The organism is Pseudomonadota bacterium, from assembly GCA_018242545.1.
GTDB lineage: Bacteria > Pseudomonadota > Alphaproteobacteria > 16-39-46 > 16-39-46 > 16-39-46.
Genome location: JAFEBT010000002.1, coordinates 1 through 57,671, shown reverse-complemented (window position 1 = coordinate 57,671; position 57,671 = coordinate 1). Strand labels below are relative to the sequence as shown.

Annotated in this window: 54 protein-coding genes, 1 tRNA gene and 1 pseudogene (1 of these 56 running past the window's edge); 20 read left to right on the top strand and 36 right to left on the bottom strand. The window is 36.0% G+C overall.

The window, feature by feature from the left end:
• Nucleotides 1-304 carry the 5' portion of a polyketide cyclase gene (locus JSS34_00795; GenBank protein MBS0184885.1) on the bottom strand. 125 nt of this gene lie to the left of the window's left edge, so the window shows 304 of its 429 coding nt (coding positions 1-304); its start codon is at nucleotides 302-304; the stop codon falls past the left edge of the window.
• Between the two features lie 246 nt (nucleotides 305-550).
• On the bottom strand, nucleotides 551-754 hold the full coding sequence (locus JSS34_00790) for a DUF465 domain-containing protein (GenBank protein ID MBS0184884.1): 204 nt from the start codon (nucleotides 752-754) through the stop codon (nucleotides 551-553).
• A 322-nt stretch (nucleotides 755-1,076) separates the two neighbouring features.
• Here JSS34_00790 and JSS34_00785 point away from each other — a divergent pair, with 322 nt between their 5' ends.
• The 5 genes from JSS34_00785 to JSS34_00765 all read left to right on the top strand — a co-directional run bounded on the left by JSS34_00785 (nucleotide 1,077) and on the right by JSS34_00765 (nucleotide 6,190).
• A complete protein-coding gene (locus JSS34_00785; GenBank protein ID MBS0184883.1) occupies nucleotides 1,077-2,159 on the top strand; it encodes an ATP-dependent 6-phosphofructokinase in 1,083 nt (360 codons plus the stop codon).
• Between the two features lie 65 nt (nucleotides 2,160-2,224).
• Entirely contained in the window at nucleotides 2,225-3,124 is a 900-nt protein-coding gene (locus JSS34_00780) for an EamA family transporter (GenBank protein ID MBS0184882.1), read from the top strand.
• 192 nt (nucleotides 3,125-3,316) lie between these two features.
• Nucleotides 3,317-3,967, top strand: a complete 651-nt coding sequence (locus tag JSS34_00775; GenBank protein ID MBS0184881.1) for a lipoprotein — start codon at nucleotides 3,317-3,319, stop codon at nucleotides 3,965-3,967.
• A gap of 474 nt (nucleotides 3,968-4,441) precedes the next feature.
• The gene (locus tag JSS34_00770; protein MBS0184880.1) at nucleotides 4,442-5,392 is read left to right on the top strand and encodes a hypothetical protein; all 951 of its coding nucleotides are present in this window, start codon (nucleotides 4,442-4,444) and stop codon (nucleotides 5,390-5,392) included.
• Nucleotides 5,393-5,443: 51 nt separating this feature from the next.
• The gene (locus tag JSS34_00765; GenBank protein MBS0184879.1) at nucleotides 5,444-6,190 is read left to right on the top strand and encodes a hypothetical protein; all 747 of its coding nucleotides are present in this window, start codon (nucleotides 5,444-5,446) and stop codon (nucleotides 6,188-6,190) included.
• Nucleotides 6,191-6,212: 22 nt separating this feature from the next.
• Here the strand turns inward: JSS34_00765 and JSS34_00760 are convergent, their stop codons facing one another.
• Genes JSS34_00760 through JSS34_00750 form a run of 3 tightly spaced genes read right to left on the bottom strand, consistent with a single transcriptional unit; the run spans nucleotide 6,213 to nucleotide 10,590 of the window.
• Nucleotides 6,213-7,118 carry a 50S ribosomal protein L11 methyltransferase gene (locus JSS34_00760; GenBank protein ID MBS0184878.1) on the bottom strand — a complete coding sequence of 302 codons (906 nt, stop codon included), beginning with the start codon at nucleotides 7,116-7,118 and terminating at the stop codon, nucleotides 6,213-6,215.
• Nucleotide 7,119: 1 nt separating this feature from the next.
• Nucleotides 7,120-9,312 (bottom strand): UvrD-helicase domain-containing protein, encoded by a 2,193-nt coding sequence (locus JSS34_00755; GenBank protein MBS0184877.1) that lies wholly within the window; start codon nucleotides 9,310-9,312, stop codon nucleotides 7,120-7,122.
• Between the two features lie 21 nt (nucleotides 9,313-9,333).
• Nucleotides 9,334-10,590, bottom strand: a complete 1,257-nt coding sequence (locus tag JSS34_00750; protein MBS0184876.1) for a nucleoside:proton symporter — start codon at nucleotides 10,588-10,590, stop codon at nucleotides 9,334-9,336.
• A gap of 201 nt (nucleotides 10,591-10,791) precedes the next feature.
• Here JSS34_00750 and JSS34_00745 point away from each other — a divergent pair, with 201 nt between their 5' ends.
• The 5 genes from JSS34_00745 (at nucleotide 10,792) to JSS34_00725 (ending at nucleotide 16,313) form a co-directional block, all read left to right on the top strand.
• Nucleotides 10,792-12,192, top strand: a complete 1,401-nt coding sequence (locus tag JSS34_00745; protein ID MBS0184875.1) for a DNA recombination protein RmuC — start codon at nucleotides 10,792-10,794, stop codon at nucleotides 12,190-12,192.
• Between the two features lie 9 nt (nucleotides 12,193-12,201).
• Nucleotides 12,202-13,491, top strand: a complete 1,290-nt coding sequence (locus JSS34_00740; protein ID MBS0184874.1) for an HlyC/CorC family transporter — start codon at nucleotides 12,202-12,204, stop codon at nucleotides 13,489-13,491.
• Between the two features lie 154 nt (nucleotides 13,492-13,645).
• The gene (gene rplM / locus JSS34_00735) at nucleotides 13,646-14,110 is read left to right on the top strand and encodes a 50S ribosomal protein L13 (protein MBS0184873.1); all 465 of its coding nucleotides are present in this window, start codon (nucleotides 13,646-13,648) and stop codon (nucleotides 14,108-14,110) included.
• Nucleotides 14,111-14,602 carry a 30S ribosomal protein S9 gene (rpsI, locus tag JSS34_00730; protein MBS0184872.1) on the top strand — a complete coding sequence of 164 codons (492 nt, stop codon included), beginning with the start codon at nucleotides 14,111-14,113 and terminating at the stop codon, nucleotides 14,600-14,602.
• Between the two features lie 187 nt (nucleotides 14,603-14,789).
• On the top strand, nucleotides 14,790-16,313 hold the full coding sequence (locus tag JSS34_00725) for a hypothetical protein (GenBank protein ID MBS0184871.1): 1,524 nt from the start codon (nucleotides 14,790-14,792) through the stop codon (nucleotides 16,311-16,313).
• Nucleotides 16,314-16,451: 138 nt separating this feature from the next.
• On the opposite strand, the gene JSS34_00720 is transcribed toward JSS34_00725, so the two are convergent.
• The 10 genes from JSS34_00720 to tssB all read right to left on the bottom strand — a co-directional run bounded on the left by JSS34_00720 (nucleotide 16,452) and on the right by tssB (nucleotide 30,411).
• Nucleotides 16,452-18,053 carry a hypothetical protein gene (locus JSS34_00720; protein MBS0184870.1) on the bottom strand — a complete coding sequence of 534 codons (1,602 nt, stop codon included), beginning with the start codon at nucleotides 18,051-18,053 and terminating at the stop codon, nucleotides 16,452-16,454.
• Between the two features lie 282 nt (nucleotides 18,054-18,335).
• Complete coding sequence (locus JSS34_00715; protein ID MBS0184869.1) at nucleotides 18,336-20,678, bottom strand: hypothetical protein; 2,343 nt, start codon at nucleotides 20,676-20,678, stop codon at nucleotides 18,336-18,338.
• Between the two features lie 396 nt (nucleotides 20,679-21,074).
• Nucleotides 21,075-23,129 carry a hypothetical protein gene (locus tag JSS34_00710; GenBank protein ID MBS0184868.1) on the bottom strand — a complete coding sequence of 685 codons (2,055 nt, stop codon included), beginning with the start codon at nucleotides 23,127-23,129 and terminating at the stop codon, nucleotides 21,075-21,077.
• A 579-nt stretch (nucleotides 23,130-23,708) separates the two neighbouring features.
• Nucleotides 23,709-24,740 carry a type VI secretion system baseplate subunit TssG gene (tssG, locus tag JSS34_00705; protein ID MBS0184867.1) on the bottom strand — a complete coding sequence of 344 codons (1,032 nt, stop codon included), beginning with the start codon at nucleotides 24,738-24,740 and terminating at the stop codon, nucleotides 23,709-23,711.
• Entirely contained in the window at nucleotides 24,704-26,518 is a 1,815-nt protein-coding gene (gene tssF, locus JSS34_00700; protein MBS0184866.1) for a type VI secretion system baseplate subunit TssF, read from the bottom strand. Before tssF ends, tssG begins: the two co-directional genes overlap by 37 nt.
• Nucleotides 26,515-27,048, bottom strand: coding sequence for a type VI secretion system baseplate subunit TssE (gene tssE / locus JSS34_00695; GenBank protein ID MBS0184865.1), 534 nt, complete (start codon nucleotides 27,046-27,048; stop codon nucleotides 26,515-26,517). Before tssE ends, tssF begins: the two co-directional genes overlap by 4 nt.
• Before the next feature lie 14 nt (nucleotides 27,049-27,062).
• Nucleotides 27,063-27,686, bottom strand: coding sequence for a type VI secretion system tube protein Hcp (locus tag JSS34_00690; GenBank protein MBS0184864.1), 624 nt, complete (start codon nucleotides 27,684-27,686; stop codon nucleotides 27,063-27,065).
• Between the two features lie 53 nt (nucleotides 27,687-27,739).
• Nucleotides 27,740-28,237: a type VI secretion system tube protein Hcp gene (locus JSS34_00685; protein MBS0184863.1), complete on the bottom strand. Its 498-nt coding sequence runs from the start codon at nucleotides 28,235-28,237 to the stop codon at nucleotides 27,740-27,742.
• An 82-nt stretch (nucleotides 28,238-28,319) separates the two neighbouring features.
• Nucleotides 28,320-29,801, bottom strand: coding sequence for a type VI secretion system contractile sheath large subunit (tssC, locus tag JSS34_00680; GenBank protein MBS0184862.1), 1,482 nt, complete (start codon nucleotides 29,799-29,801; stop codon nucleotides 28,320-28,322).
• Nucleotides 29,802-29,862: 61 nt separating this feature from the next.
• A complete protein-coding gene (tssB, locus tag JSS34_00675) occupies nucleotides 29,863-30,411 on the bottom strand; it encodes a type VI secretion system contractile sheath small subunit (protein MBS0184861.1) in 549 nt (182 codons plus the stop codon).
• A gap of 841 nt (nucleotides 30,412-31,252) precedes the next feature.
• On the opposite strand from tssB, the gene JSS34_00670 reads away from it, so the two are divergent.
• The 3 genes from JSS34_00670 to secB all read left to right on the top strand — a co-directional run bounded on the left by JSS34_00670 (nucleotide 31,253) and on the right by secB (nucleotide 34,030).
• The gene (locus JSS34_00670) at nucleotides 31,253-31,420 is read left to right on the top strand and encodes a hypothetical protein (GenBank protein ID MBS0184860.1); all 168 of its coding nucleotides are present in this window, start codon (nucleotides 31,253-31,255) and stop codon (nucleotides 31,418-31,420) included.
• 343 nt (nucleotides 31,421-31,763) lie between these two features.
• On the top strand, nucleotides 31,764-33,131 hold the full coding sequence (locus tag JSS34_00665; GenBank protein MBS0184859.1) for a putative DNA binding domain-containing protein: 1,368 nt from the start codon (nucleotides 31,764-31,766) through the stop codon (nucleotides 33,129-33,131).
• 338 nt (nucleotides 33,132-33,469) lie between these two features.
• On the top strand, nucleotides 33,470-34,030 hold the full coding sequence (gene secB, locus JSS34_00660; protein ID MBS0184858.1) for a protein-export chaperone SecB: 561 nt from the start codon (nucleotides 33,470-33,472) through the stop codon (nucleotides 34,028-34,030).
• 1 nt (nucleotide 34,031) lies between these two features.
• Here the strand turns inward: secB and gmk are convergent, their stop codons facing one another.
• The 8 genes from gmk to JSS34_00620 form a co-directional block, all read right to left on the bottom strand.
• Nucleotides 34,032-34,691 (bottom strand): guanylate kinase, encoded by a 660-nt coding sequence (gene gmk / locus JSS34_00655; protein ID MBS0184857.1) that lies wholly within the window; start codon nucleotides 34,689-34,691, stop codon nucleotides 34,032-34,034.
• Between the two features lie 103 nt (nucleotides 34,692-34,794).
• Complete coding sequence (gene mltG, locus JSS34_00650) at nucleotides 34,795-35,814, bottom strand: endolytic transglycosylase MltG (GenBank protein ID MBS0184856.1); 1,020 nt, start codon at nucleotides 35,812-35,814, stop codon at nucleotides 34,795-34,797.
• A 91-nt stretch (nucleotides 35,815-35,905) separates the two neighbouring features.
• Nucleotides 35,906-37,171 (bottom strand): beta-ketoacyl-ACP synthase II, encoded by a 1,266-nt coding sequence (gene fabF / locus JSS34_00645; GenBank protein ID MBS0184855.1) that lies wholly within the window; start codon nucleotides 37,169-37,171, stop codon nucleotides 35,906-35,908.
• Between the two features lie 134 nt (nucleotides 37,172-37,305).
• Entirely contained in the window at nucleotides 37,306-37,536 is a 231-nt protein-coding gene (locus tag JSS34_00640) for an acyl carrier protein (GenBank protein MBS0184854.1), read from the bottom strand.
• A 177-nt stretch (nucleotides 37,537-37,713) separates the two neighbouring features.
• On the bottom strand, nucleotides 37,714-38,451 hold the full coding sequence (gene fabG, locus JSS34_00635; protein ID MBS0184853.1) for a 3-oxoacyl-[acyl-carrier-protein] reductase: 738 nt from the start codon (nucleotides 38,449-38,451) through the stop codon (nucleotides 37,714-37,716).
• Between the two features lie 35 nt (nucleotides 38,452-38,486).
• Nucleotides 38,487-39,428: an ACP S-malonyltransferase gene (fabD, locus tag JSS34_00630; GenBank protein ID MBS0184852.1), complete on the bottom strand. Its 942-nt coding sequence runs from the start codon at nucleotides 39,426-39,428 to the stop codon at nucleotides 38,487-38,489.
• Nucleotides 39,429-39,687: 259 nt separating this feature from the next.
• Nucleotides 39,688-39,867, bottom strand: a complete 180-nt coding sequence (locus JSS34_00625) for a hypothetical protein (GenBank protein MBS0184851.1) — start codon at nucleotides 39,865-39,867, stop codon at nucleotides 39,688-39,690.
• A 16-nt stretch (nucleotides 39,868-39,883) separates the two neighbouring features.
• The gene (locus JSS34_00620) at nucleotides 39,884-40,549 is read right to left on the bottom strand and encodes a TetR/AcrR family transcriptional regulator (protein MBS0184850.1); all 666 of its coding nucleotides are present in this window, start codon (nucleotides 40,547-40,549) and stop codon (nucleotides 39,884-39,886) included.
• Between the two features lie 58 nt (nucleotides 40,550-40,607).
• Here JSS34_00620 and JSS34_00615 point away from each other — a divergent pair, with 58 nt between their 5' ends.
• Nucleotides 40,608-40,973 (top strand): nuclear transport factor 2 family protein, encoded by a 366-nt coding sequence (locus JSS34_00615; protein ID MBS0184849.1) that lies wholly within the window; start codon nucleotides 40,608-40,610, stop codon nucleotides 40,971-40,973.
• A gap of 138 nt (nucleotides 40,974-41,111) precedes the next feature.
• On the opposite strand, the gene map is transcribed toward JSS34_00615, so the two are convergent.
• The 7 genes from map to JSS34_00580 form a co-directional block, all read right to left on the bottom strand.
• Complete coding sequence (gene map, locus JSS34_00610; GenBank protein MBS0184848.1) at nucleotides 41,112-41,936, bottom strand: type I methionyl aminopeptidase; 825 nt, start codon at nucleotides 41,934-41,936, stop codon at nucleotides 41,112-41,114.
• Between the two features lie 131 nt (nucleotides 41,937-42,067).
• Nucleotides 42,068-43,369 carry an MFS transporter gene (locus JSS34_00605; GenBank protein ID MBS0184847.1) on the bottom strand — a complete coding sequence of 434 codons (1,302 nt, stop codon included), beginning with the start codon at nucleotides 43,367-43,369 and terminating at the stop codon, nucleotides 42,068-42,070.
• A 59-nt stretch (nucleotides 43,370-43,428) separates the two neighbouring features.
• The gene (locus tag JSS34_00600; GenBank protein MBS0184846.1) at nucleotides 43,429-44,769 is read right to left on the bottom strand and encodes an MFS transporter; all 1,341 of its coding nucleotides are present in this window, start codon (nucleotides 44,767-44,769) and stop codon (nucleotides 43,429-43,431) included.
• 218 nt (nucleotides 44,770-44,987) lie between these two features.
• Complete coding sequence (locus tag JSS34_00595; protein MBS0184845.1) at nucleotides 44,988-45,464, bottom strand: DUF2948 family protein; 477 nt, start codon at nucleotides 45,462-45,464, stop codon at nucleotides 44,988-44,990.
• A gap of 20 nt (nucleotides 45,465-45,484) precedes the next feature.
• The gene (murA, locus tag JSS34_00590; protein MBS0184844.1) at nucleotides 45,485-46,774 is read right to left on the bottom strand and encodes a UDP-N-acetylglucosamine 1-carboxyvinyltransferase; all 1,290 of its coding nucleotides are present in this window, start codon (nucleotides 46,772-46,774) and stop codon (nucleotides 45,485-45,487) included.
• Between the two features lie 21 nt (nucleotides 46,775-46,795).
• Nucleotides 46,796-47,362 (bottom strand): dCTP deaminase, encoded by a 567-nt coding sequence (locus JSS34_00585; GenBank protein MBS0184843.1) that lies wholly within the window; start codon nucleotides 47,360-47,362, stop codon nucleotides 46,796-46,798.
• 12 nt (nucleotides 47,363-47,374) lie between these two features.
• A complete protein-coding gene (locus tag JSS34_00580) occupies nucleotides 47,375-47,518 on the bottom strand; it encodes a hypothetical protein (GenBank protein MBS0184842.1) in 144 nt (47 codons plus the stop codon).
• Between the two features lie 353 nt (nucleotides 47,519-47,871).
• On the opposite strand from JSS34_00580, the gene JSS34_00575 reads away from it, so the two are divergent.
• On the top strand, nucleotides 47,872-48,228 hold the full coding sequence (locus tag JSS34_00575) for a hypothetical protein (protein MBS0184841.1): 357 nt from the start codon (nucleotides 47,872-47,874) through the stop codon (nucleotides 48,226-48,228).
• A 316-nt stretch (nucleotides 48,229-48,544) separates the two neighbouring features.
• Nucleotides 48,545-48,619, top strand: a tRNA-Thr gene (locus tag JSS34_00570).
• A 399-nt stretch (nucleotides 48,620-49,018) separates the two neighbouring features.
• Here the strand turns inward: JSS34_00570 and JSS34_00565 are convergent.
• The 3 genes and pseudogenes from JSS34_00565 to JSS34_00555 form a co-directional block, all read right to left on the bottom strand.
• Entirely contained in the window at nucleotides 49,019-49,717 is a 699-nt protein-coding gene (locus JSS34_00565; protein ID MBS0184840.1) for a 4'-phosphopantetheinyl transferase superfamily protein, read from the bottom strand.
• Between the two features lie 48 nt (nucleotides 49,718-49,765).
• A pseudogene (locus JSS34_00560) lies at nucleotides 49,766-50,095 on the bottom strand (4a-hydroxytetrahydrobiopterin dehydratase).
• Nucleotides 50,096-50,209: 114 nt separating this feature from the next.
• A complete protein-coding gene (locus JSS34_00555; GenBank protein ID MBS0184839.1) occupies nucleotides 50,210-51,982 on the bottom strand; it encodes an ABC transporter ATP-binding protein in 1,773 nt (590 codons plus the stop codon).
• 214 nt (nucleotides 51,983-52,196) lie between these two features.
• Here JSS34_00555 and JSS34_00550 point away from each other — a divergent pair, with 214 nt between their 5' ends.
• The 4 genes from JSS34_00550 to JSS34_00535 all read left to right on the top strand — a co-directional run bounded on the left by JSS34_00550 (nucleotide 52,197) and on the right by JSS34_00535 (nucleotide 55,841).
• Nucleotides 52,197-52,430, top strand: a complete 234-nt coding sequence (locus JSS34_00550) for an MbtH family NRPS accessory protein (GenBank protein MBS0184838.1) — start codon at nucleotides 52,197-52,199, stop codon at nucleotides 52,428-52,430.
• A gap of 66 nt (nucleotides 52,431-52,496) precedes the next feature.
• Entirely contained in the window at nucleotides 52,497-53,585 is a 1,089-nt protein-coding gene (gene hppD / locus JSS34_00545) for a 4-hydroxyphenylpyruvate dioxygenase (GenBank protein ID MBS0184837.1), read from the top strand.
• A complete protein-coding gene (locus JSS34_00540; GenBank protein ID MBS0184836.1) occupies nucleotides 53,582-54,748 on the top strand; it encodes a PLP-dependent aminotransferase family protein in 1,167 nt (388 codons plus the stop codon). Before hppD ends, JSS34_00540 begins: the two co-directional genes overlap by 4 nt.
• Nucleotide 54,749: 1 nt before the next feature.
• The gene (locus JSS34_00535) at nucleotides 54,750-55,841 is read left to right on the top strand and encodes an alpha-hydroxy-acid oxidizing protein (GenBank protein ID MBS0184835.1); all 1,092 of its coding nucleotides are present in this window, start codon (nucleotides 54,750-54,752) and stop codon (nucleotides 55,839-55,841) included.
• On the opposite strand, the gene JSS34_00530 is transcribed toward JSS34_00535, so the two are convergent.
• The 3 genes from JSS34_00530 to JSS34_00520 all read right to left on the bottom strand — a co-directional run.
• Nucleotides 55,832-56,092, bottom strand: a complete 261-nt coding sequence (locus JSS34_00530; GenBank protein ID MBS0184834.1) for a hypothetical protein — start codon at nucleotides 56,090-56,092, stop codon at nucleotides 55,832-55,834. The genes JSS34_00535 and JSS34_00530 overlap by 10 nt on opposite strands.
• A gap of 70 nt (nucleotides 56,093-56,162) precedes the next feature.
• Nucleotides 56,163-56,564, bottom strand: a complete 402-nt coding sequence (locus JSS34_00525; GenBank protein ID MBS0184833.1) for an aspartate 1-decarboxylase — start codon at nucleotides 56,562-56,564, stop codon at nucleotides 56,163-56,165.
• Nucleotides 56,565-56,786: 222 nt separating this feature from the next.
• Nucleotides 56,787-57,671: hypothetical protein (locus JSS34_00520; protein ID MBS0184832.1), on the bottom strand; the 885-nt coding region annotated here is incomplete at its 5' end.

Here is a 57,671-nt window from a genome sequence, read left to right as displayed (position 1 = left end):
TTGTGAGCTTTAGATGCCCTTTGCTCGTTTCTTCAAGTTCATGTGTATCATACATTTTGGCACCAAAAAAGGAAGTACAATCGGTAAATTTATGGCCTTTTTCGATTTCTGTCAGGATAATTTTAACAGCTCTCATTCCTTTGGGCTTTAACATAAAATAATTTCCAACTTCAAAAGGGCCATCGAATGTGCAGAAATAGAGATCATTGTGCCAGGTTGGCCATTGATTTATATCTGTCCAGAGCTCCCAAATGGCTTCTTTTGTAACGTTCTGAAAGGTCTGACTATAGGTTCTCATCCACATTTATTTCTCCTTATGTAAAAAAAGAATGTAAAAACGTATAATATATATAAATTTACTAAATTGTCAAAAGTTAATTTAAGATACGCAAGATCGATATATTGAGCATTTTTTACTAACACATGGGGATTTGCAATTGTGTCTGGTTTGTTTCAGGTGGGGGAGTTCATGGCCTGTTTATGAAAAGGATTATTTCTATTGAATTATTGAATGTTTCGTCTTTTTACTATAAAAAATATATAAGAAGTATTAAGCAATAATATCTGGAAGAAGTTCATTCTCAAGAGTCACGATTTGTTCTTTAAGATGAAGCTTCTTTCGTTTGTATCTTTGAAGAAGAAGTTGATCAGGTAAAGGCTTGATTTGTTCTTCTTTAATAAAACACTCCAAAGCTTGATGTTCAGTTTGTAGATCAAGAAGTTTTTGACGTAAGTCGCATTGTTTTTCGGACATTTGAGATATCTTTGAGTGCAATGGATCCAAGAAGAAATGAAAAGAAAGCTTATGTCATAAAATGTCAGATTTGGTTTTTATAAAAAGGATATATATACTTCTTATAACTTTTCAAAATTTATCATGATCTTTTAAAAAAAGGCAACCAGTTTAATAATAAAAGAGTTTAAAAAATATAAAGACAAATGCACTTTCACAAATCTTTTAAAAGATAAGTCTAAAAGTAAATATTCTCTTTTTTTTGTGTTTTTAAGGGCTTGAAGGTTTTTAGGATTTAGACCAAAGTAAGCACTGAGATATATAAAGAAAAGAGGAGTATGTTTTGAAACGAATTGCAATTTTAACAAGTGGTGGTGATTGTGCTGGCCTCAATGCTGTTATTCGTGCAGTTACATATCGGGCCATACAAGGATATGGATGGGAGGTTCTTGGAATTCGTAATGGAACACAAGGCCTTTTAGCGAGGCCTTTAGAATACGAGACATTAACCCTTTCATTAAGAGGGTTTGAAGATCGCTTGTTACGTATGGGTGGGACAATTTTAGGAACAACAAATAAAGGAAATCCTTTCCATTATCCAATGCCAGATGGTACTTTTTTAAATAGATCTCAGGAAATCATTGAAGGCTATCGCAGTCTTAAAATTGATGCATTAATTGGGGTCGGAGGGGATGGAAGTTTAAAAATTTTGTCTGAACTTGCTGCCCAAGGAAATATAAATTTTGTGGCAATCCCAAAAACCATTGATAATGATCTTGGTATTACGGAAAACTCAATTGGATTTTCGACGGCCGTTCAAGTTGCAACAGAAGCGTTAGATCGCTTGCAACCCACGGCAGCGAGCCATGATCGCGTCATGATATTGGAAGTCATGGGGCGGGATGCAGGTCATATCGCTCTTATTAGTGGCATCGCGGGGGGAGCTGATGTTATTCTTATTCCGGAAATCCCCTATCGTATGTCCGTGATTGCTGATAAAATCAAACAACTTCAGAAAAGAGGGCAGCGGTCTGCACTTGTTATTGTTGCGGAGGCTGTTAAAAAAGAGAATGGAGATTCCGTTGTTATCCATGACATTACAGGAAAAGAACGTTATGGAGGAATTGGACATTATCTCGGTGAAAAAATTTCACAAATTACAGGAGCTGAAACCCGTGTGACGGTTTTAGGCCATTTGCAAAGAGGAGGGCAACCAGACTTTAGAGACCGGCTTCTTGCTTCTGCCTTTGGTGTGCATGCTGTGGATCTCGTGGCAGAGCAAAAATTTAATCGTATGGTTGCCTGGCAAAATCGTAAGGTGATTGATGTTTCTATAGAAGAAGCAATTGCTCATTATCAAGCTGTAAACATTCATGGAACAATGATGGCAACAGCACGTGGGCTTGGAATTTGTTTTGGAGACTGAGGTAAAAGAAAAAAATTTAAGTTTCTTTATTGGAAGATTAAAGATTTTTTAGAAAGTTAAGAAAAATGAGATTATTATCAAGCCAACATAAGGGAATCTTTTACGCCAGTCTTTCTGGAATGCTCTATGGGTTTCTTGCTTATTTTGGAATGATGATTATAACAGAAGGACATTCTTCTGTTTTTAACATGTTGTTTTGGCGATTTTTTGTAACAACACTTGCTTTTTTAGTGATTTTAATTCCAGCTCAAGAGGTTATATATGATAAACGCCAAATCCTCTATGCTTTTGGGGGCGCTTTTTTCTATGGGGCCTGTGCGGCGCTTTATTTTGTTGCAAGTGAGTACATTGGAACTGGACTCGCAATGGTGATTTTTTTCACCTATCCCACAATTGTCGCTCTTTTAAATTGGTTTTTTCACCGTTATAAAATTACGCTTTTTTATTATATTTCTTTTATTTTAACGGCGGTTGGAATCTTTTTGCTCAGCGATCGCAGTCAAATGACTTTTGATTTTTATGGAATCTTTCTCGCGTTTTTGGCAGGGATAAGTTATTCTTTTTATATGCTGATTACAAAAAAGCAGGCACAAAATCTTAATCCCATTTTATCTTCTTTTGTTATTTCTATCGGAAATGCGATTCTTTTTTTAGGACTTTCTCTTTTTAATCATAGTTTTTTTATCCCCACGACCTCTCTTATTTGGATAAATATTTTTGGTGTAAGTATCATTGCAACTGTTTTTCCTCTCTTTTTGCTCCTCATGAGTTTAAAATATATTAACTCGACGAAAGCCTCTATTGTTTCCGTTTTAGAGCCTGTTGTGACAGTAATTATAGGCGTTTTATTATTACATGAATCGTTAAGTTGGATCCAAATTATTGGAATTGTTGTGATTCTTGCCGGAACTCTTAGCATTCAATTTGATAAAAATGTTGATAGCCCGAAAAGAGTGCAAGATTAGTTTTTAAAGAAATAGTCTTAGAAAACTGTGAAAGGCGATTGAAGCCTTTTATTTTTTCTTGAATTTACATTCACTTACCTTGAATAAAATCAAAAGAACTTGATTTTGAAAATAGAACATTTATATATCTGAATAAGCGATAATGCCTTATGATATTTTATTCGTTTTACAATTATTTTAAGGATTAATATAATGAAAAAACCTCTATTATACACATCTCTTCTTGCTCTTTTAAGTGGCTGCTTCTTTATCACGGAATCTCTGCAAGCTATGGACAGGGACCCCGTCGAAGAGATAACGCATATTAGGGTTCTCCCTCTTCCAATGGAATCAATTCGTGCTTTTCTTGGTGACGAACAAGCGCAACTTTATGCAGGCCAAGTGGGGCCCGTGCAGGGTGAAGCGGAAGCCAATCGGAATGACAATGCTCAGAGAAATGGAATAAGATTTAAGGCGCTGCTTAATCTTCCTTGTGAAAATTTTATTGAAATTAATTCTAATGAAGGAGAGATTTTCGCGCTTCAACATCCCATAAATTTTAGGACTAGGGTGGCCTCGTATTTTTCTGAATATCCACAATTTAATGAGGCACGTGATCTTAATGTTTCTCAAATGGGTAATGGATTCATAAAAGGAAAGATAAGGTATTCTTTACCAGATGGAGCCGTAAAAGATTTTTATATTGAAGGCACCTTGTTTCATTCAGGGGAAAGACCTGAGAATAATGTTATGTCTGCTGCTCCGCTTGCGGCTGAAATTAACGAGAGCACACTTAATTTAAGATTTTTTTATCCAGCGGAAGCTGTTGTAAAAAGATTCTATGCAATTGGGGAGCTTCCTTAAGAAAATTAAGTTTAATTCACAATGTATAAGAAATACCCTTAGAATAAAATAGTTTTTTATTCTAAGGGTATTTCTCCTTTCTCAGAAAAATTAAAAATCTAGAACGCTAAAAGAACAATCTTCATCGTCCTTATTTTAAAGAAAAAGCTTTTGGTCTTTGAGATACCTAAAAGCAGGCTTTTTTAATCAAATATTCTTTTTTCATTTATAAACATGCCCTCTTTATTAATTATCGTCATCATGTTTTCTCCATATGGACATGCATCTTCTCATAATCTCGCCTCCTTTTTCTTCCCGCATTTAAAAAAGGTAATATGACTCATCGCAAAGAGTTTTAAAATTTTGTACATAGAAACGAGATGTTCAAATATTTTAAAGTATTTGAGCCTTCTTTAAGGCTTCTTTCTTAAGAGAGGTTGATTTTTGAAAAAGAGCAGATTAGCATATAGGAATAAAAAATAAGGAGAAGCGTAGATGACATATATAAAACATTCTTTATTTATTTTTATCGGAATTTGGATGTGTTCACTTCTTTTTTTTGTAAAAGAGGGACAATGCCTGGAGGAAGATTCTGCGGATGCAACGCGACCAGGTACGGCTTTGAGACGCAAAACAAACTCTACGATTAGAAGCAGGAACAGAGATGAATTTTTGGAAAAATTAAAAGCAGTAAATGCTCAAATAGAAGTGCGACGTCAAAAAGAAGTACCAACTATACAAGCATTGTGGAGTTCTGCTTTTGAAGCATCGACAGATTTTCAGAAAATTGTGAATCATTTAATTGCAGACGACCTCAAATCAGAGAAAAGTGCTTTCAGATTAGATGTTACCCCTGGAGAGCATCCTCTTTTTGAACTCCTCTATCAAAACAAAGAAGATAAGGCTTCTCAGAGCAAAGTTTTAGTAAGTATTGAATTTATAAGTAACTTTTCTGAATTTTCTAAGAAAGAAAAAGGAGAGCAGAAAAAGGCGTTTGTAAAGCAAAAAAACCCTTATAATTTTTCTCGTATTCTACGTCGGCCTTTAAGGAATTTAAATGATTATTCTACTATAAAGCTCTTCCTAAATGCGCTTGACGGTATCATTCTAAATCATCAACATGTTTTATCATGGTATGGTATTCCAGAAGAAAAAAAGACGCGTACGGTTCTTATAAAAAGTGATAACAATAGAGCTGTAAAGGTTACATATTTTAAAGATGTTTTAACGCAAAATGATTTTGTTGCTCCAGAAGTAATGGGCCTTAAGAATCTTTCTCTAAAAAGTGAATATCCGGCACACAAAGAAGACATGAGGGTGGCTGAAGATGAAGAAGAGTCTGAATATATGTCAACTGCAGGTGCCGCGCAGGACGGTGACTCATCTTCTTCCGAAGGAGAATATTTATATGTGGGAGATGGTGCAGGAGGTTTTGAATATCCTTGAAACATTGAGATCTCCCTTGGGTATAAAAATAAATAAAAAAGGAAATTCTAAATGATGCATAAAAAACAAAATATCTTTGCTTTAAGATTGGCTTTAAGTGTTTTATTCCTATTCTTTTTAGGAGAAACGTGTTTTGGTTTTGATGATCCAGGAAAAACGGATGGGCCTTCGCGTCTGACGCGTAGAAGTCCTGTAAAAAAAAGAAAACCTTTACGAGAAGAGATGAATAAGATTGTGCAAGAAGGTTCCTCAGAATATGCAATGGTTTCAGGTGCAAAATTACCTGAAGAAGAAGAGATAACTTTAGAGGAAGAGGAACGTCTTTTAACGGAAGGATTTCAAAATCCAGAAGATTTTTTGAAACTTTTTAATTTTTATCGACGCTCTTTGATCACACGTTTTGGCTGCTTAGATATTTCTTCTCTTACGAAAGGAGCAAATCCTTCTTTTAGAATTCTCTTTAAAAAAGATAAGTACACAGATCAAAAACCGTTAATAGAAATGCTTTTTATGCAGACATTTTCTGAAGCTGAATGCCAGAAAGTGGCGAAGTTAAATACACGACTTAAATCCATTTCAAGTCTTATTAAGCCTCCCCTAGAAAATGATAGAGATCAAATTTTTTTGAAGTTATTCTTCAGAACATTTGATGGAGTTTTAGAGAGTAAAATGGAAGAAGGATCAGTTCAATTCTATGCAAATTTAGAATCAGGAGACGGTATCTGGAAAATTATCTTGAGAGATCTAAAGAACGAAAGTGCTATTTATTTTAGATATCATCCAGAAACTTTAAAATAAAAGAGACAGCTCAAAAGATGTTTTAAGTGCTTTTTTGAAGCAAAAGAGCAGACCATTCTTTTTCTTCATAACTTTTTAGAAACTTAAACCCTGCTTTTTCATAGTGTTTAATAACCTCTAAGGCTTGTGTTGTGAGAAGCCCAGAGAGAATAATATAGCCGTTTTTTTGTGTATAAAAACCCATGTCTTCAGCCATTTCAAGAAGCGGGTCTTTTAAAATATTCGCCATGATTACACTGAAGGGAGGTGCGTTTCTTTTTTTAAGAATGTCGAATCCTTCGCTCAGATATGTCTCAATTTTATCAGATAGATTATTTAAATGGGTGTTTTCGTTTGTTACACGAATGGATTCAGGATCATTATCAAGGGCAATTACCCTTGTTTTAAAAAGGCCGGCCATCGCAAAGGCTAAAATTCCAGAGCCCGTTCCCACATCTAAAAAAGAAAGAGGAGGATCAGAAGAGACTTTCTTTAAGATCCAAAGGTCATAAAGGAGCATAAGGCATCCTTTTGTTGTAGCATGTTCGCCAGATCCAAAAGCGGTTGCGGCATTAATTTGAAGTGGGATAAGCCCTTCAGGGCAAGCATCTGTTGTATGGCTTCCATGAATATAGAACGGTCCAATCATGAGAGGAGGAAATGCCTGGTATGTTTCAAGAACCCAATTTTTTGAAGGAACTGAGGTCACTTTAATTTTTGGAATTTCATATTGTTGACTCTGAGAAATATTTTCAAGGGCGCTCATAAACAGATGGTGCATTTCTTCAGAGTCTTCTAAAAGAGCTTCCACAGTCCATTTAAGTGGGTTTTCTATATTTTCAAAACAAGACAGAGAAAGACAAAAAGGATCTAAAGTCTCAAGAAAAAAGGAAGCTTGAGACTCAGTGGTTTCAAAAGAAAGCGTTATAAGAGAGGGGTGAGATGTCATCTTAAGAAGCCTTGGAGATAAAGTCAGAGATTATTTTCTTAAGGCCTGCTTTATCAAAATCAATTTCTAATCGATCACCCTCAATAGATTGGATGATGCCATAACCAAACTTTTCATGAAAGACACGTTCTCTAATCTTGTACAGACTCTGTTTTTGTGTTGATGAGGGAAATGAAAAGCTTCTTTTTTCAGAAAATTTTGTGAAAGTTGAAGAGAAAGCGGGCTTTTCTTGAAAACTTTGGGAAAAATGCATGCCTTGGAGACCTTCATGTTCAATATCTTCGTTTGGAAGCTCTTGAATAAAGCGAGAAGGATAAGAAGACTGCCATTGATTGTAGATCTGTCGGTTGGCTGCATATGTAATGTAGACATTTGATCGCGCCCGGGTGATTCCGACATAAGCAAGCCGACGTTCTTCTTCTAAGCCTTTTTTACCTTGCTCATTGAGAGACCTTGCATGGGGAAACACATTTTCTTCCCACCCCACAAGAAAGACAGTTTGAAACTCTAAACCTTTCGCACTGTGGAGTGTCATAAGGGTGACTTGATCCCCTTGCGTTTGAGCGGCATTGTCCATAATAAGTGAGATATGCTCTAAGAATCCTGTAAGGCTCGGAAACTCCTGAATTGCAGTCACGAGTTCTTTAAGGTTTTCAAGGCGGCCAGGGGCATCGGGAGATTTGTCTTGCGCCCAAAAATCAGTGTACCCTGATTCTTCTAAAATACGCTTGGCTAACAGAGAAGGCTCTTCTTGAGAAAGAAGACTGCTCCACTGCGAAAGGTTTGAAAGAAGTGTTGTTAGCCCACGTTGAGCTGCCCCTTTAATCATAACGGTTTGGAGCAAAAATCGAGCCGCCTCCAGCAAGCTTAAATTCTGCTCACGGGCTGTTTCATGCAAAAGTTGAACCGTTGTTTCTCCAATGCCTCGACGGGGTGTATTTAAAATACGCTCAAAAGCAAGACTGTCTCGGGGCTGAACCACAATTCGTAAGTAAGCAATGGCATCTCTAATTTCAAGACGTTCGTAAAAACGAAGTCCACCAATTACGCGATAAGGAATCGCGATATTTAAAAGACGTTCTTCAAAAGAACGTGTTTGAAACCCCGCTCTTACTAAAATTGCCATTTCTGACAAAGGATATCCCTTGAGGTGAAGATTTTCAATTTCATCGCTTACAAAGCGGGCTTCTTCGCTTCCATCCCACATTCCTTTAACCTTAATTTTATGGCCACTACTTTCTTCTGTCCAAAGGGTTTTGCCAAGTCGGCCTTCATTATGGGAGATAAGATGGGATGCTGCTTTGAGAATATGGGGAGTCGATCTATAATTTTGCTCAAGTCTTATAATTTGGGCGTCTTTAAAGTCTTGTTCAAAGCGCAAAATATTACCAACTTCAGCGCCACGCCAACCATAAATAGATTGATCATCATCTCCAACGCAACAAATGGAATGTGTTTTTTGAGCAAGAAGACGCAGCCATAGATACTGTGCAATATTCGTATCTTGGTATTCATCAACAAGAATGAATTTAAATTTATTCTGATAATGCTCTAAAACATCCGGAAATGATCTAAAGAGTGTTATGGTATGAAGAATAAGATCTCCAAAATCGACAGCATTTAAAATTTTCAATCGTTGTTGATAGAGCGTGTATATATGAGAGACTTTGGGAAGCGTTAAAAGCTCTTTCGGAGCATGGGATATTTGTTCAGGTGTTAAAGCTTGATCTTTTAAACGGCTAATTGCATATTCATAAGCACGTGCTGGATAGTGTTTATCATCTATATTTTCAAGCTTTAAAAGCTCTTTGATAAGACGAAGTTGATCATCTTTATCTAAAATTGTAAACGAAGTTTCAAGGCCCAAGAGTTCAGCATGACTTCTGAGTATACGCGAACAAAGTGAATGAAAAGTTCCAAGCCAAAGCCCTTCAACAGAATGACCAAGGAGATCTCCAACCCGTTGTTTCATTTCTTGTGCTGCTTTATTTGTAAATGTAACGGCAAGAATTTCGGAAGGATAGGCTCTCTGGGTATTGAGAATATGGACAATACGTGAAATCAAAACACGTGTTTTTCCGGTGCCAGCTCCTGCAAGAACAAGAAGGGGCCCATCAAGATTTAGGACAGCTTGTTGTTGAGGCGTGTTTAAGGTTTCCAAAAAAGAAAAAGAGGATAAAATGTCATGGTTCATGTATTTTAATCCTCCTCATGCTCAGGGGTGAAGATAAGACAAAAGTCCAACAATTGTCCCTGACAACATCGTTGACAGGGTTCCAGCAAATACAGCCTTAAATCCGAGAGAAATAATGTCTTTCCTTCTTTCTGGGGCCATCATGCCAAGGCCTCCAATTTGGATTCCAATACTTGAAAAGTTTGCAAATCCACACAAAGCATAAACCATAATTAAACGGCTGTGAGGGCTTAAGGTTTCATGGGACATTTTTGAAAGTTCACTGAATGCATAAATTTCATTTAAAATTGTTTTGGTTCCTAAAAGACTTCCAGCGATTTTCGCGTCTGCCCAAGGTATCCCCATAAGCCATGTAAAAGGAGCCATGATGGTTCCTAAAATTCTTTGAAGTGTTAAAGGTTCCCCATAAATATTTGGAACAAAATACGTCAGTCCTTTATTAAGAAGAGCAACGAGGGCAACAAAGACAATTAAAACCGCGACGATATTGATAAAGAGACGAATTCCATCGGAGGCCCCTCTTGAAATGGCATCCATGGTACTCGTAAATTCATAAGGCATAACAAGATTCCCAGATGTAACAGCGCCTACTTGAGGGATCATAATGCGTGAGAGGGTAATAGCAGCCGGCACGCTAATAATGGAAGCTGTTAAAATATGAGAGAGAACATTTGGAACTGAAGATTCTAAAATCGCTGCATACAAAGCCATAATGGTTCCCGAAGTTGTTGCCATCCCGAGCGTCATGACTGTAAAAAGTTCACTTCTCGAAAGATCATTTAGATAAGGACGAATCAGAAGGGGAGCTTCGGTTTGCCCTAAAAAAACTTTTGCAGCACCACAGACACCCAAAGCTCCTCCAATGCCCATAATTCGTTGAAGAAACCAAGAAAGTCCACGCACAACAGCAGGCAGAATACGCCAATAAAAAAGAAGCATTGAAATCGCACTTACAACAAAAATAAGCGGAAGAGCTTGAAACGCCATACTAAAGGTATTTCCATTTTCGACGACATGAAAAGGAACAGCGCCTCCTCCGATATATCCAAAAACAAAGCTTGTTCCTTGAAGTGTTGCTTCTTTCAAAATGGTAACGCCCCGTCCAAGTGTTAAGAAAAAATCTCGAATAAAACTAATTTCAGTTAAAGCAAGGGCAAGAATAAATTGGGTAAAAAGGCCAATAAGAATTGCTTTAAGACTTACTTTTTTTCGATCTTCACTCAGAATCCAACATAAACTTACAAAAAATAAAATACCAAAAAGTCCTTGGATATACATGTGTCCCTCATGTTAAAATTGATATGTTAAAGTAAGAATCGATTTTGAACCGAAAAGAAATTAGAAGAAGATGCACGCGTTAAAAAACCTTTTTTGAAGAGAAATCACTAAGAAAGATTGTACTTTTCTCCTCACTCTATTAAGTTAATAGACCATAAGTGTTTTAAAAGAAAGATCCAAAAATGAAGAAAGAAATATATCGTGTCGATAATAGGTAATTTTTACGAGATTGTCTTTGGACTCCTATGCTTTTGTGGAGGAGGACTTTTTTTATGGATCTATCTGCATTTTAAATATTCCAGTATAAAACATATTTTAACGGAGACAGAAGGTCAATTAGAAAGAGAACAAGCATCCAATGCTCTTCTTCATTCAAAAATTTTAGAAGAAATTGAAAAAAGAACAATTTTTGAAACTCAGTGTCAAAATTTTCAGGATAAAATTAAGCTTTTGGAAGAAGCAGAACAGCGTTTAATGACAACCTTTAAAGGCCTTTCTGCAGATGCTTTGCGTGCAAACAACCAGTCCTTTTTGGATCTTGCGCAAAGTGTGTTTGAGAAATTTCATGATAAATCTATAGGAGATATGGCACAACGGCATAAATCCATTGAAGAAATGATGATTCCTTTAAAAGAAACACTTGGGGTCTTAGATCATAAAATTCATGAAGTTGAAAAGTCACGTATTGGGGCTTATGAATCTATAAAGCAGCAGATTCATGATCTTGTTGAGACACAAAGAGATTTAAAAAAAGAAACGACAAATCTTGTGAAAGCACTCAGAACGCCTCATGTGCGCGGACGATGGGGGGAAATACAACTTCGACGTGTTGTCGAAATGGCAGGCATGGTTTCTCAATGCGATTTTTTAGAGCAAGTCCAAGGTGAAGACGAAAACATGCGTCGAACGCGCCCTGATATGATTGTAAAACTCCCAGGGGGAAAGAGTATCATTATTGACTCAAAAGTTCCTCTTATGGCATATCTTGAATCTCTTGAGGCGCACGATGAAGCAACGCGTCTTGAAAAGTTGAGAGAGCATGCGCGTCAAGTTAAATCACACATTTACGCTCTTTCTCAACGGAGTTATTGGGATCAATTCTCCCATTCTCCTGAATTTGTTGTTTTGTTTTTGCCAGGAGAGTCTTTTTTTAGTGCAGCACTTGATCAAGACCCAACTCTTATCGAGCTTGGTGTTGATCAAAAAGTTATTCTTTCAACGCCGACAACGCTCATTGCTTTGCTTAGAGCTGTAAGTTATGGATGGCGACAAGAAAAAATTGCTGAAAATGCTCGAAAAATATCGGACCTTGGCAAAGATCTTTATAATCGGCTTGAGGGGATGGGAAAATATTTAACACGTTTAGGGCGGTCATTGGGTGGGGCTGTTGATGCCTATAACCAAACAGTTGGAACTTTTGAAAGCAGGATTCTTGTTACAGCACGGAAGTTTAAAGACCTTGAAGCTGTTCCTGAGGGTGAAGGAATTGACATTTTAAAACCACTTGATCATCACATTCGCAATACCCAAATGTCTTCTGCTGCCGAGGATCTTGACGTTCTCTTAGAAAAAAATGATCATACACTAAAAAATAAGGAGTAAGAAAATCTCATGGCTATTTTAATATCCTCATTAATTATATTTGGGCTGCTTGGAATTTCTGCCTATCTTTCAGCTTCTGAAACAGCTCTTTTGTCTGCGTCACGTTTTAAATTATTTCAGCTTCGAAAAAAGGGCTCTAAAAAAGCTGCCTTGGTTGAATCCTTACAAGACCGTATTGAGCAAGTTATTGGATCAGTTCTCCTTTATAATACACTTGCAAATACATGCGCTTCTTCTTTGGCGACAGGTGTTTTTATGACGCTTGCAGGAGAAGCTGGTATTGCTTATACAACCGTCGTTATGACGGTATTTGTTTTATTTTTTGGAGAAGTCGTTCCAAAAATGTTTGCTGTGAATAACCCAGAAAAAGTTGGTTTGTTTGTTGCGCCTATTGTTGGGGTTCTTGTGAGGATCGCAAGTCCTATTACAAGCCTTTTAAGGTATCTTGCCCGGATATTTTTATCTTTTTTGAATGTTGAAATTAAACCAGAAGCTTCCTTTGCGTCTGTTCGAGAAGAATTAAGAGGAATTATTGATTATCATGTTGGAACGCGTGTTGAGGTTATTCATGAACGCGCTATGATTAATAGCATCTTAGATCTTGATTCAGTGACAGTGGATGAAATCATTGTTCATCGGAAAAATGTGACGATGGTTAATGCTGACTTGCCACCATCAGAAATTGTAGATCAAGTTTTAAAAAGTCCCTATACGCGTCTTCCCATATGGAAAAATAATCCTGATAATATTATTGGAATTCTTCATGTAAAAGAGCTCTTAAGAGCTGTTCGGTCTCATAAAGGACCCCTCGATAAAATGGATATTTTAAAAGTTGCAACAAAACCTTGGTTCATTCCTGAGACCACAACACTCCTTGCACAATTGCAGGCCTTTCGTGATCGCCGTGAACATTTTTCATTGGTTGTTGATGAGTATGGTGCTTTATTAGGAACGATAACGCTTGAAGATATTTTAGAAGAAATCGTTGGAGATATTGCTGATGAATACGATGTTAATATTAAAGGAGTTACGGTTGAGCCAGGTGGCTCATTTCTTGTGGCTGGATTCGTGACAATTCGAGATTTAAATCGTGAATTTGAATGGAAGCTCCCAGATGAAGAGGCTGCAACCCTTGCTGGGCTCATTTTATATGAAACAGCAAAGATCCCTGAACAGGGGCAAGTTTTTATGATTCATGGGTTTCGGATTGAAATTGTAGAAAGAACGCGCAATCAAATTACATTATTGCGGGTTACTGCTCCTTCATCACCCGTGGATGAAAAAACTTTTGAAGAGTGATTCAGCAAGAGATTAAGAAGAGGTATTATTTTACCGCAAGTTTAACTCTTTGTATTTAAACGATTTTTAAATGTTTTTGTAAATTATTCTTGACGACTTTTTTTAAAGCGCGTAGGTAATCTTTAAAATGTTTTACAGAAATTTTAGGTGAATGATGAAAACCTTTTCAATTAAATCGGCTGATATTAAAAAAAATTGGTACATTGTAGATGCAGAAGGTCTTGTACTTGGACGTCTTGCATCGATTCTTGCCAATGTTGTTCGTGGGAAACATAAGCCCGAGTATACACCTCATATGGATTGTGGTGATTATGTGATTGTTATAAATGCCGATCGCATTGAGCTTACAGGCGCAAAATTAGATCATAAGAAGTTCTATTGGCATACAGGACATCCTGGAGGCATTAAAGAACGCACAATGAAAGAAATCTTAGAAAGTGCACATCCAGAACGCGTGATTTTAAAAGCCGTTGAACGTATGATACCAAAAGGTCCTTTAGGGCGGCGTCAGCTTAAAAATCTTTTTGTATATGGCGGGGCAAATCATCCCCATGAAGCCCAAACTCCTGTCCCCCTTAATATTGCTGATCGCAATCCAAAAAATAAGAGGATTAAATAAATGGCGAAATCAAAAGCAGATCTTACAGATTTGAAAGAGATTGTTTCCGAAGTTGAAGTCGTGGAAACTGAAAAGAAAATTGTTTATGTTCAAAAGCTGGATGCTCAAGGTCGTGCCTATGCAACAGGAAAGAGAAAGAATGCGATTGCACGTGTTTGGATTAAACCTGGTAAAGGCAAAATTACGATCAATGACCGTGATTTAACAGTTTATTTTGCGCGCCCTGTTTTACGTATGCTTATTCACCAACCCCTTGATGTTGTAGCGCGCACAGGTCAGTATGATGTTGTTTGCTATGTGAGTGGTGGTGGTCTTTTTGGACAAGCAGGTGCCGTTCGACACGGAATTTCTAAGGCGCTCGCTCACTTTGAACCCGATTTACGCGGAATCCTGAAGGCAAATGGGTTTTTAACACGTGACTCACGTGTGGTTGAACGTAAGAAATATGGTCGTAAAAAAGCCCGTCGCCGTTTCCAATTCTCAAAACGTTAGACCCAAAAAAGTGTTTCTTAAAAACCTCCCTCTTTAGGGAGGTTTTTTATTTTTTTAATTTAGCGTCTTGACGGATATGGGTTAATCTATTTACATACAGGAGAAGATTCTCAAATCTATGTTTTCTTCTATTTAATTTAAAGCACTATTTTTAAGGTCTTTTAGGATAATTTTAGAGGGGTATTTTATGAAAAAATATTTATTAGCGTTTTTTCTTTATTTAATTTTTCAAGGGGTTTTCTTTCCTCTTTTTGCAATGGAGTCTGAAGATCCTGATTATGTCGCATTTATGAACAAAGTAAATTTATGCCAAACGAAAATACGGGGTCTAGAGCAGCATATTAATATTATGACTGATTGTTCTGAAGGAAGACTACTCGCCCTTAAGGCATTAAGACAAGAGACTGAAAAAGAAGCTCAAACAGATTTACAATTAAAAGCCTTATCAGATGCTCTCATGTCTTTAAAGGAAAGAGGCTCTGTGCTTGGTGACCTAAAATACCCTGCTTTTAAAGAAAGAAAAAAAGAAAACGATGAGTTGTTCGGCGACATTCGTTCTACCTACCTTCAGATACTTGGTGAATTTACAGAATTGCAAGAAAGCATGAAATTTTCTCCTTTTGAGGATAGGGCTCAATTGATATCTGAATTGCATGCTGCTGTTCGAGGGGAGAGAGATGCCTATAAGATGCTTGCAGAACATCTCGTGACAAGACAGAATCAAACCTCAGATTCTTCTGAAACATCTGCGACAGCGCCATCAACACGTCAAGAGCAAGAAAGAGACAAGCCTATTGACAGGAAGGCTGCCGCAGACTCTGAAAAAGATGATAGAGCTGACGCATCTTCTTCTGATGCTCATCTTTTTGCTCTTGTTTCATTAGGACATGGAAGGCAATTACAACAGGGGGCCTCTTCTCCAGTTTTAAAACTTGTGGGTGCCCAATATGTGAGTCCAGCACAACCTATGGTTGCTGAAATGTTTTTAAGATTTCAGGACCAGAACACAAAGGTATTTTTAAGGAAGTATATAGAAAATCCTTCGAGGTATGATGATCTAAAGGATCTACTTAAATCAACCATTGGAATGGAATTAGCTCTGAATGAAAGATTCCTCCTTATTTTGAATAAAGTAGACAATGATCTTTCTGTGGATGCTCGATTGGTTTTTGAGGGCCCAAAAGAAAAAGCAGAAATAGATATGATTCAATATCTTATTGGGTTTTATAGAACGTTTTTTGCACATCGAACTTCTTTTTTAAGAGACCTCTTTCAGAATTTTAAATCTCCAAAACCACAACGACAGCTGATTTTCTTGAAATCGGATAAGTCGGATGACGAAAATAAACAGATTAAAGAAATGGTCACTATATTTAGAAATCTTTTCTTATTGTTGACGGATGTTAGAGAAAACTATTTCAGGTCTGATGTTCCAAGAGATGTTCAGCTTATAACTAAGATGATTAAAGATATGATAAAGAAGGGTTACAACAGAACCAATCCTGGTATGGGTACTTCTTCTTACTCTACATGGAATTCCTTTAGCCCGGAGACTTTCTTCGAACCTCTTGGAAGTGATTTTTTAGATCCTTCCTCTCTTGATAAGGAGTTTTTGTCCCTAAAAGATTATTTAAACCAAATTCAAAGAAATTTATCAGAGATGACAGTTATAGAAAAAGCCGAGTTCCGTCATTTTTTTGAAAACCAATAATGGGGAGATAGAAGGTTTTCGACATACTTTGTGAAAGGGTTTTTTTGGCTGTTTAAACTTTTTATTTTGCTCTCTAAAAGAGATTTTCCCCAGAATATATGTTCTGGGGAGGATAAAATTAATAAAGAATAATATTTGTTATTTTGTGCGCTGCATTTCTTCTCTTTCTGTTTGTGGGCGGGGTGCTTCTTTTGGAGCACTTATTTCTTTTGGTTGTGAATGAAATTGTGTTGCGGGTTTTTTTGGTTGAGATGTGGGACGTGTCTTGGGCTGTCCCGTATAGGAAGACGTTGAGGAATGTTGCTTCCCAACGTTTTCTTTTAAACTGTGGCCATAAATGCTTGGAATCTTACTCAGTGTAGAAGGGGTTCCTCTGTTAGGCTCAGCTTCAGGTTTAGGTAAAGCTTTCAAGCGTGTTTGTACAAAATCAGAAAGGTTTTTTAATTTTCCCGAAGGAGCCTTCCTGATGTCATCTATGATTCTTTTTGTTTGGTTTGGAGAAAGTTTTTCTTTCCTTATAAGTACAATTACTTTTGCAACTTCCAAAGTAATTTCTGCCTGTGAAAGATTTGAATTATAAAGATGTTCTTCAGTCGCAATAAGAAATTTTTTATCATCCCGGGTGAGCCTTGGATTTTCCCCGAGTTTCTTAAGATACTTGCTTACATTATCTTGTTGGGTTTTGATGCGCGGCGCCCATACAGTCATATACTTTGGGGTAAGATCAGTTTTCGTTAACTTGGTGAGAGGCACTCCTTGATTATGAAGATATAACGCACGTCCAAAAGTACCTTCAGAAATGAAATCCTCTTTCCCATATATTTCTTTTAACTTCTGCATTACGGCATGTATGTGCTTGAAAGCCTTTTCAAGATTTCTCTTTTTTTCTTCTGGATGGTCTTTATACTGCTCTACAATAGAATGTATCATTAGAACGGTTTCAGGGGTTATAGGAGCATCGTTCTGATGCAAAATCTTAATTGCATCATCAACAGCTTTATTTGTATAAGCACGAACGGCTTCTGGAGAAAGAACCTTACCTTCTTGTTTGAGTGCATCATCCATTAATTTTAGGGCAATTTGAAGTTTTATTTCTGCAATTTGAGGGGTTTTATCTTTGAAACCTTGTATTAAGAGTTTTATTTCACCAGCTGCTCTCTCGAGTGTATTTTTTAATTCATCGGGGCTTAAAGCGTCTTGGGGGCCATGTCCGGATGCATGTAATATCTCAAAAAAGTGAGTAATCATTGAACCCGAGAACTCTATGTGATGCGTTTTAGCGGCGTTTGCCATTTCTTTAATGATGATTGCGACATTTTTCAAAGATGGAAAATTTCCAGTTTCTTCTCTAATTTTCGTTATATGCTCCAAAACAGCATCGATAATTTGTTCATTTTTTTCCGATGAGCTGGGCGTAATTGAGATAACTTTTTCTTCTGAGAGAGCAGAAATAACGTCATCTTGCAGGCCTTCCCATTCTTTATTGCTTTTTAGAGGGACTGCTTCTGCGTGAAGCGAAGAGGAAGATTCTACACGTCTTTCTAAAGTGCTTGGAATATTTGAATTTTCTATAGTCTGTCTATCTAGACCACTATCCGCTCTAGGAAGAAAAAAGTCAGAGGGATTATCCGGGGAGACAGGGGCGGACAATGATTCAGATTGAAGGGCATAAAGATTTTGAGTTCCTGCGCTTAGAGAAAGAAGAGAGATTAAAGCAAAACGAGAAAGAGATGATTTCATAGTAAAAGTGCTCCCAGTAGTTTATTTTAAATTAATTTATTACGACTTTATTAAGATAACATACTTTCATAAAAAGAACAAGACAAAGAATTTACATCCTTATGTACCATATTCTTTCTATCCCGAAAAATGCTGCAAAAAAAAGAAAAGCAAGAAAAAGAAAGAGTGCCGTGTATTTTAAGTATAAAACACAGAGTTTAATCTGAAAGACAGTTTCTATATAGGAGAGTTTTCCCCTGGACACGCGTCCTGGGGAAAAAATTGCTAAAAAATCAAATACATTTATTTTATAGACCGTGTTTCTTTTTCTCTTTCTGAGCTTGGTTCCTGTCTTTGAGAACGAGAAGGTTTCAAAGAATCTTGTTTCCTTGTGCTTGCCGATCTAATTGTCGTTTTTGGATGAGAAGAAGTAGCCGCTCTAGGATTTACTTTTTGTCCTTGCGGCAAATGGGAAGAGGGTTGGCCAGCAGTATATCCTAGGCGTTCGTTTTTTAAAACAGGTGCACCATGAATAATTGGAACTTTATCATATATATAAGGCTGACCATTGGAATGAGATGAGGTTCTCAAGCGTATGCTGACAAATTGTGCAAGGTTTTTTAACGTACTGGAAGAAGCTTTTCTGATTTCATCTATTATATCATTTGTCTGTTGAGTAGAAACCTTTTCCTTTCTTAAAAGAGAAATTGTTTTTGCAATTTCCGCAGGAATATCATCTTGTGAAAGTCCGGAATTATGATAACGCTCTTCCACTACGCTTAATAATTCTTTGTCTTTAAGCGTAAGAGTTGAATTCTCTCCTAGTTTCACAAGGTTAGTACTCACAGCCTCTTGTTGAGCTAGGGTGCGTGTCCTCCATATAGGAAAATAATTAGGATGAAGAGAAGTTTTTGTGATCAAGTATATTGGTAATCCTTCACTGTAAAGATCATACGCATGTTCTAAAGAACCTTTAGGGAGTGACTCATCTTTATATATTGTCTGAAGTTTACGCGTTAAGCTTTTTATTATACCAACAGTCTCATCAATTTTTGTTTTCTGTTCTTTCGGGGAGCTCTTATATGTTTCCTCAATAGAATGGATTAGTGCGACTGTCTCAATATTTATGGGGACATGATGCTTGGACAAAATTTCTATAGCAGGATCAAGAGAACGATTCGTCTCAGTACGGAGCTGAGCCAAAGAAAGAACTTGATCTTGGGATAGAGCCTTATACATTAGATTTAAGGCAAATTCATATTTTATTTTTGCAATTTGATGGGTCTCATTTTCGAATTCATTCTTTAGGGCTTTCATTTCATGTGCTGCATGAGTGAGGGTGTTTTGCAATTCAGATGGGCTAAGAGCGTCATGAGGTCCATGACCTGATGCGTGCAATACCTCAAAAAAATAAGCAATCATTTGGCCAGAGAACTCTAAGTGTTGTTCTTTAGCAGTCGTTGACATTTCTTTAATTATTCTCATGACATTTTCCAAAGAGGGAAGGTGTCCACTTTGCCCTTGAACATTCAGCATATGCAATATAATAGCTTGAATAATTTCTTTCCTTTTTGAAGAATAATCTGGCGTCATGGGAAGAATATTATCTTTAGAAAGAGCTTCGGTAATTTTTTTTGTTAGAGATGGGTTAATAAGAAGAGGATTTTCATGGAGAATTCTCATTTCACTTACTGCTTTATTAAGAACTTCTCTTATTTCAGATGCACTGAGAACTTCATGAGGTCCAAGATCTGCCTGACGCAATTTTTCAAAAAGGTAATTAATCAAAGGGCCACAGAACACTAAGGGACGCGCTTTACTCGCAATTTTCATTTCTTTAACAATTTTTGTAACCATTTCTAAAGATGGAAGCTTTCCAGTGTGGAGTTGAATATTCATCATATGCAGCATAACCGTATCAACAATCTGTTGGTTTTGGAAAGATGAACTTTGGAAAATAATATTTTTATTTAAAAAAGCACGGGTAATTTTTGGTCTCAGATCCTGTGATAAAACTTTAAATTTCGCTGCTGTTTTATCGAGTATGCTTTCAATTTCAATGAGATTTATAGGGGCAAGCGATCGATGTTCTAAATGAACGACTTCAAAACAATATGTAATAAAAGGACCAGATAGTTCTAAGTGATGCGCTTTGGCAGCTCTATCTATTTTTGTAAAGACCATTATGGCATTTTCTAAAGGCGAAAAAGTTCCATTTCGATGGTAAAGGTTAAACAATTGGCTGTTAATGACGTCAATAGTCTCTTGGTTTTGCAGAGAAGAATCTAACGAGATGATTCTTTTTTCTTTAAGAGCGGCGATAACCCTTTCCGAAAAGTTAATTAATTTTTCTTGATCGCTGCGTAGTGACGCTTGAGAGGAGCTTACATTCGAGGTATTTGAAGGAGTTGGGTCGGACGATAGAATGGGTGGGCGAGGGTTTTGACGTAAAACCGTCCTGTCTTGATTTATGTCCTTATTCGAAAGGCTATCAGCAGTAGGTACAAAAAATTCAGAGGGAGCATCAGATAAATTGTTGGGCTTAGGGGTATGCAATGATTCAGATTGGAGAGCATAAAGATTTTGAGCTCCTGCGCTTAGAGAAAGAAGAGAGATTAAAGCAAAACGACAAAGAGATGATTTCATGGTAAAAGTGCTCCCTGTATTTTGTTTTTGAATTAATTTTTTAGAACTATATTAAGATAACTTACTTTCATAAAGGGAACAAGACAAAGAATTTACATACTTTTGCAGCCTATTCATTTTTTTCAGAAAAAGCGTGGTTTGAGTCTTAATTTAGGTGAGCTTATTAATTCAAATTTTAGAAAATAGAAGGCACTTTTCTTCCATGAAGGGAATAAACAAATATACCCGACAGAATAGATTGTTCTTGGCTATGAAAAAGCTTATGACCAAACGCCGCCAAAATCGACGCAGGCAGCTTCAGCTTCGATGCGTTGGGATCTCTCCTTAAATCAATGTCTGCCTGAATTTAGAAAATCTGTCTTTTTTTAAGAGAGAAAGGATGTTAACTTTATGGAGTTATTGACCATTTCTAATATTTGGATTATGTATCTCTTTTAAGATAGCAAGCTTTCTCAATTCCTCGCGTGCAGCTAATATTTGATCTCGAAGATAAAATTTTACAAAGCCAACTTTGTCTATATTGGGTAATATCACGCTCCCTCCTTCAAAGACGGGAAGAGTCGATGTTAGAATTGTAATAATTCTTCCATTATAAATGTATGCCACTGAATCAGGCAGAGCAAGCTTTTGATGAGATCCTTTCCCCCCTTCTTTTGTACATCCCAGACTTATAAAATATCTTTCAAATTCTTCTCTTGAAATATCCCAATTATTTGCACTAATTTTTTCCTCAACCTGTCGTGCACTTGTGGTTAAAACATCCCCATATAAATCCAAAATTGTTCGAGGGTCATTTTCTAAAAGATGTTGAAGCTCAATTTTGCGTCTTGCCTCTTCATCCTCCTCTTCCTCATCAACATTTTCTGCTTCAGCAGCTGCAGCATTTAAACTTCTCTGCCTCGCTGCTTCTCGCTCAGCTTCTCGTTTAGCATGATTACGTTTTTTCTTTTCTTTATCATCCACTCTTGTTGGGGTAGTGCCAGAAAGAAAAACAGAGGGAGACGCAGCTGCCTTCGAAGCTTCCATTCTTTTCTCTGGTAAAATTTCTGGTTTTACAGAAGAAGCTCGAGAGGTAAGTTTTTGAGAGTCTTTTAAAGCATGCTCAGAAAACTTTTTTAAATGTTCTCTTATTTGTGTATAATACTTTACATTTCTTGTGTGACGCTCTTCCTGTTTTTTCTTTAAATAGGCTCTCTTCTCTGCTTGTGTTTCAAGCATCAACAGATAAAGGTCCTCTGGTTCTCCCATAAAGTTTTTAATTTGGGCTCTGAGTAACTTTATCGAGCTTTCCATATCGTGAAAATGATGCTGTGTTGCATCAAGGCGCTCGAGTGCTTCTTTATGTGCTCCTCCTTTTGTTAAACTTAAGATTGTCCCTAAAATGATAAAACCGTTTTTTTCTGAAGTTGATGTGCAGAAAAACTCATAAAGTTCTTTTAAAGAGGCCTCTTTTGAAGCAGATGGATCTTCTGCAGCACATGCCTTGGATCGGTCAACACATAAAGCGCTCTTTCGGGAGGATAAATCTGCAATATTTTTTTCAAATGTCTGCAAGACGTCTAAAAAAGAAGTAATGTCTGAATGGGGAGACCATGTGAGGATAAGCTGTTCTAATGGCATAGAGAATAAGGTAATTTTAGCTCTAACATCTCCCTCTTCTGCAAAAGGCTGTACCATCCTTGCCAAACTTGCATGAGCCGATTGGACTTCCTCGCGTTTTGGACGGGGAGCTCCTTTATTTTTAGTTTTTATATTTTTTAAAAAGGCTTCTGTTACTATATACGAATCAGAGCCTTTAGGGATTCTTTTTAAATAAGATGTTGCAAGTTTATGATAAGATTCATTTCCTGTTTCTTGAAAGAGACGTGCATAGTTAATGCAGAGTCTATCATGAAACTGAAAAATTTTATCTTCTTCTGATTCCGGCGGAATATTGGAAAGGCGATGAAGTATCTGAAGAGAAAAATAAAGATGTGAGGTGTCTTGAGAAGACGGGCTATGTTGTGCTTTATCTATAGATTGAGTGGCAAACAGTCCTAGCATTCTCATCATCACATTTATAGTTTTTTGAAATTCCTTATTCTTACTTCTAAAGTCATGATAAAAAAAATAGTTTGCAGACCTTTTAACTTCTTCATAGTCAGAAAGGGCGTCATAAATACTTGCACGTGTTTGACAGTATGAAAAAACAAAGCTTGTGAGGTCATCTTCTTTTTCAAAAGATGATGTTGATGGAAAGTATGTGAGGACTGGTTTTGAAAGAGGTAAAAATTTATCAGGGTCAGGGATGCCCCCATTTCGTAAAGACCAATTTTCAAAAGATATGATATCAGCATATTGAATTTGTACTCCTTCTATGGTCAATTGAAGAGGAAGTGGAAAGTCTTTAGAAATTTTTTCTATGAGAGCTCTATTTTTTTGTGGAAGAATGTGATCATTTATATAGCTCATCTTTTTTTTGAAAGCTTCAACTTCATTCCAGCTTTTGAAACAAAGGGAAGGCAAAACCGGGCTTCTGAAAGATTCGTCAGGTGTGTGGGTTCATGGTTCCATTGCAAAAAGGGAGGAAGAGACAATGACTAAAGAAAGCATTAAGCTATAAAATTGCACTAAAAAATTCTTTTTCATAATTTTGAAATTATCCAAATTAATTTAAAAAAAGTGTATTAATGACTTTAATATATGGATTCATTAATAAAATTTCAACAACCAAAAATATAAAAAATTATATACTATACTCTTTACATGAAATTACTGGTTTCTATGTTACAACCCTCAGAAAAAGAATTTTAGGATACGTAAAATTCTTAACTTTAGCTTAAAAAGAGGATAAATGCAAAAATTTTTACTCTATAAACTGAAAATATTTTTTCTTTAATAATAAATCTAAGCTTCGAAATTAATTAACTTATTGATGGTTCTAATGAAAAATTTTATTTTTTGATTTTAATTAATTTGAATAATCTTTCAAAATATCTTAAGCAAATATTAAATATATTTAAATAAAGAAGGAAAGAGACTTATATCTTTTTATAAAACATCTGAATTTAAGGGATGAATGTAAACTTGTTGATCATCCTTGGTAAAGGGTTGTAATTTAAGCCAAGTACTCCATCCAAGATAAGAAGATTTTCCAAGAAGAAGATCCGGAACTTCTTCTTTTTTAAGGATAAGATTTAAATCAAAAGTAATTCCGAATCTTACATAAAGCGTCGTTAAATCACAAAGATTTTGAAAAGCGTTTTGTCCTCGAAAAAAAGAAGTGAATTGAGAAAAAGAAAGAGGTCCAAGAACAAGTGTAATAGCTCCAATTTTATCCCATTCGGATTTACCGAGGATGCTGTTTTCTCCAAGAGCATTAAATTTTCCAGCAAGTGTTCCTAAGCGTGTTTGTTGAGAATCTTTAAAAGATACCCATCTTCCTCTAAAATCTTTAACCTGAGTGGGGACCTTAAAATAATGTTTTATAACATTTTGAAGTCCTGCTTTAGAAGGATAAGCTTCCCAGAATAAACCAGCCATTCCAATAAGAGCAGAATCTGAAAGACTAAACTGATTTTCGAAAAGTGTATTTTTAAATCCAAATCCTAAAAAAGTACGGAGCATTTTTCCGATTGTTGAATCAGAAGCTTTTACATCAGAAAGTTCTGTTCTATATTTTTTACGGATTCGATAAAGAAGAGAGATAAGCCGATGGTTAAAAATATCTAAGAAATCCCGAAAGGTGTAATCTCTTGAACGCATTCGATCTAAAAGAATTTGTGTATAAGGAGCCGGCAGGGGTCCTTGCGCACCTGCGATGCCTAAAAAATTGACGTTTAAAATAGGCGGAGCATTCTCACGTGGAATAAGCGACGAGAGGTCACTTGATGTGAATTCAAAAGAAGCATTTGATTTAAAAAAAACAGATTCTTTTTGAGGATCAGCTGTCTCTCCAGGCGATATGGTTCCTGGTGTAAGATGATTTAAGATATGAACCATTTGCACAAATTCAAAAGCATACGCTTCTTTATAAATTTGTTCTTCTAAAGAAGGGGTTGTGTTCCGGAGAGAGGCGCCCATTGTTTCCAATATCCTTCTTGATTAAGTTTCTGAATATTAAGTTGTGTGAAAGAATTTAATGAAACATAAAGACCAAAAAATTGATTTAAAACGGCTGTAAAGAGAAAAGGAGATTTTCCTCCTGTTTTACTTTCATCAAGGGTTAATGTAATTGAGATTCCACGTGCAAAATTTCGCCATGCTTCATTTCCCATTCTTTCAACATTATAAGAGCATGCCATTCCAACGAGAGATTCTATTTCAGAATTACTTTCAGCATTCCCAAATTTAGTATAAAGATTAAGAATTCCCTGAAGTCTTTCTATGCTTTGAGGAGAATTTGAAAGGGAAAGTTTATTTAAAGAAAGTTGCGAAATTAAACCCCAGAGTGTTGCTCCCTCTGTTGGCGGGTAAACAGGGGATGTTGGAGATTTTAGACAAACAACGTTGTGAATGGGAAAAGATTCATTTACTTCTAAAAGAGTTCCTGCAGGAAGTTCTGGAGCAAGAGAACGATTCGTGCACAAAGTATAAGCAAAAATCGTTTCAAAACGAGATGGCGTCGCGGGATTAAAATCAAGATTTACGAAAGAAAGTTCAATGTCGGTTCCTGGAAGGCCAGATCTTGTGCTTGGAGTACGTCGTGCATACCAAAAAAATTCTTGAGAGGTTGTTGACGCTTCATAATCAAAAGAAAAATAAGGAGGAATGGTTTGTGTTGTAAGCCCATCTGGCGCGATGCCTTGAACAGAAATAAGGGAGTGAATTTCAGTGGTAAGTTCACGTCTTTGATCTGCAACAAGGCGATGCTCTGTTGTGTATTGTGATAATTTAAAAGGCTCTGAAATTTTTTTAAAAATGTTAATAATAGGGGTACATCCTAGACAAAAATTGTCTTTTGAAAGACTTAGTTTTAAAAGTATTTCTACATTTGATACAGGGATCAGAAGATCTATATTTGTTTCTGCAAGTGACATATCGAGATTTGAAATATCAAAAAAGAAAAATTTGTCTGTGCAATAATAATATTCAAGAAGAAGACCATAGGCTGGATGTGTGCGGCTTGAAAGAGGAAGAACAGTCTCTTCTTGTGAAAAACCGACGGGATTTAAGGAGTTTTTTGGAAGAATTTTAACTTGATCTCCTTCTTTAAGAGCAACTCCTAAAGGTTTCTCTCCTAAAAAAAGAGATTCATAAAGACTTGTTTGAAAGGCATTTGTTCCTTTGATATAAAAACGTAAGGACGTGCATCCAAGCGTTTTTAAAGGCTCCTCGAGGGTTGTGAGCCGAATTCGAAGACAATAAGGATCATTTGTAAAAAAATTTGGAAAATTATAAATATTTGTTTTGACGAGAGAAGCTTCTGAGACTTCAATAGGCCATAATTCAACATCATATCCTGTTTGAAATTGACATGTAACCCCTTCGCTTGCATAGGCAAAGACAGAGGTCTCTTTTGGAACTGAGAATCCTGAAGTTAATTTTCCTTTGGAAGGATCGACTTGGAATTGTGCAATGCTGAAAGAAGGAATAGGGTTTGAAAATTGAGGATAAAGAGCTTCGAGCAATGCCGTTGAAATTCTTGGAAATTCATTGTCAATATCTTGTTGCAAGGATGCTGTTAAAAATGCAAACGAATCGATAAGCCTGCTGACATGGGGATCTGAAATTTCATCGTGCCCAATATCTAGCCGTCTGGCTACTTTAGGATATTGAGCAGCAAAAATAGCCCCCATGTTTTTGAGATAGCTTCTTTCCCGTTCATAATAGGTTAATAAATTTAAAAAAGAGTTTTTCATGAAGGTGATCGTTGTGTATGGGAAGATGTTAAAGTAACATTGAAAGAAAGAGGTTCCGTCATTTCATTTATAATCAAATCTCCGCTAATTGTAGCTTGTAGCGTTTGAAAAGGGGGCATAAATTTTTCAAGAACAACACTAACATTTGTTAATCGAGATTCATTGCGTTCAATGGCCGTCTTAATTAGAAAGGTATAATAACTCCAAGTGGCTTGATTGCTCGCATCAAAATAGGAAAAATCAGGAAGACCATAAAGCTCTGGATATCCTTCAAATTGATCATTTTGAATAATTGCATTAAAAACATGAGCGGGTAGGGTAACACGTGTATTTAATAAATCAGAAATATTTGTAATAACAGAAGCTTGAAGCTCTTCTTTTGAGAAATATCTTAAAGGAGGTGCTTCTTCTTTTTGATCCGTATTAAGATCTTGAAGTTTTACAAATAAAGGGACAAAACTGCCCTCTTTCTTCCATTTTTTAAAAAGAGGATCCGTATTTTTTTTTAAAGGAATAACATCTGATGTCATGGAAGAACAAAATTCTATTTGACAGGGGCATTCGTTGTAAGATCAAATCCAGCTGAAACTTTACCACTTGCTGTCCCCGTATCTGCCACAGGAAAATAAGTTACTTTTATTGTATCAAATCCAAACCCCATTGTGGAAACATATTGGTTTTCATAGAAAGAAGAGAGACGACAATTGGTGAGGTCAATTTGAGAGTCAATTTGTGCCGTTGTTCCAATATTTCTCAGAAAGTAAAGCGAGACGTTTCCAACATTCGCTCCGGTACAAATACTTTGAATGCCTGTTTCAACATAAGCGTCATCTGGACAAACAACAATGAGATCTTCAACAATAACATTCCCACTTGCTTGAAGCTGCCCATCTTTTCCTTCAACTGATTTTCTGCGGGCAGCAAACGAAAACCCATAAACTTCAATCGCTTTTGAAATCGATCCTGCCTTTGATACGCCGGGAATATTGGCAATCGTCATAAGAATCGAGGGTGCTTCGTTAATGCCTTCATCTTTATTGGAAAGCGCGATAACTTTCTTAATGGCAGCTGGTAAATCAGGATCTTCAAGTGTGGAAGCAAAATTACTTGCTTCAGTAAGTGTTTGATTTAAAAGAAAAGAGGGATTTGGAACAGTTAAGGTAGCCATGGTAGTCTCCATATGGTTTTCATGAATATATTTCTTATTTTTGTTTGTCCTCTTTAACCCGTGGCGGAGGTATTAATGTTTGTTGAGGCTGAGGTTTTTCCAGCTGCTTTTTGATTTTGACCTATGGAGGAACGTGTCTGCTTTAGACTGTCAAATGTCATCGTAAAAGAGCATAACCCTCCATCCCGATCTCCTTGCATAGCCCATTCAATAAGATAAACATTGGTTAGAACTAAAACACGTTGGGTTTGAGCTGTTTTGCCATCAGAGATAAGTTCTGTAATTGTAATTGTTCCAACGTTGTTTCCATTACAGAGAGCTTGAAACGCCATGGGTGTCACGCTTCCAAAAGGTGCAATAACTGTAATCGGTGATATTCCTGGGTTTGTAAGATTACGATTTCCAGAGCGTGTTGGACGAAAAGGATTTTTAATAATAACAGCAGGAAAGCTTTCTACCCGGACCGCATTTGTATATCCTGTTGTTGCAACATTTCCGGCAAGCAGACTTGCTTGTGAGGACTGTAAGACAATGTTAACATTATTACCCATGGTATTTCTCCCGCATCGATTTTAGAAAATCTATAAGTTGGTGAGCATTTTTTATTTTTTAGAATTTTTTTAAAGGTGAGGATCAACCTCCTGCAGGAGGTGGAAGGGTTGCAACGAGCCTTAAGGAAGCTGTCAGTTCTTCGAGTTGGAAGTGAGGTCTTAAGAAGACGGTTGCTTTGTAGTTGCCTGGACTTCCAGGAACGTCAAAAACATCGACGCGTGCTTCTCTTAAAGGATATTCAGCCTTTAACTCTTCGGGTGCATTGTCATTCAAAAGCACATAATTTGCGATCCATGTTTGAAGATAATTTTCAACATTATCTTTTGTCATGAAACTGCCAATTTTATCCCGCATAATGGACTTGATATAATGGGCAAAACGGCAAGCTGCAAGCATATAGGTGATTCGTGCAGAAAGTTGAGCATTTGAGTTTGCTTCTGCTGTGTTATAAACAATCGGTTGTTGGATCGTTTGTGCTCCAAAGAAGGCAGCTTTATTTGTTCCTTTACAATAACAAAGTGCGACAAAGCCTAAGTCACTTAATTCTTTTTCGCGCCGATCTGTAATTGCGATTTCAGTTGGGCATTTCAGAGCAATATCACCTTCTGTTGTTTTGAAGGTATAAGCAGGAAGACCTTCCACAAGCCCGCCCCCTTCAACGCCACGTATGGCAGCTGTCCAGTTATAAAGGAAGAAAGCGTTTGTAATACGTTGCCCATAGGCATAAGCCGTATTTCCCCAACAGAATTTTGAATTATCGGTTCCTGTAACATCTTCCACAAAATTCATCCCGTCAACAGGAACAGTATTGGGACCATAAGGAAGACGCATGAGCACGCGTGGGAGTGTCAAAACAATATATCGAGAATCTTCTGTTTGGCGCAAAGCATTCCATTCTGCATATTCAACACTATCAAAGATACTTGCTAAGTCGCGCGGAACACCAAGATTCGTAAATGTATCCAAGTTGAACATTGTTGGATCTGCAGCTGCAATGAAAGGTGCAAAAGCAGCAGCAGCGACGCCAGACATTTTGCTTAAAAAGGCCATATCTTGAGGATTGGGTCCAAAATAATAGTCTCCAACTAAACAAGAATAAGGATTCCCACCAAAAGTACCGTATTCTTCTTCATAAATCTTTTTAAACAATTGACTTTGGTCGAATTCAACGGCTTTTTGAAGATCATCAAGAAGTTCTTCTTTTGTTGCATGAAGAACACGTAACTTTAATTCTGTTCCTGTAAAAGTATTCATGACGAGATAATTAAGACCGCGCCAAGAACCTTCTAACTTTGAGAACTGTGGATCATGTAGAATTAAATTAATCTGATTGGACAAAAGAGTGTCAATAGCTTGGATACGTTGATTTATAAACGCAACACAATCAGTTGTTGACACGGGTTCTTGTTCTTGGATTTGATTAAGGAACTCTTGAACCATCTGACGTGCATACGGCACTTGAGAAGGATCCCTGGCGAGTTTACCAGTTTGGATCATTTGGTCTAAAAAATTTCCAGCGGGTGCTGAAGTTGTTGTCCCTGGAGCTTGTGTTGGATCGGCCATTCTTTCGTACTCCCCGTCTCGTTTAGATTTTTTACTTTATTTAAATGACGAATGTAACTTATTAAGTAGATGATTTTGGTTGAACATCACCTGGCTTTGCGTCTGCTTGTGCGGTTTCAGCTTGAACCTCGCCTTGGAGGCTCTTTTGGAGAGCTGAGCTTGCAATAATTTCCTGGAGATACCCATCTAACGTATCATTTCCGTCTAACTTTGTTAAGAGATCAGAAAGATGTTGACGCGCTGTCAAAAGTTGATTGAGCTCGGGAACTTGCCCTGCGATATTGATAGGGTTAAAATCATCCATTGTATTGAATGTAAGGAGTATATTAAGGTCTCCTCCCTCATTCGTAAGCACGTTTGGAACGCGCAAAGGAAGCGTAGGTGCCATTTTTCCCATAACAGTATTAAAGCTACCGGAATCAATTTCTATGAATTTTCGGTCTTTAAGTTTGGTGGGTGGATTTAAAGGAACGCCCAAAAGATCAGCCATAATTCCAACAACAAAAGGAAGTTGTTTCATAATAATGGCATCACCAATTTCAACGTCGTATGTAATTTCGACACGTGGTGGACGAATTTTTTCAAGAAGATGTTGGGTACTTTCTGTCATAGCAGCTCCCAGTATTTTTATTGTTTGTTTCTACTTTGTTTATATCTTTTACATTTTTGTTTACGATATTATAAAAGATATTCCGAACTATTATGTATTAATTATTATATTCTACCTCTTTTTTGGAGAAATCAAGTTAAAATAACATAAAAAAATAAAAACCTTTTAAATTTTCTTTTTAAAGAGGGCCAAAAAAATAAATTTTACCTTAACCATTTTAAAATGTAGTGTGCGTTCTATAAACTCAAAAAATCAGTAAATTTAGATGCTTTCTCATATATCTTTGAAGCAGCTCTGATCCCTTATAATTCTTTTCTTTCCTATTCTCTAAGTTTTACGGTATATTTTTCCCTAAACGCGACTTTCTTTTTAAAGTTATTCGTTTATAAGAGGCAACGTCATCTTCTCCTCAATAAGTCATTTTAAGTGACTTAATGAAAAGTAAAAGATACAGAGGTTAATGAGGTATATTAAAGGATTTAGCATGCCACAAATACCTTTCTCAAAAATCTGATTGGTCTTATTTTAGAATATAAAATTGCACAAAAAGAAGATAATTTAAAGAAAGCTGCAGAGGGTGCACTCCATTCCATCAAATAGAGGCAAAAAATTATGAAGATAAACTTAAATCTTATCCCGCTGTCAAAAAAAATAATAAAGATAGGAATAGCCTTTTGTGGTAAGGATATAGAGATTGCTTTTAAATCTTAATTAAGCTGTGTTAATTTGTTTTATTAATGGATTATTAATTAAAAGTATGCTCTGCAGATTAAAGCTACTGTTTCTTGAAAAGGTCAGATTGTTATTCCTAGAAATGTCAGAGAATCTTTAGGGTTAAATCATGAATCAAAACTTACTTAACTTAAGAAAAGACAAAATAGTAGAAATATATCCAAAAACAAGAAACATTAGGGAATTTTTTGGGCAAGGAAAACATCAAAAGATGTCTCCTATGTCAATAGAAGAGATTGATGATGCTATTGCCCAAGCAGTATCTACTATGGAATGAAAACTTAAGATGATAGGTGTCGTACGAATATTCTCGCCCAAGCTTTTTTAGAAGATGATTTAAATCAAGCAAAAAAATCCCAAAATTTTTTTAAAGATATTTTCTAAAAAAGGTGAAGCTTTTATTTCCTCTTATACTCTTTTGGAATTTGTATGGGTTTTAAAAACAAAAAAATTTACACGTTTAGATATTTATAATGCTGTTATTACTCTTACAGATTATCCAGGAATAAATGGAGGTCAAAGGGAAATGGTATTAAATGCCCAAGAACTCATGAAAATCATAAAACAGCGAGAATTAAAAGAAGTTGACTTCAGAGTTACTTCAGAGTAAATTTCAGAGTATGAATATAGAAAAAACTCTTACTCAAAATGAAAGTAAAGTCCTTGAATTCAAGGAAACAGTCGATCCTATTCAAAAAATTCTGACAACGATCATCTCTTTTTCTAATACATCTGGTGGAAAAATAGTATTGGGAATTGAAGATAAAACTAAAGTAATCAAAGGGATTGAGAATGTTCAGCAAGCAGAAGAAAAACTAGCATCTTCTATATATGATTCTATTGAACCCCTCGTTGTTCCAAATATTGAAACTATTTCTTACCAAGGGAAAGACTTGTTGATAATCGAGGTATTTCCTGGAAATTCTCGTCCTTACCATTTCAAGCTTAAGGGAGAGTCCTCTTCAACTTATGTACGTGTCGGGTCCACCAATAGAGTGGCGGATTCTTTCATGATTGAGTCTTTAAGACGCACTAAAAGTCCCAAACTCTTTGATGAGCTAGAGGCTCCTGGGTCTTCTATAAAAGATATTGATATGGATCTTGTCAAAGGTGCTTTTCCCACTGTTCGAAAACTTAAGACAGAAAACCTGATGACTATGGGCGTTCTTGCAGATAGAGAGCATGATTCTGCAAAATCATGTCCTGTCACTTATGGTGGAGTTCTTTTGTTTTCAAAAAACAAAGCTCGATACCTACCTGATGCGTGGATTCAAGCTGGTAGTTTCCAAGGGGAAACAAGAGCTCATATTATTGATTCTCAAGAAATCCATGTTCCTTTTGTGATCGCTATTCCAGAAGCGATGATGTTTATACGCAAACATTTAAACGTTTCTATTCATATTAATGATCTGCAACACAAAGAAGAATGGTCTTTGCCACAAGTTGCAGTGAGAGAAAGCCTGATAAATGCACTTTTGCATTGTGATTATAGTCTCGGTGGATCTCCTATTAGAATTGCTCTTTACAATGACCGACTTGAAATTGAAAATCCTGGGCTTTTGCCATTTGGAATGACTTTCGATAACTTTTATTCAGGAGTGTCCAAAATTAGGAATCGAGTAATTTCTAGAGTTTTTCATGAATTAAAACTTATTGAACGTTGGGGAAGCGGAGTTCATCGCATTATAGACGCATGTGAATCAGCAGGCTTGCAAAAGCCAACGTTTGAAGAAATTGGAACATCTTTTCGAGTTACATTGTTTAAGAAAAAAATTCATGAAGAAAAACTTTCTTCAACTGAGCAAAAAATCAGAGATTTATTAGAAGATTCATCTGGCCTTTCAACAAAGCAAATAGCAGATTCCATTGGTATGTCAACTCGACAAGTGCGGGCATCCCTTATAGAGCTTCTTAACAAAGGGGTCATCCTAGAAATCAAAAGAAACGATAATGATCCAGAAAAGAAATATTTTTTAAGGGGATTCTGAACTCATTTTTCAGAGTTGCTTCAGAGCTACTTCAGAGCTTGTAATTTGGAAATAAGAGCCTAAAGCCTGAATTTTTAAATCTCGACAAGAGTCACCTTCTTCAGTCTATACACATTTTTACGCTTTCCAATTCGCTCTACGATCCCTTTTCGGAGGCCTTTTTTCAATTTTATACCACTTTCTTGGACGTATACTTCTAAAATTTGAAAAAAGGATTGTATTGTTGAGGCAAAAAAGGGGTAACACCTTGATTTTTTGAGTCCTTATCGATACTCTTTTAGAAGACTGTAGAGATTGTATGAAATTTTAATATTAGAAATCAAAAGAAAGAGGTAGAGATGTCAACGCCACCACCCGTAGATCAACCAAACCAAGACCTTAATCAGGCGTTAAATGCGCTTCTTGCGACGCCTCTTCAGGTTCAAGCGCAATATATTAAAGATCTTTCTTTTGAAAACCCCCGTGTTCTTGAAATTTTAGGAAAAGGCCTTACAACGCCTCCTCAACTTTCTGTGAACATTGAAGTTCAAGCACAAGGGGTTGGAGAAAATCATTTTGAAGTGATTTTAAATACGCATGTTAAAGCAACGGGTGCTCCAAATGGGGACCAAAAAAAAGAAAACAAGAAAGGTGAAAAAGAATCAGATGATCTCTTTTTTTTAATTGAACTTTCATATGGAGGTGTTTTTTCTCTTCCAAAGCTTCCTGCAGAAATTTTAAAGCCTTTTCTCCTCATTGAATGTCCAAGACTTTTATTTCCTTTTGTGCGTGGCATTATTTCGGACATCACAAAAGATAGCGGTCTTCCTCCTGTTCTTTTGGCGCCCGTTAACTTTTTAGAGCTTTACGAAAAAGGAGCTCAAGTTTCAAAAGATGCAGAAGGTGCACCAAAACCTTAGGTTATTTGCCAGAGCGTAGGTCTTTTACGAAATTTGAAAGACCTACCTGGCGGGACTTTCGAAACCGTTCTCCTTGAATAATGGATTTTACAGCTTCAATGCTGTGATCGAGATCTTCATTGATGATGACATAGTCATATTCAGCCCAATGACTCATTTCATCGGCTGCCTTTTCCATGCGTTTGGCAACAACATCATCGCTATCTTGAGCACGTGTTTTAAGTCTTTTCTCAAGTTCCGCTGTTGAAGGGGGGAGGACAAAAATACTTACCATGTCCCCCCGTGAATGCTGTGCAATTTGCTGTGTTCCTTGCCAGTCAATGTCAAAAAGAACGTCTTGTCCACATGCAAGAGAATCTGCAATAGGAGCCTGTGGCGTTCCATAATAATGGCCGAAAACTTTAGCGTATTCTAAGAATTTATTTTCGGAAATCATTTTTGAAAATGTTTCAATGTCAGCAAAGTCATAATCCAATCCATGAATTTCTTTCGGTCTTTTAGGTCTTGTTGTCATCGAAACAGACATCTTTAAGTTTTTAACACTTGAAAGAAGAGCACGTGAAATGGAGCTTTTTCCTGCGCCTGAAGGAGATGAAAGAATAAACATAATTCCACGTCGTTGAATGGAAAACGTGGAAGAAGAAAGAGAGGCATTCAACATAGATAAGAGATCCGAATTACAAAAAGAGAAAGGAAGCGACAAGATAAAAAGAAATATGAATCTTTGTCTTTACAATACCTATTTTATGCTCTTTTGAAAATCCTTAATCTTGAGGACGGGCAAAAGTTTTTCGAAGTTTGCGAAGGTCAGCATGATGTTTTGCATGTTTTGCATATGTATGTGAAAAGTGATGGCCCCCTGTACCATTTGAGACAAAAAATAATTCTTTTGTTTCAAGGGGATGCAAAACAGCTTCTAAAGAAGCTTTTCCTGGATTACAAATAGGGGTTGGAGGAAGACTTAAAAGAAGATAGGTGTTATGAGAGGATTCTTGTTTTAGGTCTCCTCTTAATAAAGAACGATTCAAAAGTTTTCGCCCATAGGTTAACCCATAAATAACTGTTGGATCTGCTTGAAGAGGCATTCCTTTTCTTAAACGATTTAGAAAGACTGAAGCGATACGTCTGCGTTCGTCTTTTTGGCCAGTTTCTTTTTCAACGATAGAGGCAAGAATAAGGGCCTCTTCTGGAGATTTTAAAGGAAGATTAGGTATTCTTCCTTCCCATAATACTTTTAATGTTTCTTGCATGGCTTTTTCCATACGATTCAAAAGTGTATGTCGGTCTTCTCCATATTGAAAAAAATAAGTACTGGGAAAGAGAGTTCCTTCTGGGGGAATATCAATAATGTATCCAGAAAGAGAAGGTGTCATATTTAACTTTGTGACGATTTCAAAGGAGGATAGCCCTTCAGGAACGCGGAATTTATGAACAACGACACGTCCTTCATTGAGAATTTTAAGAACTTCCCACGCGCTAATCCAAGGATAAAAAGTATACTCTCCAGCTTTAAGGGGTTTATGATTAAGGCGGCATAAAAGATGAAAAAAATTTGGACTATCAATAATTTTTTTTTCTGCAAGGAGATGGACGATTTGAAGGGTACGTGTGCCTTTCGGAATAACGAGTGTAAAAGAGCTTTTTAAAGGACCTGGCGCAAACGTTTTCTTATAACAAAAGAAAACAGTCATGAGGAGAATTGTAAAAGCAAAAAAGTAACATAGAACACTTCCTTGACCCTTTAGAAGTTTTATAAAGAAGGAAATTTTAGGGGGTATGTTCATTTATAAAATCCCAAACAGGCCCTTTCAGTGTTCTCTTTAATCTTAAGCAAAAGCTTTTTATATATTTCGAGAAGAAGAGATCTTAAAGATCTTATGATATTAAGTTCCCAAGAACAAGAGCAGCATTTGTCCCTCCAAATCCAAATGAATTTGAAATTGCAAATTGAACCTTTCTTTCTTTTGCTTTTAAAGGAACAAGATCAAATCCTTGAGCTTCATCTAGTGGGTTTTCAAGATTAAGTGTAGGAGGCACAATTTGGTGTTTAAGCGCTAAAATTGTAAAAATGGCTTCTACACCTCCTGCAGCACCTAAAAGGTGTCCGATGGAAGATTTTGTAGAAGACATGGAAACCTGATGACGATTGTTTCCCATGAGCCTTCCCACGGCTTGGAGTTCAGCACGATCACCGGGCGGTGTCGCTGTGCCATGTGCATTAATGTAATTAATTGTTTCGGACGAAAGATTTGCATTTCTGAGAGCGTTTTTCATGGCTCGGAAAGCGCCATCTCCATCTTCTGCAGGAGCAGTTATATGATGGGCATCGCTCGAAAGACCATACCCTAAAACTTCAGCATAAATAGGAGCTCCCCGTTTTTTGGCATGTTCATACTCTTCAAGAACGACAATACCCGCTCCTTCTCCCATAACAAACCCATCATGACCTTTATCCCAAGGACGCGATGCTTTTGTAGGCATATCATTGTATTGCGTTGAAAGAGCCCGTGCAGCGTTAAACCCTGAAATCCCAAGTCGACATACGGTAGATTCAGCTCCCCCTGCAATCATAACATCAGCGTCTCCATATTGGATCAGTCTTGCAGCATCTCCAATGGCATGCGCACCTGTCGCACAGGCAGTGACAACGGAATGATTGGGCCCTTTAAACCCATACTTAATAGAAACTTGGCCGGAAGCTAAGTTAATAAGAGAAGAAACAATAAAAAAAGGACTTACTCTGCGCGGACCTTGAGACTCAAGCGCAAGAGCATTATTTGCAATTTCAAGAAGTCCCCCGATGCCCGCTCCAATAAGCACACCTGTGCGTTCCAAAGATTCTGAATCTGTTGGAGCCCAATTGGCATCTTTTAAGGCCTCACTTGCGGCTGCTAAAGCATATAGAATAAAACCCCCCATCTTTTTTTGATCTTTTGGGCTTACAAAATCTTCAATGTTGAGAGACCCTGGGGTGGTTCCGCGCGGGACTTGTCCTGCAATTTTAGTCGGAAGGTCTTCGGTCTCAAAAGAGGTTATTTTTTGAATACCGGAGTGCCCAGAAATAAGGCGCTCCCATACATAAGGGACGCCTACTCCAAGTGGAGTTACAAGACCAAGACCTGAAATAACAACACGTCGCATGATTGTTCCTTAAAAAAATAAATACCCAAAATCTAAGTATCTTAGAATTCTTTTGATTAAAAAACTTCGTTTGTGGGTTTTTTAATCAAAATTTTTAAGTACATTTTCCCGTTCGGATTAAAAAATGGGACTTTTTACTTTTGTTCTAAGAATGCGATAGCATCACGAACAGTTAAGATTTTTTCAGCAGCTTCATCTGGAATTTCACATCCAAATTCTTCTTCGAAGGCCATGACAAGTTCAACGGTATCAAGACTGTCTGCACCTAAATCATCAATGAAGCTTGCGTTCTCGGTTACTTTTGAGGCATCTACGCCTAAATGTTCAACAACAATTTTCTTGACTCTTTCAGTAACATCACTCATCTCGTTCGTCCTTTTTCATTAAAAATTATATCAATGCTAAGCCTTTAAGGCTCAGCTGCTTGTTTCATTTAAGCATGGTTTCATGCTTAAGATAAATGTAAAATTTAAGCATATTGCCCTTTATGACGCTTCAAACACTTTTTGTAAAGACTTTTTAAATGAGATAGACCCAAAAAACTATACCATTAACATCCCACCATTCACATGAAGTGTTTGTCCTGTTATATAAGATGATTCATCACTTGCAAGAAATAAAGCTGCATTTGCAATATCCTTTGCTACCCCCATTTGTCCCATGGGAATGGATTTAAGAATTTGGTCTTTTATGGTTTCTGAAAGAACTTCCGTCATCGGAGAGCCAATAAATCCTGGCGCAATACAATTGACAGTAATTCCTCTCGAGGCAACTTCAAGAGCAAGAGATTTAGAAAATCCAATGAGGCCTGCTTTGCTTGCAGCATAATTTGTTTGGCCTGCATTGCCAGAAACGCCCACGACAGAAGTAATATTCAAAATCCGTCCAAAACGATTTTTCATCATGGACCTTAAAACGGCACGTGTAAGCCTGAAAGTGGCTGTTAAATTAACTTCTAAAACCCGAGCCCAATCTTCATCTTTCATACGCATAAGAAGCCCATCAGCTGTCAATCCGGCGTTATTGACAAGAATATCAATATGGCCAACACTTTCTTCAGCGCGCGCAATAAGGGTATTGGTTTCTTCTGCTTTTGAGAGGTCACAAGGTAAGACAAGAACCCGTTCAGCGAGTGTTTGTGCTAAAGAATCAAGAGCGTCTTGGCGTGTTCCTGAAAGAATAACAAAAGCACCTCTTTCATGAAAAAGCGTGGCAATGGCGGCTCCCAGGGCTCCCGAAGCTCCTGTTACAAGGGCTATTTTATGCGAAAGATTAAACATGTCTTCTCCTTTATTTAAAGATGTTATTGGTTTTATTAAAGTGTTTTTAAAAAGATTTCAATGTCTTGAGGGGTATTAAGTGCATATGTTGTTATATCAGGATCGATGCGTTTTGTAAGTCCCGTGAGAACTTTTCCAGCCCCAACTTCTATTAATGTATGCGTTCCAAGCGTTGCCATATTAAGAATTGTTTCGCGCCACCGAACACGATGTGTGATTTGCTCATAAAGGAGCTCTCGTATCTTTTTAAAATCTGAAATAGGCTCTGCTGTAACATTTGAAAAAACAGGAATAATTGGATCTTTCCCAGAGACGTGCGCGAGAGCTTCTTTCATTTTTAAAGCTGCTTTTTCCATTAAAGGGCTATGAAAGGGAGCGCTTACAGGGAGAAGGACACATCGTTTGGCGCCGCGATTTGTAGCCTCTGTGAGAGCGCTCTCAATTGCTTTTGTATGGCCACTAATAACAACCTGACCCATTGAATTGTCATTTGCAATAATACAAACTTCATCCTTTAGAGATATATTTTTCAATAAGTCTTCGACTGTTTCAAGCTCAAGACCAAGGAGAGCTGCCATGCTTCCTTCTCCAAGAGGCACGGCTTCTTGCATAGCTTGTCCTCGCAGGCGCAGAAGTTTTGCTGTTTCTTTGAGTGAAAAGGTTTGAGCAGCGCAAAGAGCTGAATATTCCCCTAAAGAATGACCTGCTAAATATTGAACATATGTTTTAAGATCAAACTTTGCCTTTTCAAGAACACGTAAGAGAGCTATACTCACAGCCATAAGAGCCGGCTGTGCATTTTCAGTTAAGGTAAGTGTTTCCTGAGGGCCTTCAAAAATCAATCGTGTGAGGTTTTGTCCTAACGCTTCATCAACTTCTTGAAAAACGTCTCGGGCTTCTGGGAACGCATCGTATATTTCACGTCCCATTCCAACGGTTTGAGAACCTTGTCCTGGAAAAACAAATGCACATTTCATTTTAAGAATCTCCAAAATAAAATATATTTAAGAATTTCGTTACTCCCTAAACTAGAGATGTAGTGCGTTTTTGTACCCTATTTTGTAGAAGAGATATAGAGAGAAAAGTTTCTTTTTTTCATTCATTTTACAATGATTCTTATTTTCTTATGAAAGAATTTTAAGTTTAAGATGGATTTACCTTAAAAATTCAGATTGAGGAGACCTTTTTAGATTTAAAGTAAAATGGAAAAAGTGCTTTATTATCTGAGAGGTATTTTTAATTCTCTTTATTTAAAAGACGTCTTTTAATTTCTTTCGTGCTTATTAAATGTTCTTTTGTTGCATCTGAAAGTCCTTTTTGAATAGATTCAACAAATCTATCTTTTTCAGGCGTAAAATGATTGTCAGAAGAGCAAACTAAATTACGTACAGATTTTCCATTTTGCAGAAGCATCATAAAATTCCTATTAGCTTTAAGTTTCATAAATGAGCGTATCGATGGGATTTTTCAACTCTTCTCTCAGCAACATTTTTATTAATGTTTGACCAAGCCATTGTTCGTATTCCTCAGATGCCCATCCTTGGTCAATCACAAGCATACGATAGATATCGTGCCCTGTGAAAGTCCAGAAAATATCATGGGCTTTTGATATGCTTAATTCCTTTGGCAGAACTTTTTCTTCTGCCATTATTTTAATGCTCTTTTCTAATCTTTTATAGCGACGCTCTTCTCTTTCTTTCTCAAGTTCTTTAAATTCTGGCGCTAAAACTTCTGCGCCTCGGAAGAGATCAAGTTGGGATCTTTCAGCATCATAAAGTTGTCTTGAAATCTGAGCTGCAAGGAGGAGGCGTTTTTTGACTGATTTCTCTTGATAGACTTTCTCGACAAGAGCGTCATGCTTTTCTTTTGGAAGTGCCAAATCCATGAGTGTGCGTAGAATACCACGCTTTGATTGAAAAAGCGCATAAACTGTTGGAATTGAAACATCTGATAAATGAGCAATTTTTTCAATGGTGACGGCTTCAAAGCCTTCTTCCTGAAAAAGCTCACGTGCAGAAAGAAGGATACGATTTCTCGTTTGTGCGGCCTGCACACGTCTCGTTTCGGAAGAATAAGGTCTCTTTTTTTGATTTGACATATTGAATATAGTTTACTATAACCAATATGATGTGTCAATCAAATAAAGGAATAATCTTATGGAAACTAATCTCGCTGTTGTCGAAGCTTATTATAAAGCAATGGATGAAAAAAACATTCAAGTTCTTGGACAATACCTACATCCTGATGTGCAATTCATTGGACCTCTTGCAAAAATGACAGGGAAAGAAGCTGTTATTGAGGCTGCCAAGCACCTTTGTGATCTTTTAAAAAAGATAACCATACGTGCCAAGTTCGAAGCAGGCCATGAAGTTATGCTGGCTTATGATTTTGAGTTTCAAGATCCGATTGGGAAGCTTCCTGCAGCTGTTCTTATGAAAGTGGAAAAAGGGCTTATTTCAAGGATAGAACTTTTTTATGACCCTCGGCCTCTTTTTGAAAAGAGGGATGAAATTTTCTCTTGAGGAATTTTAGGGTTTTTTAAGAAAAAATAGCTTCCTCTCTTAAGGATAGAAATCAAGCGGTGTTAAGGGACACACTAAACTGCTTTTAATGGTACAAATTTTAAGGATTTTACGGTTTTTTATTAAGAAATAAAGAAGTTAAGCATAAGGAGGGAGCGTGTAATTTTTAGGGGAAAGTGTAAATATTTCGACGCCTGTTTTTGTAACACCAACCGTATGTTCAAACTGAGCTGATAAAGATTGGTCCCGCGTTACAGCTGTCCATCCATCAGAAAGAACTTTAACAGCATAACGTCCCGCATTAACCATGGGTTCCACAGTAAAAAACATTCCTTCTTTTAAAACGATACCTGCTTCTTTTTCGCCATAGTGGAGAATAGTTGGAGGACCATGAAAAAACTGACCGATGCCATGGCCACAAAAATCTCGCACGACGGAGTATTTATTTTCTTCTACATAAGATTGAATCGCATGTCCAATATCGCCAATTGTAGATCCGGGTCTTATCTTTGAAATCCCGCGCATCATTGCTGCATAGGTTACTTCTACAAGACGTTGTGCTTTTATACCGACATCTCCTACATAAAACATACGACTTGTGTCACCATGCCAACCTTCCAAAATAACGGTGACATCGATATTCAATATATCTCCTTTTATGAGAGTACGCGGTCCAGGGATTCCGTGACAAACGACGTGATTTAAGGAGGTGCAAATAGATTTTGGAAATCCTTTATATCCTAAAGGGGCGGGAATGGCCTTATGATCTATAATAAAAGCATGACATAGTGAATCTAAATGTTCAGTTGTGATGCCCGGCTTAACATAAGGTGTAATATAATCTAAAACCTCTGCAGCCAAACGCCCTGCTTTGCGCATTCCTTCATAATCAGAAGGAAGATGAAGAGGAATTTGACCTTCCTCGTACAAAAAAGTATCAATGTCAGCTTGAGTATGTGTCATTAAACAATTAAAAGGTTAGGAGTAAAATAAAAATGCTTAACTTTTTGATCAGAAGACTCCTCTCTTTTTAAGACAGAGGTTCTAAATAAGTCAATAATTTTAATATCAATAACATTGATTGATTTGAAATTTTAGGTCACTTCAGGATTGAGAGAACGGATTCTTAGTCCTTCAAGCTTTTCAAAGTGCGTCACACCCCAAATAAATCCAAGCGTTACTGGGATTAAAAGCATTGAAAGTCCCCAATATCCAAAGGCATCTGTTAAAAAAACAAGTCCGAAAGCAATGATGACTGACATTAAGGCACGGGCAAGAGCATAAATAATGCTCGTATATCTAAACCGTTGATAAATAGGATAATGAACAATGAGGGCGGCAACAGCAGGCACAGCTGTTAAAATCAAAGAAACCCCTATAAGCTGAATGATAAAAAGGAGAGAGGGAGATAACGCATGCATCATTAAGAAAGGAAGGCTGATCGCAAAAATAAGAAAAAAGATGGATTTTAGTTTTATAATTTTCAAAGGGTGGATACGAATACTTAAAAGAACGGTTGCTAAAAGAACCATAAACTCAACAATTGAAATAAGAAAATTTTGATGAATAATTTGTTGTCCTGTTTGTCCCAATTGCTTAAGAATCTCTGCACAAAAAATATAAATAAAATAAAGACAGGCAGGAGGGCCTGAATAAATTAAAAAAGACGCCATAATAAGCTTAAAATTCACCTTTTGAGAAATGAAAGTAAGTTTAGAAGAAGACTCGGTTTTAATCTCATTTTTAGTGTGGACTCTTTTCTGGCTTAAAAAGTCGGGGGTTTCGCGAAGTCTCATTCTTGAAACAGAGCCAACAAGGGCAAGCCCAGCGGCAGCCCAAAACGCATAACGCCAATTAAACATTTCATGGGACGTCATCAGCATAGCAACTGCTAAGGCCGCTACCATTCCTAAACGTGACGCACAACTTATCAGTCCTACAATGCAATATCTTAAAGGAAGAGGGATAAGCTCAGTAAGGTAAATTTCAGCTCCAATGATTTCTCCCATGGAAGAAATGCCTTGAATAACGCGACAAGCTGTTACAAGCCATGCAGCTGTAATCCCAATTTGGTCATAGGTGGGAAGACTTGCAATAAGGATACAGGATGTCGCCATAAGCATCATCGTTAAAATAACAGTTGTTTTTCGACCAATACAGTCTCCAATATATCCAAATAAAAGAGCTCCCAAAGGTCTTAAAACATAGATCGAACTGAAGGTAAAAGCTGTTAGGAGGCTCGCTGTTTTTGGATCTGTTTTTGGGAAGAAGAGTTCATTTAAAACCACAGCCATGTGAACATAAAGCATGAGATCAAAATATTCTAAAAATGTTCCTGCTTGTAAGAGGCCAGCAGCTTCTTTTTGTTCTTTATTGAGAGGTACAGAGAGGTCCATTTAAAGTTCCTTTTCTTGTCTGAAGATCAAAATATGAGTATCAAAAGACAGAGTTTAATTTAAGAGAATTTGAAGATTTTAGAAAAAGCTGATTTCTTAGAAATATGTTCAAGTTCTTCAAAATGAGAAACACCCCATAGAAATCCGATTGTGACAGGAATCATAATAAAATAGATTCCCCATTGTCCCAAAATATCTGTTAAAAAAACGAGTCCAAATGATGTTAATACAGCCATAAGAGCTCTTGAAAGAGCATAGATAAGGCTTGCATAAGTAAATCTCCTAAATACAGGCATGTGCTGCATAAAAACAGCTGTAGCTGGAATTGGGGTTAATGTTAACGATACACTTATACATTGCATTAAAAGCATGATAAAGGAAGAATTGAGATCGTTGGTAACAAAAGGAAATAAGACTAAAAAAGGAAGGAATAAGGCCCCTTTAAATTTTAATATTTTTAAGGGGTGTATTGTATAGCTGAGATAAACAGTAAGAACCATAAAAAGAAATTCAACAACAGAAACAATAAAATTTTGATGAATAATAGCTTCTGGGCTTAATCCCAAAGAAGTTTTTAAAATGCTTCCGCAGTGCATATAACTAAAATAAAGACAAACGGGGGCACCAGAATAAACAAGGAAAATAGCTAAGAGAATTTTCCATCCAAGTGTATCTTTTTGAAATTTTTTTTCTATTTTAAGCAGTTCTTCAGTTTTACCGATGCCTTGTTCTTTTGCTTGTTCAAGTGCTTGTTTAACATTGCGTTTCATATCCACAAAGTCGGGTGTTTCCCTAAGCCGTGTTCGTGCAACAGACCCAACAACGGCAATCGCAGCACCAATCCAAAAACCGTTTCTCCAGTCAAAACCAAAAGAGGTAACAAGATAAGCAATTCCAAGAGCAACCATTGTCCCAAAACGTGAGGCACATCCAATTAAGCCTACGGCAGGATATCTTACAGGAGGCTTTGTGATTTCCGTAACGTATATTTCAGCGCCAATAATTTCTCCCATTGAGGAGAGGCCCTGGATAATACGACAGATTGTAACAAGCCATGCTGCAACAATACCGATTTGAGCATAGGTCGGAAGAGTGGCCATGATAATGCATGAGGTTGCCATCATCATGGTTGTCATAATAACAGTTGTTTTACGTCCTATATGATCCCCAATATATCCAAATAAGAGAGCCCCAAAAGGTCTAAGAACATAGGTTGAACAAAAAGCTAAAGCTGTAAGAAGACCGGCTGTTTTAGGATCTGCTTTTGGAAAAAATAAATCATTTAATAAGACGGCCATATGAACATAGAGCATCAAGTCAAAATACTCTAAAAATGTTCCAATTTGTAGAAGACCAACAGCTTCCTTTTGCTCTCTGTTAAGAGCTGAGAATATAGACATAAAAAACCTCTTTTTACATTTAATATATAGACGTAATTATTTCTTTATCGGGTGATTATTTCTAAGAAATTTTAAAGTTTTGGGAAGATATTCTTAACTGTTTAGCAGAATTACTAAGACATATCCTAAGAGATGTTTTAATTATCGTCAAGAGGAGTTTTTTTATGTAGGTATTGTAAATAGAAGAAATTAGCATACTTTTTTAAGAAAATAGTATTTTAAAAGTGCTCTGGTTTATGGGAAGTTGGCCATGAAATATTTTGATCTCCAAGTAAAACGAACATTTTTTCAATTTCAAGTTGAAGTTGAATGGCACCTGAAAAAGTTAAAATAAGAGTATTATCTTCGGACGTAATGCATAAAAGATTTAAAATTTGGTTTGGATCAAAGGAATCTTTTAATCCTTTTTTATGGACGTTTTTGACATGGTTAATATTTAAGAGGGAATGAATGCGTTCATAAAGCGTACTCTCATTTTCAATAACAGGATTATTTTCCCAGCGAAAACGATGTGTGAGAAGAGAAAATGTTTGCTCTTTTGGGTTGTATGTTATGCTTGAAAAAGGAACAAGAGCATCTTGAAGAAATGTAGAGAGAATTGAAAGATCTTCTAAATTTTCGGCTTTAAGCTTTAAAGGCGGTGCATCAGAGAAAGTAAGAGAAGTATTTGATGGTGTTGAATTTTTAAAGGTCATAATCGAGCCTATTTTATTTATTAAGTATGAATTCGTTCAATTTGAGCACCACATGCTCTTAACTTAGCTTCCACATATTCATAGCCGCGGTCAAGATGATAAACGCGATTTAGAATTGTTTCTCCTTCAGCAACGAGGCCTGCTAAAACAAGAGAAAAAGAAGCTCTCAAGTCTGTTGCCATAACTTCTGCTCCAATAAGATTCTTTACACCCCGAATCATTACAGATTTTCCTTGTATGCTGATTTGGGCTCCCATACGCATGAGTTCAGGCACGTGCATAAATCGATTTTCAAAAATTGTTTCCGTTATGAGAGATGAGCCCTCTGAAATACAAAGAAGAGCCATCATTTGAGCCTGTAAGTCTGTTGCAAACCCTGGAAAAGGACCTGTTGTAATATCAACAGCATTTAAAGAAGCATTTTTACCTGAAACACGAAGGCCATTTGGAAGTTCTTCAATTGTCACACCGATTTCTTCTAATTTTGGAAGAAAAGAAGGAATAAGAGATTTTTTACCTCCCAAAAGATCAAGCTCTCCTCTTGTAATGGCTGCTGCAATCGCGTAAGTTCCAAGCTCAATGCGGTCTGAAACAACACGATGATGAGCTCCTTTTAAGGTTTCCTGTCCTTCGATAACAAGTGTATCTGTTCCAATTCCTTCAATATGAGCGCCCATGCTGACGAGGCAGTTTGCAAGGTCTATGATTTCAGGTTCTCGCGCAGCATTAATAAGGCGCGTTGTTCCTTTTGCTAAACAAGCTGCCATGAGAAGATTTTCGGTGCCTGTTACGGTTACCATTGGGAAGGTAAAATCTTTTCCTTTAAGACCTTGAGGTGCTTGGGCATGAATATATCCTTGTTCAAGAGAAATTTTTGCTCCTAAGTGTTCTAGACCTTTTATATGAATATCAACCGGTCTCGTTCCAATTGCACATCCGCCAGGCAAAGAAACAGTTGCTGTTCTCATGCGCGCCAAAAGGGGTCCTAACACAAGAATAGAAGCCCGCATTTTACGAACAAGATCATAAGATGCCTTCGTACTTGTAATCTTTTTGGCAGAAAGCTTTAAGGTTTGCTCTTGAGGTATACTAGAGGATGTTCCGTTTTCTATAAAAGAGGTGTCGACCCCTAAATCTTTTAAAATGTTTAGCAGGCAATGGATGTCAGCAAGTTTTGGAACATTCGAAAGAACCAGAGGATCTTCTGTGAGCAAACAGGCGGTCATGAGTGGAAGTGTCGCATTCTTCGCGCCTGCAATTTGAATGGAGCCTTTAAGAGGGATACCTCCGTGAATATGAATTTTATCCATAAATGAAATCCTTTAAAAAAATTATGTAAGTGTTTTTAATTTTGGAAGCGTAATTCCGCGTTGATGCATGTATTTTCCAGAGCGGTCTTTATAAGAAACATCACAAGGTTGTTCTCCTTTAAAAAAGAGAAATTGACAGACGCCTTCATTTGCATAAATTTTTGCAGGAAGAGGCGTTGTATTGGAAAACTCAAGAGTTACATGCCCTTCCCATTCAGGCTCAAGAGGTGTAACATTCACGATAATACCACAACGAGCATAGGTGGATTTTCCAAGACAAATAACAAGAACATCCCGTGGAATACGAAAATATTCTACGGTACGTGCGAGCACAAAGCTGTTCGCTGGGATGATGCATACATCTGTTTCGCGATCTACAAAGCTTGTTGGAGAAAAATTTTTAGGGTCAATAAGAGCATTGTCTACATTGGTAAAAATTTTAAACTCTGGAGCCACACGCGCATCATACCCATAGGAAGAAAGACCGAAGGAAATTGTATTACGTGTTGTTTGAGATTCAATAAAAGGTTCAATCATTCCATGGTTTAAGGCCATTTCTCGGATCCAATGATCAGAAAGAATCGACATAATCTTTATCCTTTAGCTATGAAAAGAAGAAGGTTCTAGAGGGTTTAATTTTTTGACACGTGCACGTGCTTGTTCTTTTCGGCGTTGTAAATTAGCGCGCAAAGCGTCTGCTTCTCGTTGCTTTCGGTCCTTGGAAAGGGGAGGTTTTTCTGTCATAAAAAGAGCTTTTTTAAGTTAAAGTTAAGAAAAAGTTGAACGGAATTTATAAGTTGAATTCCTTCTCAATATATACAGACTAAAAGGGTCTTTCGCAACTATAGAGATAGAAGGCCTTATTTTACTTTTTCTTTTGTCTCAGATTTAAGTCATTTTAGAAAACATTAGACAAATTTTTAACTTTTTTGTATTTTAAAGACATGAGGTATTTAATAGAATATGTTTACTTTACTATTCTCTCTTATATTTAAACCTCTTATTTCATTCTGAGATTTTTCTGAGAAGTCTAAAAAAACAAGGAAAAGAAAAGATTTTTTCATAAGAAGTAAAAAAATAAAAAATAAAAAAAAAGAATGAAAAACATAAAGATTATTATGGTTTCTCTTTTAGCGATGATTTTAGGAGAAAATGCTGTCTTCTCTCTTGAGGACAAAGGTTTAGATGCCGCAAGTACAAAGCTTTCAAGAAAGCAAGAGAACGCAAATTCTGAGGGAATAGATGGTTATAGGGATAGAAGTTTGTATGCATCCATAAAAGCCGGCGCCATGATTTTTGATCGTGATGGAAAAAGGAAGGACAATAAGGATGTTCAAAGAAATACTTCTACTTCTGGTGATCCTAAAAAAGTAACTCCGGCATTTGGAATTTCTTTTATAGGCAACTTTGCAAGTGGCTGTTGGCATAGCTCTTTTCCTTGTTCTACGCGATAATTCTTATTGTAAGAGCTCATTAAATTTAAGAAGAAAAAACAAACATAAATTGAGAAGAAATGAAAAGAATAAAAAATTAAAGGCGTTCAAAAAATTATAAGAACAGACTACCACCACATAGAAATCTAAAATAAGACGGCAGGGAATTTTTGGCTACTCTTAGAAGAATTAAATCTATTTGATGTAAAGCAGTGTGGTTAAAGGAGCTTAAAATTTATTTTCTCTGGAAGCATCATTCCTTTTTAACTCCTATCTTGCATCTTTTTGAGGAGTATGGCATTGTGCACCCCATATAGACAAGGTTAGACGTTAATGAGCCGCCGTAGCTCAGTGGTAGAGCACACCCTTGGTAAGGGTGAGGTCGCAAGTTCGATCCTCGCCGGCGGCACCATAAAAAGTAGAGAAATTCCTTGGATTTTTGTTTAAGCTAAGACTTTTTTAATTTTTAAAAAATAAAAAAGGTTTATATAAGGTTTTAAAAAAATAGTTTCATAGTTGTTCTTCTATTTATATTGATTGAGCTTTAGAGTAAAAGCCTTTCGAACTCTTTCACTCTTTGATTTACTATATTGATTAAAGGGGGATGCTCTATTGATCATACTAAACTAGGTGGCCAGAACCCCACAGATTTTAAGTCTGTTAATATTTTCTCAAAGTTCTCAAAAAATTACTTATTTTTCAATTAGTTAAAGTAACAATAAATTTCCTTGTAAAAAATTAGTCATCATATAGTCATCAAAATAAGGATAATTTTTCTTAATATAAAGTTTAATATGAAACTTATTTTTTTCTAACTTAGTTTAGAGAAGTCCAAGGAATCAAGGGACCTCATATTTATGTAAGAGTTATTCTTTTTAACAGCAACCGCTCCCAGATAATCAGGAATCAGATCGATAGAAGAAAAAGTCCATTCTTTATCTATTTCTTTTTTACGTATTGTATTGTACCTCACAACTTCGAATTTTTTTCTTGGTAAAATAGTTGTGTCTATATTGGAAAGAGGACATGACAATCCAAATCCTAAAGCTTTTACGAAAGCTTCTTTGATAGTCCATGTTTTATAAAATAAATAAGATTTGTCTTTTTTATTGAATGTATTGAAAATAAGTAGCTCTTCTTGAGTTGTTATTAAAGGCAATAAATCGTCTATTCCAATCGTACTATCCATAAATTCAATGTCAACTCCGACCTCATGACCAAAAGAAAAGGCATAACAAGCATATTCATGAGAGTGCGACATATTAAAATATAAGTTTTGATTATTTTTGCATAAAGGTTTTTGAAACTCATTATGTGTATATTCAACTTGTGAAGGAGAACAAGAAAGATAATTTCCAATTAAAATTCTTAGAAGTCCATGTGAAGCAACATAACTACTTTTTAAATGTTCAAATTGAAATTTATCTGCTTGAATTTTTTCTTTCTCTGAAAGATACATTAGGAGTTTTGGAAGATAAGAGTCTAACTTTTTAAGATTAATAGTAAACAATTCTACAAGATTCTTAGAGAAATTTATCTTTTTAAGGGCATTCATTTTTTAACTATTAAGCTTATCTTCAATTTTAGCTACTAAATAAAAGTCACTTTTTGTAAGATTATTTGCTTTATGCGTCCAGATTTCAACGCGACATTTTTCTCAGCTTATAAAAAGATCTGGGTGATGTCTTTCTTTCTCTTCAATTTTACAAATTTTATTCGCAAAATTCATAGGATCTATAAGGTTTTCAAAAAAATATGTTTTTTCAAGATGGCCTTGTTTATTGAGACTCCAATCTCCTTAAAGCTGTTAGAAAAGTTTAATTTCTTTCAGAGATAAAGGAAAAACAACCCCTTGACAAGGGATACAAGCATGTTTTGACAGATTCATTTTCAGACTCTTCATTTTTTAATTAAGTGAATTGAAACCAAGGCTCTACCGTTATTAGAGAATGATTTAAAGGTAGTTAATCTTATTTACGAAGTAAAGTAATTTTAGAGTGACTTACAAATCTTTTTTCTCTGGCAAAAATCCACCAATTTGCGTCTCCCATAAAGTTTTATAGAAACCTCCTTTTAAGAGTTCTTTATGTGGTCCATCCTGAATGATTTTACCTTGATCAAAAACAAGAATTCGATCCATACGAAGAAGAGTTGAGAGGCGATGAGCAATAATAATGGTCGTTTTTTCTTTCATTAAATTCCAAAGACTTTCTTGAATCTCATGTTCTGTTACAGAATCAAGTTGACTTGTGGCTTCATCTAAAATAAGGATAGGGGCATTTTTTAAAATAGCCCGACTCATTGCAATACGTTGACGTTGCCCCCCTGAAAGTTTTATGCCTCTTTCACCAACAAGAGAGTCATACCTTAAAGGCAGCTTAGATATGAACTCATGTGCATGAGCACGTTGAGAAGCCTCTATGACTTCTTCATCAGAAGCTTCTAATTTTCCGTAACGAATGTTTTCCATTAAGGTTCGATGGAATAAAGATGGATCCTGAGGAATTATAGAGATAGCTTCTCTTAAACTATCTTGAGTCACATTTTTTATATCTTGATCATCAATAAGAATGCGTCCTTCTGTAACATCAAATAATCTTAAAATTAAATTTACAAAAGTAGATTTACCGCTGCCTGAAAAGCCTACAAGTCCAACTTTTTGACTAGGAAAGATAGTAATAGAACTCTTATTAAATAAAGGTTCTGCACCTTTATAATAAAATTGAACTTTGTCAAAGACAATTTTACCTTTAGTAACCATAAGTTCTAAAGCCTTCGGACTATCTTTAATTTTATGAGGCATTGTTGTCGTACGCAGTGCTTGTATCGTTACCCCTAAGAGTTTAGAAAATTGAGAAAACTCTTGCATTAATCCCCACAAGAAATCAACAATGGAGATATTAAGACTCATAACAAGCGCAAAATCTCCGATAGAGATTATTCCTTGTTCTCGTCCTTTTATAAGAAAGTAAAGACATATTCCTTGTGTTATAAGAAAAGAATATCCGTAAAAAATCCACATCCAGAAATAAAACCATTGGAGTTTTCTCTCTGCTTTAAGGGCTTCTTGGAGAGTTTCATTAAGAGATTCTTTTTCTTTGCGTTGCCTTGAAAATAACTTTACTGAAAGTATATTTGACAATATGTCAACAAGTTTTCCAGTTACTGTTGATCCTAACTCTGACTGTTTATCTGCAAGATGTTGGATTCTTTTTGAACAAAAAAATGCGACCCCAATGAATAAAAGTGTCCAAGTAAGCATAGCTAAAGCAAATTCAATTCGCACATGCCAAAGAGTAAAAATTGCAACTGCAAGCCCTAAAATATGACTTAAAAATCGATCAATAAAAATTCGTACGATGTCGGGTATACTGTTTTTTAAGTCATTAATTTTATTTGCTAAGCTTCCAGAAAAATTATTTTGGTAATAAGAATGATCATGCTTTATCATATAAGAAAATATGGAATTTGTTATTTTTTTATGCAAAGCAGGTATCATTTTGATCTCTACAAAATAATTATAGAGACGAAACATACTTGTATGAAAAAATGATAAAAAAAAGTAAATTAATAAAGGATAAGCTATATATTTAAAAGCTTCTTGGGAAGGAGATTGGTTAAGACGGTCTAAAATAACTTTAAGAAGATAAGGCCTTAAAGATAAATCAATAGCCCATGCTATTGCAACTAAGAGCATAATAGTAAAAGACCAATAAAATGGTCGAATCATTTTATAAATATAGAAAAGCGCTTCTTTTGCATGAACCTCGTGCATCTTTTTCCTAATGGTTCCTTAATTTTTAATGAACACGTTAAGTTAACATAACGAAAAACTTTTTAAGAAGCTAAGGAATAAAGAAGAAAAGTTTTACTTTATAAAAAATAGTTTGAAATAAATTTCATATTATTCTAAAAATTAAGATCATCGAGATTTTCATAAAATGAAAATATAACTGTTTTTATATAATGCAGAACAAATAGGAGTAAAAATGTGGGGACCAGATTCTAATGAAGTATGGAGAGTCGTTATTAACATAGAAGATCAGTATTCAATATGGCCTGTTAGAAAAGAGATTCCTTATGGATGGAGTGAAGTTGGGACAACTGGAACGAAAGAGGAGTGTCTTGCTTATATTAAAGAGAATTGGTCGGATATGAGACCTCGTAGCTTAAAAGAACAAATGGCTAAGGCTGCAAATAAAGATGAAATAGAGGTAGCTTAATTTTTTATCTATTTAAAGAGAAAGTTTCTTTCCTTTCAGTAAATAACCTTCATAAAGATATTTTTAATGCAAACTGAACACTTATCAATTAAGGGACTTGATTATATTGAACTCTATGTCGCAAATGCTTTTCAATTTGTATATTTTCTTAAGCAGGGGTTTGGATTTAATATTATAGGATACAAAGAAAAAGCTTCAGATTCTTATGACGAAGTCTCTTATATTTTGGAGCAAGGGAATATCCATCTTATTATAACTTCTGCGGTAACACCTTCTCACTTTGTGAGTCAGCATGTGTATTCTCATGGAGATGCGGTAAAAGATATTGCTTTTGAAGTTGAGGATGCTGAATATGCTTTTGAAACAGCTATAAAGCATGGAGCAACTGTTATCCGTAGCCCAGACTACATTCAAGACAAAAATGGAAAAATTATAAAGGCCTCTGTCCTTACATTTGGAAGTACGATACATTCATTCATACAAAGAGACCAAACTAATATTTTTTATTTGCCATTCTATGAAATGGCTCAAGATTCTAGAGATCTTGGTGTTGGACTTAATAATATAGATCATATTGCAATTGCATTAGATTATTCCACCCTCGATACTTGGAGAAAGTTTTATGGAACTGTATTTTCATTTTCAGTCGTTCAGGAAGAAATTGTTGATACAAATAATAGTGGTATGAATTCTATTGTGATGGCAACAAAAGATAATTCTATCAAGTTTGTTTTTGTTGAGCCTCGAAAAGGTAAAATAGAATCTCAAGTTGAAACTTTTATCAAGAAAAATAAAGGACCGGGAGTTCAACATATCGCTTTTCATTCAAATGATATTTATAAGTCAATGCAGGCTTTGAGAAATAATGGCATAGAATTTCTTCATATCCCTCAAACATATTATGAACATCTTGAGGAAAGAGTGAATAATATTCATGATAAACTTAAAGATTTAAATAAATTAAAAATCTTAGTTGATCAAGATGAGAAGGGGCATCTATTTCAAGCTTTTACGAAACCAATCCATCAGCGCCCTACTTTGTTTTTTGAAATTATACAGCGTATGGGGTCTGAAGGTTTTGGGAAAGGAAATATTAGAGCCCTTTTTGAGGCTATTGAAAGAGAACAAGGCCAAAAAGGAAAGAATTTAGAATGATTAAATTAGCGAATTGGTTAAAATCTATTTCTCCTTCAGCTATGCAAAAATCTTTAAACGCCCTTAAGGATGATGTTATTTCTTTTTCTCTTGGTCTTCCTGCACCTGAGCTTTTTCCAATTGAACAATTGAAAGAAGCTTTAAATTGTTTAGAAAACAAAGATGCTTTGCAGTATGCTCCTCCTCTAGAATCTCTTAAATCTTATATCGTAGAGAAGATGTATGAGAGAGGGGCTACCTGCAAGGAAAATGAAGTTTTCTTGACGACTGGAGCTCATCAAGGAATGACCCTTTTAACAAGGCTTCTTCTCAATCCAAAAAGCACAATAATTCTAGAAGAAGTTGTTTATCCCGGGTTTGTTCAAGTAGTCGCACCTTATCAGCCTAATATACTAACCGTAAAAACAGATTTTAAAACGGGAATAGACCTTGAAGATCTTGAGAGGACCTTAAAGCAAGGTCATAATCCAGCTTTACTCTACATGGTAACAGATGGACACAACCCTTTGGGACTTAGTTTAAGTAGAGAAAAACGGGAACATCTTGCAAATTTGGCTTCAAAATATAAACTTCCTATCATAGAAGATGATGCTTATGGATTTCTTTTTTATGATGAAAATATTCCTTCTTTAAGATCTTTTAACTCTGACTTTATACTATATGTGGGATCTTTTTCTAAAATCCTTGCACCTTCCCTTCGTGTTGGCTGGTTAATCGTTCCAGAATATTTAGTACCAAAATTATCGATTATAAAAGAATCGCTAGATATTAATATGGCGACCTTTTCACAACGCATTGTAAATTCGTTTATAGAAAAAGGATATTTAGAAGATCATATTTTAAACATAAGAGCTGCTTATAAATTAAGACGCGATCAAATGAATGAATCTTTAAAGAATCACCTTCCAGATGAACTGTCCTATACTGTCCCTAATAGTGGTTTTTTTATTTGGGGAGAATGTCCAAAGAACATAGATGTATCTCTTTTATTTAAAAATGCTTTAGAAGAAAAAGTCTCTTTTATCCCTGGAGGTGGATTTGCAATATCAAATATTGAAAAGTACAAAAATTGCTTAAGGTTAAGTTTTTCATCTTCAAATACGCCTAAAATTGAAGAAGGAATTAAACGCTTTTCCAAAGCACTCGAGAAGAGCAGACTTTAATATGGATTTATCTCAGATTATTAGTATTTCTGATATTCAGGAACAAGCAAAGCTTATTTTGGATCCAAGCATTTATACATACTTTTCTGGAGGATCCGATGATGAAATTACTCTAAGTGAAAATGCTGAAAGTTATAATAAAGTTCTTCTAAAGCCAAGAGTTCTTAGAGATGTTCGTAACATTACAACAAGAACGACAGTGTTAGGCCAATCAATTTCTTTGCCGGTCTTAATTGCGCCTATGGCTTTTCATAAATTAGCGCATCAAGAAGGAGAGATTGCAACTGTTAAAGCTGCAAGTGATTTTGGAACAATTATGATTGTGAGCTCTTTAGCAACGGCATCTTTAGAAGAGATTCGTAAAAATTCACTCATTGATCCTTGGCTTCAAGTCTATATGTATAAAGACCGTCATATAACAAAAAACTTACTACAATACGCCCATGAATGCGGATTTAAGGGATTGGTTCTTACAGTTGATACGCCTTTGTATGGAAAACGTAAACGAGAATTAATAAATCCTTTCTCATTCCAAGAAGATATCATTCCGCTTAACCTGGTGAAAGCAGGATTGAATTTACAAGAAATTCCAGTTGTCCATCGAGCACGGTACCTTTCACAGTTATTAGATTCTTCTCTAACATGGGAAGATATAGAATGGATTCGCTCTATAACACCTCTCCCTATCATTCTAAAAGGCATATTGACCGAAGAGGATGTTTCTATTGCAATAGAGCATAAAATTTCAGGAATTATTATATCTAATCATGGAGGCAGACAACTTGATACTGTTCCAACTCCTCTTGAAGTCCTTCCTAAAATTGCCCAAATTGCGGATGGTAAGATTGACATTTTAATAGATGGGGGAATTAGGGATGGAAAAAGCATATTCAAAGCCATTGCATTAGGAGCAAAAGCAGTGCTTATAGGAAGACCTATTTTATGGGGACTCAGTGTTGGAGGGGAGCACGGTGTATTAAAAGTCTTAGATATTTTCTCCTCTGAACTTAATCTTACAATGGCTCTTTGTGGATGTACGTCACTCGAGATGATTTCTGAAGAATATCTTTATAAACGAATTACTTATTTTTGAATATATTCATCTATTTCTTGTTGAAGAAGACTTAATTCATCTAAAATTTCTGGATTTAAATGATTAATTTTTAATATGGAGGTCACCTTAAAAGATAATTTTTTGAGCTTTTTAATAAGAAAGTTTGGGCTAGACATCTTTTTTTTGAAGTTATTTGTCCCATAAGCCAAGTTTAATTGAACAAACTCATCTTTTAAAAGTTTCACTATTTTATGTTGAGATTCTAGGGAGGACAGATTTTTTTCATTCATAATATAACAACCCTTGCACGAATGTTGTTTATTTCATTTCTGAAAATAATAATAATTTATGGCCCTAATTCTAGCTCTCTAGTTGAGGATTTATATAAGGTCCATGTTTTTCGTAGATAGAGACACTGTTGATTGTATTATCTTCATTCATTAATAATATTTTTGGAGTATGTTGTGAAATTTCATCATTGTCCATATGACAATAGCACATAATTATTATTTTATCTCCTGTACTTACAAGTCTTGCTGCCGCACCATTTATACAAATTATCCCACTGTTTTTTTCTCCTTTAATTACATATGTTTCAAATCTGTTTCCATTATCAATATTAACTACGCTGACTTTCTCGTACTCTAGAATACCGCTTTGAGTGAGTAGGTGTTCATCAATTGTTATGCTCCCTACATAATTGAGTTCAGCTTGGGTCACTTTTGCTCGATGGATCTTAGCTTTCAACATAGTTAATAACATATTTATAGCACCTTTTTCTGCATGTTTAATTATAAGTAGGTATTAGTTAATTTTTTTTATGGATACTTCCTAAAGAATGATAACCAAACAGTGTGATTAGAATGCAAGTAAAATATATACAAACATTGAATGATCATAAATCACAAGAAGCTACCTCTCCATATTTTTTAGTTAAAGCTCAAAAATCCTCCTTCTTATTTATAAAATATATAATTCTAGGTGTCATATCAAACTTTTAATTACATTACAAATTTTTACAATTTCGGTATCATTATTAATCCAAGAAGAATGACCAGCATGCATTTTTATTACTCGTATTTTTGTATTTTTAATTAATTTATCTAAATGATTATATTTGGTATTTTCAACATAATATTTAAAAAATCCTTTTTCGTCTTCCATTGCATCTTCTATTTTTGAGGCTTTAAATAAGGTAATGTTTGTTTTTGATAAATCAGAGGTTGGAGCGGGGAAATATTTGTAATTAACATGTGTGACATCCTCAAAGTTTTTGCCTATCTTCAAGACTGCCTCTTTAAGATTAAAGTAGGGATCTATGAGTATAATATTTGTAACAAGCTCTCTTTTTTTAATCAACTGCTTAGCCACTTCAAATGCTAAGGTCCCTCCTAAGCTCCAACCAAATAGGTTATATGGGCCTTCAGGTTGTAAAAGTTTTATATAAATAATATAATCCCTAGCTAGATTTTCAATTGTTATGTAATTAAGATAATTTTTATCAATTTTATTTTCGAAGTAATTATAATAATTATTAAACAATATTAAATTTTTATTATTTAATTCTGGGACTATGTTATTAAAATAACTTTCTGATCCTCCGTGACCTGGAGGGAAGATAAATAAGTTATTCTTAGCTTCATTCTTTGAATTATTAACTATTACATAAGGCTCAAAATCAGGAAAGTCGCTCATCGTATAATCAGGTATATTTTTATCTAATAGACAATGCGGGATAATATCTTGAAGTTTTTGAAGGAAAGTATGGGATACATTTTCTACAGTTTCATCCTTATAATGCAGGGTACTATAGCTCCAAAATACTTGTAATTTTCCTTCTCGAATATCTCCATTAATATTAAAAAGATA

Bases quoted from the DNA above. Each gene is read 5' to 3' on its own strand.
- tssB (MBS0184861.1), bottom strand. From the start codon at position 30,411: ATGACAGAAAGTACCCAACATCTTCTTGAAAAAATTCGTCCACCACGT.
- JSS34_00525 (MBS0184833.1), bottom strand. From the start codon at position 56,564: ATGTTATTAACTATGTTGAAAGCTAAGATCCATCGAGCAAAAGTGACC.
- JSS34_00740 (MBS0184874.1), top strand. From the start codon at position 12,202: ATGGCTATTTTAATATCCTCATTAATTATATTTGGGCTGCTTGGAATT.
- gmk (MBS0184857.1), bottom strand. From the start codon at position 34,691: ATGTTGAATGCCTCTCTTTCTTCTTCCACGTTTTCCATTCAACGACGT.
- JSS34_00760 (MBS0184878.1), bottom strand. From the start codon at position 7,118: ATGACATCTCACCCCTCTCTTATAACGCTTTCTTTTGAAACCACTGAG.
- JSS34_00665 (MBS0184859.1), top strand. From the start codon at position 31,764: ATGAATATAGAAAAAACTCTTACTCAAAATGAAAGTAAAGTCCTTGAA.
- tssC (MBS0184862.1), bottom strand. From the start codon at position 29,801: ATGGCCGATCCAACACAAGCTCCAGGGACAACAACTTCAGCACCCGCT.
- JSS34_00605 (MBS0184847.1), bottom strand. From the start codon at position 43,369: ATGGACCTCTCTGTACCTCTCAATAAAGAACAAAAAGAAGCTGCTGGC.
- JSS34_00615 (MBS0184849.1), top strand. From the start codon at position 40,608: ATGGAAACTAATCTCGCTGTTGTCGAAGCTTATTATAAAGCAATGGAT.
- JSS34_00710 (MBS0184868.1), bottom strand. From the start codon at position 23,129: ATGAGCTATATAAATGATCACATTCTTCCACAAAAAAATAGAGCTCTC.
- JSS34_00715 (MBS0184869.1), bottom strand. From the start codon at position 20,678: ATGAAATCATCTCTTTGTCGTTTTGCTTTAATCTCTCTTCTTTCTCTA.
- JSS34_00550 (MBS0184838.1), top strand. From the start codon at position 52,197: ATGTGGGGACCAGATTCTAATGAAGTATGGAGAGTCGTTATTAACATA.
- JSS34_00530 (MBS0184834.1), bottom strand. From the start codon at position 56,092: ATGAATGAAAAAAATCTGTCCTCCCTAGAATCTCAACATAAAATAGTG.
- mltG (MBS0184856.1), bottom strand. From the start codon at position 35,814: ATGAACATACCCCCTAAAATTTCCTTCTTTATAAAACTTCTAAAGGGT.
- rpsI (MBS0184872.1), top strand. From the start codon at position 14,111: ATGGCGAAATCAAAAGCAGATCTTACAGATTTGAAAGAGATTGTTTCC.
- fabD (MBS0184852.1), bottom strand. From the start codon at position 39,428: ATGAAATGTGCATTTGTTTTTCCAGGACAAGGTTCTCAAACCGTTGGA.
- JSS34_00640 (MBS0184854.1), bottom strand. From the start codon at position 37,536: ATGAGTGATGTTACTGAAAGAGTCAAGAAAATTGTTGTTGAACATTTA.
- JSS34_00620 (MBS0184850.1), bottom strand. From the start codon at position 40,549: ATGTCAAATCAAAAAAAGAGACCTTATTCTTCCGAAACGAGACGTGTG.
- JSS34_00600 (MBS0184846.1), bottom strand. From the start codon at position 44,769: ATGTCTATATTCTCAGCTCTTAACAGAGAGCAAAAGGAAGCTGTTGGT.
- JSS34_00790 (MBS0184884.1), bottom strand. From the start codon at position 754: ATGTCCGAAAAACAATGCGACTTACGTCAAAAACTTCTTGATCTACAA.
- JSS34_00770 (MBS0184880.1), top strand. From the start codon at position 4,442: ATGACATATATAAAACATTCTTTATTTATTTTTATCGGAATTTGGATG.
- fabG (MBS0184853.1), bottom strand. From the start codon at position 38,451: ATGTTTAATCTTTCGCATAAAATAGCCCTTGTAACAGGAGCTTCGGGA.
- JSS34_00690 (MBS0184864.1), bottom strand. From the start codon at position 27,686: ATGGCTACCTTAACTGTTCCAAATCCCTCTTTTCTTTTAAATCAAACA.
- rplM (MBS0184873.1), top strand. From the start codon at position 13,646: ATGAAAACCTTTTCAATTAAATCGGCTGATATTAAAAAAAATTGGTAC.
- JSS34_00765 (MBS0184879.1), top strand. From the start codon at position 5,444: ATGATGCATAAAAAACAAAATATCTTTGCTTTAAGATTGGCTTTAAGT.
- JSS34_00625 (MBS0184851.1), bottom strand. From the start codon at position 39,867: ATGATGCTTCTGCAAAATGGAAAATCTGTACGTAATTTAGTTTGCTCT.
- tssG (MBS0184867.1), bottom strand. From the start codon at position 24,740: ATGGGCGCCTCTCTCCGGAACACAACCCCTTCTTTAGAAGAACAAATT.
- JSS34_00595 (MBS0184845.1), bottom strand. From the start codon at position 45,464: ATGACCTTTAAAAATTCAACACCATCAAATACTTCTCTTACTTTCTCT.
- map (MBS0184848.1), bottom strand. From the start codon at position 41,936: ATGACACATACTCAAGCTGACATTGATACTTTTTTGTACGAGGAAGGT.
- tssE (MBS0184865.1), bottom strand. From the start codon at position 27,048: ATGACATCAGATGTTATTCCTTTAAAAAAAAATACGGATCCTCTTTTT.
- JSS34_00685 (MBS0184863.1), bottom strand. From the start codon at position 28,237: ATGGGTAATAATGTTAACATTGTCTTACAGTCCTCACAAGCAAGTCTG.
- tssF (MBS0184866.1), bottom strand. From the start codon at position 26,518: ATGAAAAACTCTTTTTTAAATTTATTAACCTATTATGAACGGGAAAGA.
- JSS34_00540 (MBS0184836.1), top strand. From the start codon at position 53,582: ATGATTAAATTAGCGAATTGGTTAAAATCTATTTCTCCTTCAGCTATG.
- JSS34_00725 (MBS0184871.1), top strand. From the start codon at position 14,790: ATGAAAAAATATTTATTAGCGTTTTTTCTTTATTTAATTTTTCAAGGG.
- JSS34_00555 (MBS0184839.1), bottom strand. From the start codon at position 51,982: ATGCACGAGGTTCATGCAAAAGAAGCGCTTTTCTATATTTATAAAATG.
- fabF (MBS0184855.1), bottom strand. From the start codon at position 37,171: ATGCGACGTGTTGTTATTTCAGGTCTTGGTCTTGTAACTCCACTTGGA.
- murA (MBS0184844.1), bottom strand. From the start codon at position 46,774: ATGGATAAAATTCATATTCACGGAGGTATCCCTCTTAAAGGCTCCATT.
- JSS34_00755 (MBS0184877.1), bottom strand. From the start codon at position 9,312: ATGAACCATGACATTTTATCCTCTTTTTCTTTTTTGGAAACCTTAAAC.
- hppD (MBS0184837.1), top strand. From the start codon at position 52,497: ATGCAAACTGAACACTTATCAATTAAGGGACTTGATTATATTGAACTC.
- secB (MBS0184858.1), top strand. From the start codon at position 33,470: ATGTCAACGCCACCACCCGTAGATCAACCAAACCAAGACCTTAATCAG.
- JSS34_00580 (MBS0184842.1), bottom strand. From the start codon at position 47,518: ATGACAGAAAAACCTCCCCTTTCCAAGGACCGAAAGCAACGAGAAGCA.
- JSS34_00720 (MBS0184870.1), bottom strand. From the start codon at position 18,053: ATGAAATCATCTCTTTCTCGTTTTGCTTTAATCTCTCTTCTTTCTCTA.
- JSS34_00750 (MBS0184876.1), bottom strand. From the start codon at position 10,590: ATGTATATCCAAGGACTTTTTGGTATTTTATTTTTTGTAAGTTTATGT.
- JSS34_00780 (MBS0184882.1), top strand. From the start codon at position 2,225: ATGAGATTATTATCAAGCCAACATAAGGGAATCTTTTACGCCAGTCTT.
- JSS34_00535 (MBS0184835.1), top strand. From the start codon at position 54,750: ATGGATTTATCTCAGATTATTAGTATTTCTGATATTCAGGAACAAGCA.
- JSS34_00575 (MBS0184841.1), top strand. From the start codon at position 47,872: ATGAAAAACATAAAGATTATTATGGTTTCTCTTTTAGCGATGATTTTA.
- JSS34_00775 (MBS0184881.1), top strand. From the start codon at position 3,317: ATGAAAAAACCTCTATTATACACATCTCTTCTTGCTCTTTTAAGTGGC.
- JSS34_00585 (MBS0184843.1), bottom strand. From the start codon at position 47,362: ATGTCGATTCTTTCTGATCATTGGATCCGAGAAATGGCCTTAAACCAT.
- JSS34_00670 (MBS0184860.1), top strand. From the start codon at position 31,253: ATGAATCAAAACTTACTTAACTTAAGAAAAGACAAAATAGTAGAAATA.